Here is a 57,671-nt window from a genome sequence, read left to right as displayed (position 1 = left end):
CCCGGTGCCTCCCGGGATACAGCCGAGTTCGAGGTAGTGCTCCACGTTGGCGATGCGCGGTACCGCTCGGTAATTGAGCCGTGCAGTGAGGCCGCTGCCGTCCGCCATTTCCACCAGATGACCGAGCAGGCCAAAGCCGGTGACGTCGGTCATGGCAGCTACCGCAGATATGCGGGCGAAACGGCTGCCGGGACGGTTGAGGGTGCACATCAGGTCGCGGGCGGTACCGGTATCCTCTTCGCGCAGCTTGCCTTGTTTCTCGGCCGTAGTCAGAACGCCGATCCCCAGCGGTTTGGTGAGATACAGGCGACAGCCTGCGCTGGCTGTGTCGTTGCGTTTGAGCCAGCGCTTTTCCACGACACCGGTTACCGCAAGGCCAAAGATGGGTTCGGGTGCGTCGATGGAGTGACCGCCAGCTAGCGGAATACCCGCCGCGTCACACACCGCGCGGCCGCCGCGAATGACTTCCCGCGCTACTTCCGGCGGCAATACATTCACCGGCCACCCCAGAATGGCGATCGCCATCAGCGGATCGGCGCCCATGGCGTAGATGTCGCTGATGGCATTGGTGGCCGCGATACGGCCGAAGTCATAGGGATCGTCGACGATGGGCATGAAAAAATCGGTGGTCGATACGACGCCACGCTCATTGTCCAGCGCGTAAACCGCGGCATCGTCCCGCGAGTCGTTGCCCACCCAAAGTCTGGAATCAGACAGTTGCGAGCCGCTGCCGGCGAGGATCTGATCGAGCACTGCCGGGGAAATCTTGCAGCCGCAGCCGGCACCATGGCTGTATTGGGTCAGGCGGATCGGTAAGGTTGCTTCGGTGCTGGCGTTCATGGTCGTTTCCGGAAATAGGGCGGTGAATTCTAACAAAGTCGCGGAATGCGTTACGAGACAAGTCATAGGAACTGGCGATCACTGTGTGCCCTGGCTGTCTCAGTTGCTTCATCGCTTTCCGCTTTTTGTCAGTTTCTCCTGATCTATATGCCTGTGCCAGTGCCTTTACATTCGTTTTTCGGACGGTGTGCGATCACGGTTGGTTCAGCAGGTGGGCGCGGAGCGCACGGGGCGTGGTGCCGAACCAGTCCCTACAGGCCCGGTTTAGCGCGGATTGTTCTGAATAGCCGAGCAGTCCGGCAATCTGGCTGAGCTTAAGATTCGTTTCTGACAAATAGTCCCTGGCCAGTTTCTGTCGCTCTTCTGCGAGCAACTGTTCGAACGTGGTCTTTTCCCCGGCGAGTCTGCGCTGCAGGGTGCGTTTGTGCATCGACAGGGAGGCGGCGACGGCATCACTGTCGCACTGACCGGTGGGCAGAAGACCTCGGATCAACCGGACCACATCTTCCGTAATTGTGCTCGCGTTGGGCGTCTTCTGTGAATTCAGAAAGTGTTCCGCCAGTTGCCAGGTCTGGTGATCAACGCTGGACAGTGGAATCGAGTACACAGAGGCAGGCAGGTAAAAACCGTACCAGACCTGATGGAAGTGGACCTGGCACTGGAAGATTTCTCCGTATGTCTGCTTACCTGCCATGGGCGCGTGCATCAGGAAAACACCGAGCGGCGCGAAATCTTCACCGCACAGTAACTTCATCACCTGCATCGCATTGGCGAGGCCCAGTTCGTAGGTCTGAACACCGGTGCCTATCTCATCGTCATTGATGCTGTAATCGAATTTGATAACCCGTTGATGGGGAGCGCCTTCCAGAGTCCGGTTCAGTGCCAGCGCAGGGCAGTGCAGATGGAGATAGCGCGCGATGCTCTCGAGAGCGGTTCCTACGGTGGATGAACTGCGGGCGATCACGGAAATGGGTCCGAGGATATCCATGCCCTGGAATTCCGCCAGCTTCAGGCCGAATTCAGGGTAGCCCAGCGTCGCCGCGGTGTCCTCGAGCAGCGCGGCCATATCCCGGAAGATCAGGAATGACTCGTCATCCCGGAATTCCGCTGGTGCTATCCGGTGTCTCCTCAGCAGTGGCTGCGGGTCGCCACCGCGGATTCTCACCAGATCATCGTATCCCCACAGGTTCGTTGCGCGGATCAGCGTGCTCATGTGCCCTCTGGAGGTGGGTAATTGCGTAACGCGGGTGAGGCCATGGCACCCGTGCGCTCGAATGAGCTAAAAATTTGTCGCGGTTTGTCAAAAATATGTCGTGATTCGTCAATAATGTCAATTGGGGATGAGGAAATATCGCGCTTTCAAGGTCATCGATAGCGATAAAAAAGAGGCCAATATGTCAGCGATGCATAGTGAGATCATCATCATCGGCGCCGGGCTATCCGGCATTGGTACTGCCTGCCATATTGCGGCAGAGCACCCGGATAAAAGCATTGCCATTCTCGAACGCCGGGAAAATATGGGCGGGACCTGGGATCTGTTCCGCTACCCGGGTATTCGCTCGGACTCGGATATGGCGAGCTTCGGTTTCAACTTCAATCCCTGGTATTCCGACAAGGTGTTGGCCAAGGGCAAAGACATCCGTGAGTACGTCGCGGATACCGCGCGGCAGTTCGGCCTCTACGACAAGGTGCGCTACGGCCTGAAAATAGTCAGCGCTGACTGGTCCGACGCCGACCAGCGCTGGACCCTGAAGGCGCTACATGAGGCGTCAGCAGAAACCAGGACCTTTACCTGTGATTTCCTGGTGAACTGCGCTGGTTATTACAATTTTGACCAGGGATACCGCCCGCGTTTCGACGGTGAGGAAGCCTTCAAGGGCGACATCGTGCACCCGCAACACTGGCCGCAGGACTTCGATTACACCGGCAAGAAAGTGGTGGTTATCGGCAGCGGCGCCACCGCCATTACTGTGGTGCCGGCGATGGCGGAAAAGGCGTCGAAGGTTACCATGCTACAGCGCTCACCCAGTTACATCATGGCGGTGCCGGATACCGACAAACTGTCCATTCTGCTGAATAAATTCCTGCCCAAAAAATGGGTATTCAAATTGACGCGGTTGCGCAATGTATTGCTGCAGCGTGGACTCTATCTGGCGTGTCAGCGCTGGCCCGACGCCATGCGCAAACTGTTGTTGTCGCAGGTGCGCAAGCGGGTGGGCCCGGATTTCGACATGCGCCATTTCTCCCCGAACTACAAGCCCTGGGAGCAGCGCCTGTGTGCGGCGCCGGATGGCGATTTCTTTGATGTTCTCCGTTCGGGCAAGGCCGATATTGCCACGGACCATATCGACCACTTCACCGAAAATGGCATTGTGCTGAAATCCGGCCAACACCTGGACGCGGATGTGATTGTGACTGCGACTGGTCTGGATGTGCAGCTGATGGGTGATCTGCAGGTGAAGCTGAATGGCAACACCGTCGATCTGCCACAGAAAATGACCTACAAGGGCATTCTGATCGAGGATATCCCCAATTATCTGTGGATTTTCGGTTACACCAACGCGCCCTGGACCCTGAAAAGCGATATCGGTGGCCGCTACTTCTGCCGACTGTTGTCGCATATGAAGAAACGTGGATTCTCCGTAGCGCGTGCGGTGGACCGCGAAAACAACGGCACTGGCACCGGTATGCTGGACGCCTTCGCCCCGGGTTATATCAGCCGCGCCAGGGATCGCATGCCGCGACAGGGGCGTGGCGGTCCGTGGAAGGTGACTATGCACTACGGCCAGGACAAAAAAATGCTTACCCAGGATGCGGTGGACGATGGCGTACTGCAATTTGAATCGGCTGCAGCGGCTGTTCCGGCGCAGGAACCGGATCTCAAGGCGATTGCCTGATTCCCGCGGTCATTACTCGACGAGCTGTCGTAACGGGGATTTGTAGTAACTGGGATTTGTAGTAACTGGGAGTTGCCGTGAATAGAAAAGACAATCTCAAACCGCCGGTGCTGTTGATCCACGGTATGTGGGGCACCGCAGAAGCGATGCGCGAGGTGGGTGCGGCATTTTCGGCGGAAGGTTATGTGGTTGAGGCGCTCACGTTGCCGCATCACGCCGCCAAATGCGGATACGACACCGCCGCGAGGGCACGGCTCGCGCGCACCAGGCTGCAGGACTATGTGGACTTCATCATCGCCAGGATAAAAACACTCGACGCTGCGCCGATCCTTGTAGGGCATTCCATGGGTGCGCTGCTGGCGCAGTTGGTGGCGGCACGGGTGCCCTGTGAGAGGCTGGTACTGTTGTCCTCGGCAGCCCCTGGCGGTATCAACAGCTGGAGCTGGTCCATGATCCGCACGCTGGGGCGTAATCTGTTGCTGTTTCCCATGTGGCTACGGGTTACCGAATTGCGCGCGGACAATATCCGTTACGGGGTTGCCAACTCCCAAAGTGCTGCAACCCAGCAGCAGATTCTGGACATGTCCACCTACGAATCGGGTATGGCGACATTCCAGATTGGTGTTGGCGGCTTGTTGCCCGGCGGCTTTTCCCGGCTGGATACCCGGGCGATACAGTGCCCGATACTAATCATCGGCGGCAGTGAAGACCGTATAACGCCTCCAGGGATTCAGCGGCGTATTGCGGCCCTTTACGGCGGGCGCGCGCGCCTGGTGGAAATTCCTGGCGCCTGTCACTGGACCATCGGCGGCACACATTTTCCGGAGGTTCGTGCGGCGATATTCGGTTGGCTTGCGAGCGATTGAATGGTCTGGGTCACCGCTTGTGGCCTCAGCCCGGTGGATTGAAATTGCTGAATTGTTCCACCTGACGCTGTGCGATCATTTCTGCGGCCTTGGCCGTGTTGTAGTCCATCACCAGCTGTGGTTCATCGGTAAACACACCATCCACGCCCATCGCTGCCATCAGGCTGAGGTCGTGAGCGTTATTTACCGTGTAGACGTAACTCTTGAGACCGCGGCGGCGCCCATCAGCGACGATTTCCGGGCACACGAAGTCGAGGCTCAGGTGCAGCGAATAGGCTTCTAGCGGCTCGGCGCAGGCGGCCAGGTCCAGTGGCACACCATCGATCAGCACACCCCTGCGCACCGGGGGAATCAGCTTCAGGCATTCGTAGACCTGGCGGTGGTCGAAGGACGACAGAATGTATTGCTCGTAACAGGCGCCGCTGTCGCTGATATAGGACTCCAGCTCCCGCGCTGCCAGAGCTGCGCAATTGGGACCTTTCAGTTCGATATTGAGCTGTACATGGTTGCCCACCAGTTCCAGTACTTCCCTCAGGGTTGGCACCTGTTCGCCGCCGGGCAACAGCATCTGGCGCAGTATCGCCGGGGCCATGTCAATCAGCAGTTCCTGGCCGGCGAGCAGGCGTCCGAGACGACGGTCGTGCTTGACCAACAACTCCCCACCCACATTCCACACGTCGATCTCGATGCCATCGATATCGAATTCCAGTGCGTGGGTAATGGCCTGTAGGGTGTTTTCTGTGGCCCGTTTGGGGTAGCCGCGGTGGGCGAAACAGAAAAGGGTGTCAGTACTGTACATTTCGACGTCCACGGTTGCGGAAGCCTCCACAGGGTGTACCAGAAGTATGACGTTGAGGTGACGGTGGCGCCAAGAATTCGCCGCAAATTCTATATCGATTGAAGCGGGATTAGGGTGTTTATATAGCGCGGGGTATTGAGAGGTATCGGCCGGCGTTATTCGCCGGCCAGGGCGCGGTAGCGACCGCGATGGAATACCAGGGGTTCTCCGCCGCTGGCGGCGAATTCCAGTACTTCTGCGAGCAGGATGGTGTGGTCACCGCCTTCGATATTCTGGGTGCGGCGGCAGTGGAACAGGGCGGCACAGTCGTCCAGCTGTGGGATGCCGCCGGGTCCGCTGTGCCACTTCACCTGGCCGAACTTGTCGGCACCGCGGCCTGCAAACAGATTGGATACATGTTGCTGGTCGCCCTTGAGCACATGTACGGCAAAGCGCTCACATTCGGTGAATGCGGTGTAGCTGAGAGAGCTGCGGTCAATGCTCCAGAGAATCAGCGCCGGATCCAGGGAGACGGAATTGAAACTGTTGACGGTCATACCCACCGGCTGCCCGGCGGTATCGAGCGTGGTGATGACGGTGACGCCGGTAGCGAATTGGCCCAGGGTGTCGCGCAGTGCGCGGCTGCGCTCAGCGGGAGACTGGGTCGCGGTGTCTGAACTGGCTTCAGTGGCGGCGGTGGTGGGCTTGTGGGATACCGTCATACTTCGATCAAAATGTGTGCAAAATTTGTACTGGCGGCCATTTTACGGGAAAACCGCGGCGCCTGCCTGATTTTCTTCTTGTAGCCCGGCTATCGCGTGGATAGCCGGGCTTGATGACCGGGCCTGAGGGTCAGGTTTGGTGATTGCCAACAGCCTGGTTCAGTCCATCAGCGGCAGACATCGGCTGCTGAGGGTTTCCCGTTGGGTGATGGCGCTGCCGGTGAGAGCGAAGCCCCGCAGGTTGCCGTCGGCATCGACGAACTCCGCACTCACCCCATCGCTGTTGGCACTCACCTGCCACGCGCCTTGCTGGCCTGGCTTTGGCGGGCAGACAACGGTGGGGCGCAGGGTGGTTTTGACCGCAACCGGCAGGCAGCCGTAGCGTACCGGGGTGGGAGTACCGCTCAGTGTCTGTGCCAGGGCGCGGGCACTCTGGGTGAGAGGGGCCACATAGTAGAGGCTATGACCGTCTACTTCAGCGCAGTCGCCCAGTGCGAAGACGTTGGCATCGCTGGTCTGAAGCGTGCGATCGGTGACGATGCCACGATTGACGGTAATACCGGCGGCGGCAGCCAGTCCGGTATTTGCCGCCAGTCCCAGGGCGGCGAGGGCAATATCGGCATCGATGCTGCTGCCGTCGGCCAGCTCCGCCTGCAGACCTGTTGCGGTGCGGGTGAGACGGGATACGCCGGCACCAAAATGGAAGCGCACCCCGGCCTGTTCCAGGCGCTGTTGCAGGTCGCGCCCAGCGGCTTCCGGCAGCAGGTTTGCCAGTGGCCACGGCTGCAGGTCCACTACCTCTACCTCCAGCCCCGCCTGGATCAGGTCGTTGGCAAATTCGCAGCCGATCAAACCGGCACCGATCAGCAGTACCCGTTTACGGTTGGTCAGTGCAGTGCGGAAGCGGTGGTAGTCGCTGAGATTGTTGATCTGGAACAGGCGCGCAAGGCCATCGCCTTCGATCGGGGGAAGTGAGGCACAGCTGGCACCGGTGGCAAACACCAGGCGGCTGTAGCGCAGTTCAGCACGGATGCCGCCGCTGTCAGACACCAGGGTCAGCAGTCGCGCGTCGCGCTCCAGATTGGTTACATGGGTGTGCACCAGTATTTCCGCATTCAGCTCCCGTGCCATGTCTTCGGCGCTGGCAGTGGCCAGCTGTTGCGGTGTCTTGCCGTGGGCCAGGGAGGCGGAGAGCAGGGGTTTGGAATAGAAGGTGCCATCGTCTCCGGTGATGATGGTGATCGGCGTGCGTTGGTCGAGCTTGCGGAATTCTTTCGCCAGGTGGTAACCGGCGAGGCCACTGCCGATAATGACCAGGGGATCGGTGTCATCCAGTTGTACCGCTGCGGGCGATGGCGGGGCAACCGCTTGCGGCTGGCTCACCAGCACCATATCGAAATCTTCCTTGCCCACGCCACATTCCGGGCAGGTCCAGTCCTCCGGGATGTCTTCCCAGCGGGTACCTGGGGCAATGCCTTCTTCCGGTGCACCCTTGGCCTCGTCGTACACCCAGCCACACACCATACACTCCCAGATGCGACTGGCCGTGGGCTGAACTGGGGACTGGGTTGGCGTTTCTACTGGCGTACTGCCGCGGTGATTGCTGCTCTGGTCTGCGTGGGCGGGCGCGCCGCCGGCAATCGCGAGCATCTCGAATTCACCTTTGCTGGCGCCGCACTCCGGGCAGTTCCAGTCGTCGGGAATATCTTCCCAGCGGGTGCCGGGGGGGATACCGTCATCCGGAGAGCCTTTGGCCTCATCATACAGCCAGCCACAGATCTGGCATTCCCAAACGCGAAACTCGGACATGGTTACCCCTGGATACTACTTGGTTCTTTGTGCATTTTTGCGGTGGTGGAGTTTAGGAAAAAACGCGAGGAAAGTTAACTTTCGGCGCCACTGCCGAAAGGCAAGTGGCGCGGCCTGCTCAGTCTTTATTGCGTTGCGCGATATTGGTCAGGGCGCGGTGATAAATGTCCTGTATCCCCGCAGTATTTTCCACGGTGATCTGCAGGTCGTTGACCAGGCCGTTGGAAAGGCCGTAGACCCAACCGTGTACAGACAGGGGCTGCCCATTTTCCCAGGCGTCCCGGACCGATGCGGTCTGGCAGACGTGGACCACCTGTTCCAGTACATTGAGCTCACACAGCAAATCAACCCTTTCGTGTTCCGGGAAGAGCTCAATCAGGGTATGGTGTTTGTCGCGCACATCCTTGATGTGGCGCAACCAGCTTTCAATCAGGCCCAGGCGGGTGTCTTCCAATGCGGCTCGAACACCGCCACAGCCGTAGTGCCCCACCACCATAATATGCTTGACCTTGAGTACCTCGACGGCGTACTGCACTACTGACAGGCAGTTCAGGTCTGAATGCACAACCACATTGGCGACGTTGCGGTGGACAAACAGCTCGCCTGGCAGCAAATCGACGATCTGGTTCGCGGGTACACGGCTGTCAGCGCAACCGATCCACAGGTATTCCGGGAATTGCTGTTCAGACAGTTTGAGGAAAAAGTCGGGTTTGTCGCGCCGCGTGGCCTCGGACCACTGGCGGTTTTTTTGAATCAGGTCTTGGAGTTGTGACAAGTCAATCATTCCGTCGGTTGGCGTTGATGGGCAGAATAACGCGTTTGCCAAAGCCCGCCAACGTAAAATGCCCCGACGGATTTCGATGGTAAATTTACGCCCTGAAAACCTCCGTGACATCTGCTACGCTGCGGCGGCCTGTTTCCACTCAGACCCTGATACGTGCAAAGGATGGTCTTATGGGGCTCCGCAATTCCGTTATTCGCCGCCCACGTCGGCTCAATAAACACAATGCCACTCTGGCCCGGCGGCGCAAGAAAGTACGTTGGCTACTGGCACAGCGATCGAGAGTGCGCAGTTACCGCCGCTTCTTTCGTATTCAATGTGAGTTGGGCGACAAGGCGCGGGAAGAGCAGCGAAAGGCTGCGGGCAACCCGAAGTGAGGCCTGAAGTAAAGACGACAGTAACCGTCGATGAAAGAACTTGTTAGAGCACACATGACGAATCAAGCAAACTCTCTGGATCACCCGGATACGGCGGCCGTCGATATCCTTATTGCGGACTACCGCGACGCTCGCCACGGTGCAGACCTGCTGGCACTGATGGACGCCTACGCGCGAGATCCCTACGGCGGCGGTGAACCCCTGGCGGAGGTGTGCCATCGGGAACTACTGGAACGCCTGGCAGCGTTTCCGGGAGCTTTTTCGGTATTGGCCTACCGCGATGGGCAGGCGGTCGGGCTGACGAACTGCTTTATGGGTTTCTCCACATTTATGTGCAGACCCCTGGTGAATATCCACGATGTGGTGGTGAGCGAGGCGGCGCGGGGCGCAGGTGTGTGTACGCGGATGCTGGACAAGGTCGCCGCCGTCGCCCGCGAGCGCGACTGCTGCAAGGTCACTCTGGAAGTGCTGGAAAATAACCATCCCGCCCGAGCTGCCTACCGCAAGTGTGGTTTCAAACCCTATGCACTGGATGAGGAGTACGGCCAGGCGGAGTTCTGGCAGAGGTATCTCTGAAATTTAGAACGATACTCCGTACTTGATACGGAGTTGTCGATACGGGGGTAAGCCTTGTGAAACACAACGTGGACCCTTCCATGGCGCGGTGTAAAAACATCCTGTTTTTGACGGTCTCACAAGGCTGACCCCGGTAGATGCACCGCCGGGGATGCCTCTACGAAGTACCTTAAACTCAGCGGTTCAGCAGGCCCTTTACTGCGTGCGGTAAATCGGCGGGGAAGATCAGATTCTTGGCATTGTCGGAAGTGGACAGTTCTTCCAGCGCGTTGATATAGCGCTCGCCCAGCAGGTACATGACCGGCAGCTCTTTTTCGCCAATGGCCTGGGTTACCCGTTCGATGGCTTCACGGCTGGCGTCCGCCAGTACTACCTGGGCTTTTGCGTCCCGCTTGGAGGCTTCCAGACGGCCGTCGGCTTCGAGGATTGCCGCCTGCTTCTCCCCTTCTGCACGGGTTACCGTAGCGCGGCGCTGGCGTTCAGCGGCCGCCTGTTCTTCCATGGCTTTCTGCATGGTGGCGGACGGGTTGATGTCCTGAATTTCCACGGTTTTCAGATTAATTCCCCAGTCGGCGATATCGTCGGAAATGGCCTCTTTCAGTTTTGCCTTGATCATATCGCGGGAGGACAGTGCCGAGTCCAGTGACATTTCGCCAACGATGGAGCGCAGGGCGGTCTGCACCAGGTTTTGAATTGCGATTTCATAGTCCTCAACGCCGTACACCGCTTTTTCCGGGGAGACGATATTGATGTAGGCCACGGCGTTGGCAATGATGGTGGCATTGTCCTCGGTGATGACTTCCTGGGAAGGGATATCCAGCACGATATCCTTGGTGGTGATCTTATAGGGTACCTGGTCTACATAGGGAATGATGATATTCATGCCCGGGTTCAGTGTGCTGTGATATTTTCCAAGCCGTTGCACGATATGTTTCGAGCCCTGCGGCACAATGCGAACGCCCATGCCGATGGTAATGATCACCAGAACCACGAGCGCCAGTACTACAGATAATCCTTCCACGTAAATTCCCTCAATAAAGTGATTGGTAATATTTGATTTGTTATTGCCGCCGCACTCAGTGCGGGCTGACCACCAGCGTGTTGCCGGAAATGTTGATGACTTTCACCCGCACACCCACGGCGACTTCGCTGGTGCTCATGAACTGCCACTCATCCTCGCCGAGGATCGGTGCCGGAAAGCGCAGGCGACCGCGGGAACGGCCAATATTGGACTCGATCACCGAGCCCACCTGTCCGGTCAGGGCTTCCATCGCCATACCTGAGGTGGTGCGGTCTTTCCAGTTGGGTCGGATGTATTTCAGCCAAAGGACCACCAGTGCGACGGACAGGCCGGCCCAGAATAACAGCTGCAGGGTTATCGGCATGCCCACCGCCAGTAGCAATACCCCCATAAACAGGGCGGCCAGGCCAAACCAGAACAGAATAAAGCCGGAAACAAATATTTCCGCGGTTATCAGCAGTAGCCCCAGTACCAGCCAGTGCCAGTAAGCGATATGCGTGTTGAGCCATTCGAGCATGATGGCCTTTCTCCTTTTAGCGAATAATCCTGATTGCGAATGCTCCGGGATTATGCCCGAAAGTGGCTGCCGGCGCGCGGCGGCGTGTACCGGGCCGGCCAGCAGCGGCGTTGACGGGTAGGGCCCCCACGGTATGGGGGCAAATTACCGCGATCGAAACGGGAAATATTCAGCTGCACAAAGTTCCCGAAAACTTCATAAATTCGCAGCAAAACTGTACCCGTGTGCAATACTTTTTGCAGGCAAGAGCGCAGATACCATGCATCAATATTGTGCATTTGCACCCTCCATACCACTCGGTGCATCAAGTGATATCACGGACGAAGATCTTATGCGATTAACTGCTAACCTCGCCCAGGGGCGCTACCAATACAGTTGTGATGGCCGGATCATGCCGGTTCAGGACGACTGGCAATTGGGTCGCGACGAGCTTGGTCGGCAGCTCTTGATCAGTCGCCGGCTGGTGGGTGAGCAGGGGCACGGTATCGAAGTGCGTGCGCTGATGCTCGCCGGTCTGGTGAGTGAGTGTCGGGTGACATGGAAAGACGAGGTGGACCAGGTAAATGCCCACTATCGTCTGCGACCGCCCGCGGGTGCGCAACCGCAGATGGGCAACCCGGTTGAAGCGGAATGGACCGGTCCTAACGGTCTGCAACAAAGTACCCTGGAAGGACACAACCGCCTTTTGTTCCCGCTAATGCGTATCTTTATGGGGCCGCTGCTGTTGCGACTGTGTGATATGGAGTTTGGTTGCGAGGTGGTTGCCCCGGATATTGTTGATCCTTCCCAGCGGGGCAAGCTGCTGGCGCCCCGTGTGAGTCACCGGCGTGCGTCGATCGTGGCGAATGATGCCCATATCCAGGGAGTGCACGACCTCGGGCCCGATGTCAGTGTGTTTTCCTACCACGGGGATGAAGCAGAGCGCGATGCCCATTGCTTTGTGGACCAACGAGGGCTGTTGGTGGGTTACGATTGGCCCAGTAGCACCGGCCGCCTGTGGCAGGTACGCCTGCGCGACCTCGAGTGGTCTCCCGAGCTGGCTTCCCTCTGCTGAATCCCGCGGCAGATTGGTGGCGACAGATTGGTGTAAGTTGCGCCATTTCCCGGACCTTGCGCACGGCTCTCCTTTCCAGATTGTGTAAACTGGCGCCCTGATCCGATTCAGGAGCGCATCCTTGTCTGTATACCGTCGATGTTCACCCCCGAAGCGTCCCGCTTCCGCCCGCAGGCCAAACACCCTTGTTACCGGATGGGTGCTGGCGATAGCCTGTATTTACTCATCTGTAGTATTTCCCCAAGTCGAAGAGGAGGCGACCAAGCAGCCTGGCTTTGGTGAAATTGAGCTGTTGCAAATGGATGACAGCCTGCAAAGTGAGGAGCAGCGGCAGGAAAACTGTCTACGGGAACAATTACTCACCGCACCGTCGAATATTACCCTGGAAGAAATGCGCATCCGCTGCCATCTGGAAGTGATTCGCACCCCGCAGGAATTACAGACCAAACCGGTATTCGCGACGGTGCCGGAACCCGAGTCCCGGGCAGCGAGTGTATCTGTGGGCAGTGAACGCGTGATGGCGATCCGCGAAGCAGCCAGCAATCCCTTTACCCTGGCTTCGCACAAGACCAATTACCTGTTGCCTCTGGTATACAACCCGTCGCCCAACAAAGCCGGGCACGAAGTCGACGAAAACCAGAGTGACGAGTACAACCTGCAAAAGGCGGAGGTGCAGTTTCAGCTGTCCGTGCAGGTGCCGGTGTGGCGCGGATTTCTCGGCAAGGCTTCGTTCATGAGTTTCGCCTATACCAACCGCTCCTTCTGGCAGGCCTACAATTCCGATGAATCGGCGCCATTTCGCGAGACCAACCACGAGCCGGAGCTGATCATGACCTGGCTGAACGACTGGACCATTTTAGGGTTTCAGAATGCCGCCAACCAGCTCGCCATCAACCATCAGTCAAACGGTCGCAGCGGCGAGGATTCCCGCAGCTGGAATCGCATTTACGCCAATATGCTGTTCGTGCGTGACGACTATTATTTTGCGTTCAAACCCTGGTATCGCCTCCCGGAAGACGCCGAGGAAGACGATAACCCGGACCTCGAATACTACCTGGGCCATTTCGAACTCACCGGCGGGCTACGCCGCGGCGATCACCGCCTGTCGATGATGCTGCGTAACAATCTGCGCTCGGAAAACAAGGGCGCGGTGGAGTTGCGCTGGAGCTTTCCCATGGGCAACCGGGTGCGCGGTTATCTCAAGTATTTCAACGGTTATGGCGAGAGCCTGATCGACTACGATGAAACCGTGCAGACTCTCGGCATCGGGTTTGAACTCGCCCGCGGAGATGGCTGACCTATCAACCGTAATCAGGGAAATTTGCCAGGGATGGGATTTGACGACACCTACAAACTCAGTGCCCACGCGGTCATCACCAATGACTCGGGGGAAGTGTTGCAGCTGCGCGCCACCTATGCAGACAAGAATTGGGGGCTGCCCGGTGGCGCCCTGGATATCGGCGAAACCATCCACGAAGCACTGCTTCGGGAATGTCGGGAAGAAATGGGCCGGGACGTGGTCATCGACTATCTCAGTGGCGTCTACTATCACCGCGTCTATAACTCCCACGTTTTTATCTTTCGGGCGCATTTCAAAGGAAACGGGCAAATTCTGCTGTCGTCAGAACATTCCGATTACGCGTACTTTTCCGTCAATGACCTGACGCCCGTCCAGCGAATGCGTGTGCAGCATTGTCTGCAGTTCAACGGGGAGGTGCAGAGTGCGAAGTTCTGAACTTTCTCCGTTATTCGGGCGCTTATCGTAAATTCCTTTCTGTAAAAGTTCGTCTTGTACCTCTTTATCTATGCTCAAAGTAGGAAGAGGTGAAACGGATGTAGAACTGACAATGCCTGAACTGGGCAACCTGAGCGAATTCAGCCCACCCCTGGAATGCCGTGTGGCCCTGGTCAGCGACGATGGCGACTTCAGTGATCAATGGGTAGGGGCTCTCAACACCACCGCCGCACAGCATGAAAATCCTTACGGCATACGGTTTGAACCACTGACGGTAATAGCGTCGGAAAGGCGGCTGTGTGAAGAGGATCGCCTGCAGGCGTTGATTATTGACGGTGGTTGTAGCGCCGAAGAGCTTGTAGCGGCGGAACAGCTGGTCGACCGCATGCACGACCTGCGCGCGCAGCTGAATGTTTTTCTGGTTGCACAGGATTCGTTTCTCAATTATCGGGGGGGCGCGCCGGCCTCCCTGCGCAAGCGTTTTGACGAACTGTTTGATCGCCGCGAACGCAACTTCAACCACATGTTTCGGCTGATACAGGCGTTTATTGCCCGCCGCGCTTCCACTCCGTTTGCCGACACCCTGAAAGACTATGTTTTCAGTGCTCGCGATGCCTGGCACACCCCCGGTCATTCAGGTGGTGACAGCCTCCGCAACAGCCCCTGGGTCGGGAGCTTTTATCGTTTTATGGGGGAGCATGTATTCAACGCGGATTTGTCTGTATCGGTACAGGTACTGGACAGCCTGCTTGAGCCCCACTCGGTGATCCATGAGGCCCAGGATCTCGCCGCCCAGGCCTTTGGTGCCCAGCACACGTTTTTTCTTACTAACGGTACCTCCACCGCCAACAAGGTCGTGATCCAGCAGATTCTCGGTGGCGGTGGCAAACTTATCGTCGATCAGGCCTGCCACAAGTCGGTACACCACGCCATTCTCATGAACCGCGTAGAGCCGGTGTACCTGAAGTCCACGTTACATCCGAAGTTTGGTATCTACGGCCCTGTGCGTCGCGTGGATATCCAGCAGGCGCTGGATGAACACCCGGATGCCGGGTTACTGGTGATCACCTCCTGTACCTACGATGGCCTGCGCTACGACCTTAAGCCGATCATCGACCATGCCCACCGGCGCGGCGTAAAAGTCCTGATTGATGAGGCCTGGTACGCCCACGGCTACTTCCACACGGAATTGCGCCCCACCGCGCTGGAATGCGGCGCGGACTACGTAACCCAGAGTACTCACAAAACCCTGTCGGCGTTTTCCCAGGCCAGTATGATCCACGTTCAGGATCCGGACTTCGACGAGTTCCGCTTCCGCGAAAACCTCAATATGTTCGCTTCCACCAGCCCCCAGTACGCGATTATTGCGAGCCTGGATGTGGCGCGTAAGCAGATGGTGATGGAAGGGTTTGGCCGCCTGCGACACTGCCTGAAAATGGTGGAAATACTGCGTCGGGAAGTAGATGCCACTGGTGTGTTCCGGGCCCTGACCTGTGAAGACCTTATCCCGGCGCCGCTCGCCAATGACAATATCCGCCTCGATCCCACCAAGGTCACCATTGACGTGACGGCCAGCGGTTATTCCGGCAAGGAAATACAGGTAAAACTGTTTGATCAGTTCGGAATCCAGGTAGAGAAGAGCACCTACAACACCGTCACGGTACTGGTTACCCTTGGCAGTACTGAAAGCAAATTGCTGCGCCTGGTACATGCGATCAAACAGCTCGCACGCCAACCCCGCCAGCGCAAACATCCTTTGAGCGGCCGTCACCTGCCGGAATTTACCCGCCTTACCTGTTTGCCCGCGGATGCGTATTTTGCAGAAACGGAAGAGTTGCCGTTGATGGATAATGGCGTGGCAGCGGAAAAAAAACTGGTGGGTCGCACTTGCGCTGACGAGGTGGTGCCTTACCCCCCGGGGATTCCGGTACTGGTGCCGGGGCAGGAAATTTCCGCGCAGATCGTGCAGTTTTTGCAGCAGTTACTACAGGGGCAGCTGACCACGGAAATTCATGGGTTGATCTTCCGCGCTGATGAGCCAATGTTACGGGTCGTGTGTGAGCCTCAGAGTGATTCACTCTGCGCGCGGGAATCGAAGTGAACTACGCAGTGTAATCAGGTCTGTCTGGTTTTTGCCCGGCTTGCTGCTTGCCGCGGGCTGAATCCAAATTGTCGTTTGAACGCCGTGGCAAAGTTGGCCGCGCTGTTGTATCCCGCCATTGCGCTGGCCTCCTGCACACTGGCGCTCTGGGATTCGAGCACGTGCAGGGCTCTCAGCAGACGCTGGCGACGGGTAAATTCCATCACACTGACCCCCTCGAACTTGTGAAACAGCCGCTGCAGGGCACTGGCGCTGGTGCCTGCGGTCTGCGCGATTTGGCCGACGGTCAAAGCCTGGCATTGCTGCGCGAAGATGGCATCCCTGGCACGCTGAAAACACTGAATTTCACGGCGGGATAAATCCTCCGTTACGGGTTTGATGGAGGAGGGCATCGACTGGGTAGCTGGGGTGGTTGCGCTAGCCGCACTGAAAATGATTGCGAGAAGTTCCAGGACTCTGGCTTCCCAAAGCAGCGGGTTGGCAATGGTAGCGGGATCTTCGAGCCGGGTAATTTCCGCGGCCAAGGCTCGCTGTTTTGCTGACAGTTTTCCGTTATGTACCTTCAGAGCTCCGTCTCCCTGCTCCCGGTAGTAATTGGAATTCTGGTCGAAGCGGCTTGCCAGCCATGCGGGCGTTGCGGAAATCGACAGGTAGCGCACCTGCTGTGGAAACCGGCAAATACGCTGTAACCGCTGCTGATTCCCGGTGCTGGCGGTCAGCAATTCACTTCCCGTATCTGTTTCGCCAGAAAGTACGAAGCGGGCGTCACCGATGCGGAATTCCAGTTCTCCGCGCAGCAAGATGATGCAGGTAAACCCTGCCTCAAGTGTCGCGGACGCCGCGTAGGCGCAGTTCTGCAGGCTGTTACCACAGCGCAGCACCAGGCCGGGACTGAACTCCCGTTGCTGGTGATGTCCGTGCAGCAGCACACTTTGCGGTGTCAGCCGGGCATCCTTCAGCCGCAACTCGATCCCGGCACGACACCGAAAGTCCCGGATACTGATTGTGTGTGGCAAGGCTGCCCGCTGGTCAGTGCCGTTGCCGCTAAACGGATTGTCCGACTGTTGATTCATTGACATGGAAGGTAGCTTCTGACGCTCAAGTAGCCCTCAAGGCGTGTGTTAGCGCCGGTGTTTCTGATTCTGGTTGCTTTTCAAAGTAAACGGGTTGTTGCGCAAAGCTATTGCCGTTGTGTCCGCCCGCTTACCCCCCTAACATCTGCCGCCGATTTAAACGCTAATGAGAATCTATATCAAGAGCGTTTTTGTGTGTAGTGGGCTTTGTCTGCGATGGTCTCACCTCGACAGGGGCCAGAGAGGCTTGGGGTTGTTTGATTTGTGATCAATTTGGGGTTTTTATGACGATTCGCTCTTCCGTGTCGGTCCGCCTGGTGGCGGTATCTTCACTTCTGGCACTGGCGGTGGCGCAGGCCAACGCGCAAATACAGAAGAATAATGATGAGAATCTGGAAGAGGTAGTCGTTACCGCTACCGGCCTCTCCAGTGCATCCTCCACCGCCAAGTCTGGCATCCCCATTATCGAATCGGCGCAGACCATTTCCGTGATCAGCCGGGAAGAAATCGATCTGCGCGCGGCGTCCACCGTAGCCGATGCGCTGTCCTACACCGCTGGTGTACAACCTGAGCCCTCCGGTATCGACAGCCGTACCGACGAGATTTCCGTGCGCGGCTTCGGTGCCGGTGGTTTTTCCTCCAACAACAACTTTGTTGATGGCCTGCGTCTGCCAGCTGGCGGTCAGTGGACCCGCTTTGGTTTCGATACCTTTGGTCTGCAGCAGTTAGAAGTGCTCAAGGGGCCGTCCAGCGTACTTTACGGCCAGGCAGCCCCTGGCGGAATGGTAAACATGGTGACCAAGCGCGCAGCGGCGGAAAGTCAGCAGGAGCTCCAGGTTCAGGGGCAGGGGTATACCGATCTCGGTAACTTCGCCGGCCGTATCGCTGGTGATTTTGGTGCTGCCCTGAATGACACAGGCACCCTTCATGGCCGTATCGTTACCGTTGCTGAAGACGGCGATACCCAGGTGGACGATGTGTCCAAGAGCCGCTACTACGTTTCTCCCAGCGTGACCTGGACCCCCAGCGAAGACACCAGCTGGACCTTCCTGACCCAATACCAGCGCGACGAGGGCGGTGCCACTTTCCAGTTCCTGCCGGCCCTGGGAACACTGACTGTCTCCAACGGTAAATACATCGAGAACGATGCCAATATTGGCGAAGTCGACTGGAACACCTTCGACCGCGATCAGCTGCTGGTGGGCTCCTTCTTCGAGCACAACATCAACGACAGCCTGACCCTGCGCAACAACGCGCGTTATACCCACATTGATACCCTGTATCGGGTGACCGTGCTGTCGGGGGATACCGTCACTGACTGTGCGGCTTCCGTTTATGGCGAGCAGTGTATCGATGGCCAGACCATCGGCCGTCGCGCTGTACAGGGCGACGGTGAATCCGATGGCTATGCCATCGACACCCAGCTGGAAGGCCGTTTTGAAACCGGCAATATGAGCCACACCCTGCTGGGTGGTCTGGACTATTTCCACACGGAGTGGGAGCACTACCGCGACCTGGTGAGCCTGCCGGATGCGCCCCGTGGGCAGGTCGACCCGCTGTGGGATATCTTCAACCCGGAATACCGCGGTGCGGATGACTACGAGGAAAATCTCGGGCCGCAGATTTACGGTGCGTCCACCAGCAAACAGACCGGTCTGTATCTGCAGGATCAGATCAGTAGCGGCAATCTGCGCCTGAATATCGGTGGCCGTTACGACCGTGCGGATGATGACAGTGAAGACCTGCAGACCGGTGAGACCTTTTCCACCAACGCGGATGAGTTCACATGGCGCACCGGCGCGGTATACCTTTTCGACAATGGTGTAGCCCCTTACATCAGTTATTCGGAATCCTTCCTGCCGCAAGTTGTTGACCCTTCCCAGACCCTGGACGGTGTGTTGTTCGAGCCGACGACGGGTGCGCAGGTGGAAGCCGGTGTTCGTTACCAGAGTGGCAACAATATCTATGTGAGCTTTGGCGGCTTCGAGATTACTCAGCAGAATGTGTCTACATCTGATCCCAACGGCACCCTGTGTGGGCGTCGTGTGTGCCAGGTACAGGCGGGTGAAGCGCAGGTGCGCGGCCTTGAACTGGAAGGGCGCGCGTCTCTGGCCACGGGTACCACGTTGATCGCCTCTGCTTCCCGCCTGGACGCGGAGATCACCAAGTCCAACGATCCGATTGTCGGCAATACCATGACCCAGGTGCCGGATGTACTGGCTTCTGTGTTTGTGGATCACCGCATCGAGCAGGGCGCGCTGGCTGGCCTCGGTTTTGGCGCCGGCGTGCGTTACACCGGTGAGAGCTACGGTGATACCAATAACACCCTCAAGATCGACGATTACACGTTGTTTGATGTGCTGATGCGCTACGACCTGGGGGTGACTCGTCCGGAGTTAAACGGGATGTCGGTGTCCTTGAATGCGCGCAACCTCAACGATGAACGCTATCTGGTGACCTGCACGACGACACAGTCCTGCTTCTACGGGCAGGGTCGTGTGGTGACTGCGCGTCTGCAGTACAGCTGGTAAACAACGTTATTTCCGCGAAATACAAGGCCCGCCTGGCGGGCCTTCTCGCGTTTTATTCGAGCGATCACGGAGACACCCGGTGACTGCGTTATTTCTGATTTTCGCTGCAGTGCTGATGGCACTCGGTTCCATGCTGCTGTATCTGGCTAGTCCCAATCAGCGGCTTTTTTCCGCTGCATTGCCTTGCCGTGTTCTCGCATGGTCGGGTCTGCTGCTGTTGGTATTTGCGCTGGTGCTGCTACTGCAATACTCGGGCACCGGCAGTGCGGTATTTATTCTGATGACCGCGGTGATGTTTGTATGGACGGTGCCGCCGATGGTTATTGCTTATCTGCATCACCATAGACAGCAGAAGAAAAATGGGGAGAAAACATCGTGAGGCCACAACAACTCTCCAGCAGCAACTGGTTTGGCAAGGCCAGTGCCGGTGTGATTGCCGGCTATCTGCTGACCATCGCCATTTGCGGCATTTTTTCCCGCTTTGGTCCGCTGGAAGTCGGCTCTTTCTCTGCGCAGGCGCAGATCACCATGTGGCTGATGGCACCCGTGTGGGCATTGATTCTGAGTTTCTGTTTCCTGTTCCAGAACGGTTGGCGTGCCTGGGCCTGGCTGGGCGGGGCCAACATGGTTCTGTGGGGGATTCTGCTGATCGGCAGATTTGTGATTGGTTAAGGCGGGTAATCGGGCAAACATTATGAAAATTCGAAGCGACATCGTGCGCATGTATCGCGACATTCACAGTTGGGTGGGTATCGTCTGTGGACTTGCACTGTTTATCGCCTTTTACGCCGGTGCCATCACCATGTTCGAGGCGCCGTTAAACCGTTGGGCTTCTGAGCCCCGGGTTTTTACCACGCATACGCCGCTGGAAAATACCCCGGAGCTGGTGGAGAAGGTTCTGGCGGAATATCCGCAAGCAGCGAACCGCTATGAAATAACCCTGGACGCCGGCCTGCAAGACCGGCCGGCACGCGTGATGTGGAGCAGTGGCCGCCGCGGAGGTGGCACGACTTATTACGCGGAGCTGGCTGAAGACGGTTCACTGCAGGTACACACTGAAGGCCCATCCGCGGTGGGGCAGCTGGTGGATGATATTCACCGGCAGGTGGGAATTTTGCTGGATCACGATATCGCGATGCCCATCGTCGGGATCGTTTCCCTCCTGTACTTTATTGCGCTGGTATCCGGTGTGATTGTACTGCTGCCGACCCTGGTGAAAGATCTGTTTATTCTGCGCATCGGCAAAAACCTGAAGCGCATGTGGCTGGATTTCCACAATGCGCTCGGCCTGTTCAGTCTTCCTTTTCATATCATCATGGCGCTGACCGCGGTGGTATTTGCACTCCACGATCAGTTTTACGTGTCCCAGCGGGCGTTGCTCGAGAAAAACGGCCGGCCGGAAGTGCATGAAGAGTCTCATGAACATAGGGGCGCGCTGGCACCACAGCAGATTGTGGCGCGTCTGCAAGAACAGTCGCCGGAGTTCACACCGCTGTTTATGCAGTTCCACTATGAAGAGGACCACGGGCTGGAGCTCCTTGTCAGCGGTACCAATCCCCGTCACGGTGCTCGCGCCCCTCACTACGGGATGGTCGCGGTCGATCCCTACAGCGGTGAAAAGACCATGACGGGCTACATGCCGGGAGAGCAGGACGGCTGGTATGCGACCCTGACCAGTTTCTTCTCTCTGCACTTTGGCAACTTCGGCGGCAATCCGGTGCGCTGGGGGTATTTCCTGCTTGGGCTTGCAGGCGCTGTATTGTTCTATACCGGCAACCTGCTGTGGATCGAATCCCACCGTAAGAAGCGTCGCAAGGGTTACGAGTACCTCGAGGTCAGTCAGACGCGCGCATCCAAGGTGCTGGGTGCCCTGACCGTCGGAATTTCCCTGGGCTGTATCGCCGGAATTTCTGCCACCATCGCCGCAGCCAAGGTGTTGCCCCTGTGGACCGAAGCCGTGGCGGCCTGGCACACCGGGATTTATTACGCGGTGTTTTTCCTGGCTACCGCCTGGGCTTTCTATCGCGGTGCGGCGAGAAGTGCGGTTGATCTGTCGTATGTATCGGCGGCGGCAACCTTGCTAATTCCGCTGGTGAGTGCGTTGTCCGCGATTATTCCGGGCGTTGGCTGGAATCACGGCGGCAGTACCTACCTGATCGATGCTGTGGCGCTTGTGGGTGCCGGTACCCTGGTAGTGCTGGCGCGCAAGACCCTGGCGCGGATCCACAGTGCGCCGTATTACAGTATCTGGTATGTGGGGGCGGACCCTGTTGCGCCAGTTCAGGCGGTACCACAACCGGTGGCCGGTGACGCGACCGGCGTTTAATACACTGCTATTCCGGTTCCGGGAGGGGTGATTTACTCTGTGTAACATCCCTCCCGCCTCTCCTATTTCATTCCCTTCACGACCTGCCTCTCCTGTTCTCAGGATCATTGATGGGCGCGAGCGCAAGGCTGCTCACTTCTACCGGATCAGGGAACGACCCTAATGGCGCGCTTTGCGATGGCTTCCGTTTGCTAATCTAGTTTTAATACTTTGACGTCATTGAGGCCCAGCAACTGATGGAGCCGTTCCTGAATCGGGTTCAGGCGGGACGCCTGTTGGCGGAAGCCCTGCGCGCTTCTCTCCCGGATCTGGCGGAGCACAGCGGGGTAATCGTCCTCGCTCTACCTCGCGGCGGTGTGCCGCCCGGATTGGAAGTCGCGCGGGCTCTGACGGCGCCACTGGACGTAATGCTGGTGCGTAAACTGGGCGTCCCGGGCCAACCAGAGCTGGCCATGGGGGCGATTACCAGTGGTGCGCGAGTATTGAACGAAGATGTCATCTGGCACTGCGGTATCCGTGATGAAGACCTGGAGGCAGTAGCGAGTGTGGAGCGGACGGAGCTGGAACGCCGTGCAAGACGCTATCGCGGTGACAAGCCCTGGCCGGACTTGAAAGATCGCTGCGTGATACTGGTAGATGACGGTATTGCTACCGGCGCCACTATGGAGGCGGCAGCCCGCGCAGTACGGGAACAGCAGCCGGCTGCGCTTGTACTGGCGGTGCCCGTGGCGCCGCAGTCAACCCTGACGCGTTTTACTCCCCTGGTGGACCGAGTTGTGTGCCTGCTGACCCCGGAACCCTTCTGGTCCATTGGCGCCTGGTATCGGGATTTTTCGCAGCTGACCGACGAGCAAGTAATCGCGATGCTGCGGGAAGCGGATCACTTGTCGAGAGAAAAGGGTGAATAAGCGGGAAGCCCGGGGAGATCCTGCGGGTGTACTCTGGACAGTGAGGCCAGGCTGACGTGTCGCGCTTCGAGGCGGAAATATCTGAGTTCATCTGGAACACCAAATACCGCGTTCGGGACGACGGCAACATCGCAGAGGCCTGTGTCGAGGACAGTTGGTGGCGTCTGGCCAGAGCGCTGGCATCGGTGGAGCCCGAGAATCAGGAATACTGGGCGCAGTGTTTCTACCGCAATCTGGAAGATTTCCGCTTTCTACCCGGGGGACGCATCCTGGCTGGCGCAGGTACCGGTCATCAGGTGACGCTGTTTAACTGTTTTGTGATGGGCAGTATCGAAGACTCGCTGGAGGCGATCTTCGAGCGTTTGAAAGAGGGGGCCCTCACCATGCAGCAGGGCGGAGGTATCGGTGTCGATTTCTCCAGTCTGCGCCCGGCCGGCAGTGGTGCGCAGCACTCCGGCACCATCGCCTCCGGGCCCGTGTCGTTTATGCGGATCTGGGACGCTATGTGCGCGACCCTGTTATCCACTGGCAGCCGCCGCGGCGCCATGATGGCCACGCTGCGCTGTGATCACCCGGACATCGAGCATTTTGTGGAGGCCAAACGGGATCCCGCGGAACTGCGCCATTTCAATTTGTCGGTACTTGTCGACGACAATTTTATGCGGGCCGTGGACGCCGACGCGGACTGGCCACTGGTCTTCCCTGAGCGCCAACTTCAGGCCCGGTGCCAGAACCGGGGCAGGGGTGAACGGGTGGTGCGCCGCTGGAGCGGTGAGTCGGAACCACAGTCGTGCCGGGTACTGCGCAGGGTGCGCGCGCAGGCCCTTTGGCGAAAGATCATGCGCGCCGCCTACGATGTTGCCGAGCCCGGGGTGCTGTTCGTGGATCAGATCAACCGCCACAACAACCTCAACTATCGCGAGCAAATCAGCGCCACCAATCCCTGTGGAGAGATACCTCTGCCGCCCTACGGCGCCTGCAACCTGGGTTCGGTGAACCTGATGTGTTTTGTGCGGGAGCCATTCACTGGCCGAGCACGACTGGATCGGGAGGGCATTGCCCACTGCGCGGCCATCGGTACACGCATGCTCGACAATGTGATCGACCTTTCGCAGTACCCTCTGCCGGCGCAGGAAGTCCAGGCGAGAGGCTGTCGCCGTATCGGTATTGGCATCACCGGGTTGGCGGATGCGCTGATAGCGTTGGGCCTGCACTATGACAGCAATGCAGCGCGGGAAATTGCCGCGGAGGTGTTACAGACCCTGCGCGACAGTGCCTATCGCACGTCCATTGCGCTCGCAAAGGAGAAGGGGAGTTTTCATTTCTTCCGCCGCGATGCCTACCTGGCGAGCGCCGATATACTGGCGCTGCCGGAAAGTTTGCGTCGTGGGATCGAAGCCCTCGGTATCCGCAACAGCCATCTGGTTGCGATCGCGCCCACGGGTACCATCAGTCTGCTGGCCAACGGTGTTTCCAGCGGGATTGAGCCGGTATTCGATTTCCAGCATCGGCGTCGGGTACTGACAGCTGACGGTCGTTACCGCGAGTTTGAAATCAGTGATCCCAGCTTTCGCCTCTGGTGTGCCAGAGGTGGTAATCCAGAAGCGTTGCCGCCGCAATTCGTCTCCGCGCGCCAGCTGTCGCCGCGAGCGCACCTGCTGATGGCGGCAGCACTGCAACCCTATGTAGACAATGCGATTTCCAAGACCGTGAATATTCCTGTGGACTTTCCCTTTGAACGCTTCGAATCCCTCTATCGGCAAGCTTACAAGCTGGGCCTGAAAGGCTGTACCACCTTCCGCCCAAACCCGATTACCCAGTCGATATTGACCAGTGTCGGTGAAGCGCCGGCCAGCCACTGTTGCGATATTGAGCGCGAGGGCGAATGATTTTCCTGACTTGGGAAATGATTGCGGGAGAGATGGTTAACGCTTCTTTACCTGATTTTATGTCGTTGCGGGGAACCTGGGGCAAGTCACTGGCTCTAAACAGTCATCACATTGTGACTTCTCAGACCCCTGACATGATCCTCCGTCTCCTGCAGGATCCCTTGAGCGCCCCGTCGTTCCCCAAGCGTCGGGGCTTTTTTTTGCCTGGCGAAAAGGCTCAGGTCACCAGTGGATTGCCGCGTTCCACAATCGATTTCACATCGATACCCGCCGGTAACGTGCCGGTATTGCCGACACCGCGGGCGTCCAGGCGTGACGCGATAAATCCATCCGCGACGGCGCTGTTACCCGACTGCATCAACAGGTGGCTCTGCATGGTGAGTGCCAGTTGATCGACGATATGGCGCGCGCGGTACTCGATTTCGTCCGGTGAGGACAGCTGGTTTTTCAGATGTGCCACGGCGCGATCGTAGCGCAGGTCATTGCCCGCGCTCTGCGCCAGCTCGTCGTACCAGTTATCGAGTACTTCCGGTACTTTGCCGATGGCGCGCAGCACGTCTAATGCCTGGATATTGCCGGAGCCTTCCCAGATCGCATTGATCGGTGCGTCGCGATAGAGGCGCGCGGTGATGAAGTTTTCGATGATGCCATTGCCGCCCAGGCACTCCATCGCCTCGTAGGCGTGGTGGGGAGTGCGCTTGCAGATCCAGTATTTGCCCACTGCGGTGCCGAGACGCATCAGCAGCTTTTCTGTTTCCCGGTCGAGGTGGTCGAAAGCGCGCGCCATGCGCATGGTCATGGCCACGGAGCCCTCCACTTCCAGTTGCAGATCGGCGAGTACATTCTGCATCAGAGGCTGGTCGATCAGGGTTTTGCCGAAGGCACTGCGCTGGCTCGCGTGGTAAATGGCCTGCAGAGTTGCCTGGCGCTGGCCGCCGGTGGACCCGATCATGCAGTCGAAGCGGGTGGCGGAGACCATTTCGATGATCGCAGGTACACCGCGTCCTTCTTCGCCCACCAGCCAGCCCAGGGCTCCGCGCAATTCAATTTCCGAAGACGCGTTGGATACATTACCCGCCTTGTTTTTCAACCGCTGTACCTGGATGGGATTTTTTGTCCCGTCCGGACGCCAGCGCGGTACCAGAAAACACGACAGGCCCTCGTCCGTCTGCGCCAGCATCAGGAAGGCATCGCACATCGGGGCTGAGGTGAACCACTTGTGGCCGATGAGCGCGTAGCTGCCGTCGCCGAGTGGGGTAGCGCGGGTAGTATTGGCGCGTACATCGGATCCGCCCTGCTTTTCGGTCATTCCCATACCGATGGTAAGCGCCGCCTTTTCGGTATAAGGCCGATTGGTGGGGTCGTATCCCCGGTCGGTGACCTTGGGCAGCCATTGCTCTGCCAGTATCGGATTCAGCCTGATGGAAGGTACCGAGGCAAAGGTCATGGTAACCGGGCAACCGTGCCCGGCCTCCAGCTGACAGTGCAGATAATACTTGGCGGCGCGGGCCACGTGTGCGCCCGGACCTGGATTGGTCCAGGGACTGCTATGCAGTCCCTCGCTGAGTGCGAGCTGCATCAACTGGTGATAACTGGGGTGATAGTTCACCAGGTCAATCCGATTGCCGACGCGGTCATGGGATTCGAATTGCGGTTTGTGCTCATTGGCGAGAAAGCCTCGCTCAATCATTTCCGGACGTCCGCAGACTTCGCCGTAACGCTGCAAGTCATCTTCGGCCCAGTGTCCTCCGTTGTACATCACCGCTTCACGGAGGGCGGTGTCGCCGGCGTAGAGATTGTGGCCGGACAGCGGTTTGGGCTGATTAAACACGATATGGGTATTGGCAATATCGGAGTCGACGGGTTTGGTGTCGGCGGGGTTAGTGGCCATGATTTTTCTCTCATTTTTCTTGATCGCCCGGGGAGCGTCTGGGCGGTTCCAGGCAATATGTTAAGTCTGCCTGCGGGGAGTGACGTTAATCCTAGTGCCATTGTATTTGCGGTGACTTGTCTTTTTGTGACCCCCGTCATTACCGGGGTGCTCAATAAGCCGCCTTACCGGCAAAAAGAGTAGAGCCTCGCTGATATCTCACTTGACAGCGGTGTCATTTCTTGTGACCAGACAGTATCATTCTCATGTTGCCGGTACAGGAGGTGGCAACTGTGGACCGGAACGGAGACGAGTTGCACCGGATCATTTCATCGGGGCGTCGCTCGTAAGCGCTGGGAAGGCGTGCGGTGGGGGCGTTGAATATGAGAGACGTTCTTACTACGGGGCTCGATAAGCCACAAAGCCGGATTGATATCTTGTCGGTATAAAACGAAAAAATTCACTGGAGAGAAAAATGCGGTTTTTAAGAATATGTAGCGTACTGGGGCTGGTGACGTCCCTTGTGGCGTGCGGCGCTGGCATGGAAGAAAGTGAAACCGTGAAAGGACCTGAAAGTATTTCAGTGGCGCCGTCGATCAGTCCCGCGGAGCTTGCGGTTCTCGGGTACTACACCGGAGATGGAACAGATCTGGCCCGATACGATTTCAACAAGCTCACCCACGTTATTTACAGTTTCGTTTACCTGGACGGTAATCAACTCTCCTTTGCGAGGGATGATCGGGCGAATGGGCAAAAGGGAAAGCAGGCTTATGCCCGTCTTTTGGCGTTGAAAGAACAGTATCCGCACCTCAAAGTGTTGCTTGCGTTGGGTGGTTGGGGCGGTTGTGAAACCTGCTCTGAGGTGTTTTCCTCAAACGAAAACCGCGTGGCTTTTGCACGTTCGGTTCGACAAACCTTGAAAGAATTGGGTGGTGACGGTATTGACCTGGACTGGGAATATCCGGCGATCGAAGGGCACCCGGGGCATCCCTACAAAGTGGAAGACCGCGCTCACTTTACCGCGCTGGTGAAAACCCTGCGTGAAACACTGGGGGAGAATTACCTGTTGAGTGTGGCTGCCGGGGGATTTGACGAGTTCCTGCAAAAATCTCTCGACTGGCAAGCAATCACGCCGCTGGTGAACAATATCAATCTGATGAGCTACGACCTGGTAAATGGCTTCAGTACTGTCACTGGACACCATACCCCGATTTATTCAACCGCGTCACAGAAGCAGTCCACCGATAACGCGGTGCGTTTTTTAGTGGAGGCGGGCGTACCCGCAAAAAAAATCGTGATTGGTGCGGCGTTTTATTCCCGGGTCTGGGACAGTGTGGGTCCGGAAAATGCTGGCCGGTACCAGAGTGGTAACCATGTGCCCGGGCTCAGGTACGCGGAACTGGAGCAGGGCTACACCGCAGATCTTGGATATCAGGTTTCCTGGGATGACGAGGCGCAGGCGGCGTTCGCCTACAACGCCGAGCAGCAGCGCTATGCGACCTTTGATAATCCGCACTCGCTGACACTGAAGACCCGCTATGCGAAAGAGCACCAACTGGGCGGCATCATGTTCTGGGAGCTGCCCGGTGATACCGATGACGGTACGCTGGTGAGGGCCATATACGAGGAAAAGTCCCGTTGATAACGCGGGAGGTCAGATACTGCGTTTGCCCGACAGGTTGAGCGTCAGTTCCAGCAGGCCAGCCCATGGATCCATTTCTTTACCGCCCTTGATGGCGTTGTCCACGGCGCGGGCGCGCAGCAGAAAGTTTTCCAGCTGGCGCGGGCGCAGGCGCTGACAGGCAGACTGAATCAGTGGCTGGCGTTTCTGGATGCGCACCAGGCGGTTGATGGGCTGGCCTTCTTCCAGTTTCTGCTGGGTTTCCAGCAGGGTGCGGATTTCCCGGGCGATTGCCCAGAGCACCACCGGTGCCTCTACACCTTCGGCGCGTAGTCCCTGCAGGGTTTTAACGGCACCGGCCGCATCAGCGGCCAGCGCCTTGTCAATCAATCCGAATACATCGTAACGGGCGGAGCTGGCGACGGCGTTGTTCATGGTGTCGGCACTGATTACCGAGTCCTGTGCCAGCAGTTTCAGCTTTTCGATTTCCTGGCTGGCAGCGAGCAGGTTACCTTCGACCCGCTCGGCAAGGATCTGGATGGCTTCGGGTTCCGCGTCAAGGTTGGCAGCGCGCAGGCGTTGGTGAATCCAGCGCGGCATTTCCGAGGCATCGACCGGCCAGATTTGAATCAGTACCCCCTTGGCTTCCAGCGCTTTGATCCACTTACTGTTGAGTTGGGCGCGGTCGAGCTTTGGCAGCACCAGCAACAGCAGGGTTTCGTCGTTGGCGTTAGCGGCAAATTCCTGCAGGGCCTTGCTGCCTTTATCTCCGGGTTTACCCCCGGGCAGGCGCAATTCGATGATTTTCTTGTCCGCAAACAGCGAAAGACTGCCGGCCGCGGACAGCAGTAGCCCCCAGTCAAAATTGTGTTCGCCGTGCAGCAGATCGCGCTCATTGAATCCATGGTTGCGTGCCGCTTCACGAATGTCGTCGCAACACTCTTGTATCAGCAGGGGTTCATCTCCGGTAACCACATAGATGGGGGCGAGGCCTTGGCGGAGGTTTTGCGAGAGTTGCCGGGGGTTGATGCGAGCCATTTTCTGCCTGTTTGTGGTCAGGGGGTAGCGGGGTTATCGGTGACCGGGGTGCTGATCTCGATACGGCGCAAGCGGTCGATGATACGGCTGATGAGTTCGCGGCGCATTTCTTCCCGCTGCAGACGCTCCTCCTCTCCTTTACTGACGATTTCGCTTTCATCCCAAACCAGGGTTCGGTAGACGTCGGCTCTGGCGTTGGTCAGAAGGTCGTGGCCATTGATGTCGCGCACGCTGTATTCGGCGCTGGTGATCAGTTCGTACTCGGAAGCTTGGCCTTTGGCATCCACCGAGACGGTGCGTTTTTGTTCGGTTTCTTTATGGATGGTGAGAGTGAAGTCCGCTTGTGTGGAGTCTTCCGCCAGCGGCAGGCCGCTGGTTTGCAGCAAGCGGGTAATACTTTCCGCCAGCTGGCTACGGGGATCTTCAGTGGTGATGTAGAGCTTGCTGCCGGGGGGGAAGTTTTTCGGTGCGCCGCGCAGGTGCCAGCCGCAGGCTGAGATGATCACGGTTAACGTCAGGATCAGAGTGCGGAGCATTATTGTATTCATCTAGGTCCGTTGTGTTCTGTAGCTGGTGCGGTGGCGACAAGGTGCCGGGAGCAGGTTTTCAGGACCGCTGTGAACCCATCCATGGGCGCTGTGGCGCAAACATCCTGTTTGCGACGCTCCTGAAAACCCGCTCCCGGCACCCGGCCTTCAATTTGACCAGAAGTGCTTCGTAAGCCGGGAATGTATGGCTCCGGCTCTATCTAGTTGGCGACGATGTTGACCAGCTTACCGGGCACCACAATCACTTTGCGCACAGTCAGACCGTCAGTGAACTTCACGACGTTTTCGTCTTCCAGCGCCATTTTTTCCAGGGTCGCCTTATCGGTGTCCGCGGCCACTTCCAGTTTCGCGCGCAGTTTGCCGTTCACCTGCACCACCAGGGTGATGGTGGAGCGTACCAGGGCTTTTTCGTCTACCTGCGGCCACTGGGTGTCTACCAGCTCGCTGCTGTTGCCCAACAGTTTCCACAGTTCGTGGCAAATGTGCGGGGTGACCGGCGCCAGCAGCATCACGGCGGCCTGCAGTGCTTCGCGCTCTACCGCAAGGCCGTTGGCGGAGTCGCGTTCTGCAACTTTGCCGACTTCGTTCAGCAGTTCCATTACCGCGGCGACGGCGGTGTTGAAGGTCTGGCGGCGGCCGTAGTCGTCGCTGACTTTCTGGATGGTCTCGTGGGTCTTGCGGCGCAGTTGCTGCTGCTTGTCGCTGAGATTGTTTACATCGATCTCCGCACAGCCGTCGCCGGCTTCAATGTGGCCGTGGACGGTCTTCCACAGTTTGCGCAGGAAGCGGCTGGCGCCTTCTACACCGGAGTCGTGCCACTCGAGTGTCTGCTCGGGGGGCGCGGCGAACATGGTGAACAGACGCACGGTGTCGGCACCGTATTCCTGCACCGCGGCATGGGGGTCGATGCCGTTGTTCTTGGACTTGGACATTTTCACCACGCCGCCGGCGATGACTTCTTCACCGGTGGCTCGTTCGACGGCTTTGATTGGCTTGCCTTTGTCGTCGCGCTCGACGTCTACCGCAGTCGGGGCGATCCACACCTTGTGGCCGTCGACGTCCTTGTAGAAGGACTCCGCCAGTACCATGCCCTGACACAGCAGGCGCTTGAAGGGCTCGTCGCTCTTCACCAGACCTTCGTCGCGCATCAGCTTGTGGAAGAAGCGCGCGTATAGCAGGTGCAGGATGGCGTGTTCGATTCCGCCCACATACTGGTCCACTGGCAGCCAGTAATTGGCGCGGTCCGGGTCGAGCATGCCTTCTTCGAAGTCGGGACAGGTGTAGCGGGCGTAGTACCAGCTGGATTCCATGAAGGTGTCGAAGGTGTCGGTTTCGCGCTCGACTGCTTCGCCGTTGTATTCGTCTTTGCACCACTCCGGATCGGCCTTGATCGGGGAGGTAACGCCGTCCAGTTCCACGTCTTCCGGCAGCAGGATCGGCAGTTTTTCCGCCGGTACCGGGATTTCGCTGCCGTCGGCGAGGTTGAACATGGGGATCGGTGCGCCCCAGTAACGCTGGCGGGAAACACCCCAGTCGCGCAGGCGGTAGTTGGTGGTGACGCGACCTTTACCGGCGGCTTCCAGGCCATCGGCGATGGCATTGAAGGCGGCGTCGAAGTCGAGGCCGTCAAAACCGCCGGAATTGACCAGCACACCCTTGTCGGTGAAGGCTTCTTTGTCCAGGTCGATGGTTTCTCCACCGGCAGGTGCGATGACCTGTTTGATCGGCAGGTCGTACTTTTTGGCAAACTCCCAGTCGCGCTGGTCGTGGGCGGGAACCGCCATTACCGCGCCGCTGCCGTAATCCATCAGCACGTAGTTGGCGACCCACACCGGGACTTCTTCGCCGGTGAGCGGGTGGATGGCCTTGAGGCCGGTGTCCATGCCTTTCTTGTCCATGGTGGCCATATCGGCCTCGGACATGGATTGCTTCTTGCACTCGGCAATGAAGGTCTTCAGCTCTGGATTGGATTCGGCCAGTTCCAGAGCAATCGGGTGCTCTGCGGCGAGGGACACGTAGGTGACGCCCATCAGGGTGTCCGGACGGGTGGTGTAGACATCGAAGTGGTCGACGCCGGCAATGGTCTTCGGCAGGGCGAAGGCCAGCTCGACGCCCTTGGATTTGCCGATCCAGTTGCGCTGCATGGTGCGCACCTGCTCCGGCCAGTCTGGCAGCTGGTCCAGGTCTTTCAGCAGTTCTTCGGCGTAGTCGGTGATCTTGATAAACCACTGCGCCAGCTCGCGGCGCTCTACGGTGGTGCCGCAGCGCCAGCAGCAGCCGTCTTCCACCTGCTCGTTAGCGAGGACGGTCGCATCGTGGGGACACCAGTTCACGGCGGAGTTCTTCTTGTACACCAGGCCTTTCTTGTACAGGCGGGTGAAGAACCACTGTTCCCAGCGGTAGTAGGACGGCTGGCAGGTGGCCAGCTCGCGGGACCAGTCAAAACCGAAGCCGAGGGCTTTGAGCTGGCCTTTCATGTAGTCGATATTGGAGTAGGTCCACTTGGCCGGTGCGGTCTTGTTCTGGATTGCGGCGTTTTCCGCCGGCAGGCCGAAGGCGTCCCAGCCCATGGGATGCAGCACGTTTTTACCCTGCATGCGCTGGTAGCGGGAGATCACGTCGGTGATGGTGTAGTTGCGCACATGCCCCATATGCAGCTTGCCGCTGGGGTAGGGGAACATGGATAGGCAGTAGAACTTGTCCTTGCTGGGGTCTTCCTTTACCTCGAAGCTTTTCTGCTCGGCCCAATGGGCCTGGGCGGTGGCTTCGACTGCGGAGGGGTTGTACTGCTCTTCCATCTGTGGGGAACCTATACTCTGTGACTCGATCTGTGTAGAAATTCTGACCGCGACGAGCCCAGAGGACTCGGCCGGAAAACGGCGAATTATAGGAGGGATAGGGTGAGTAAGGAACCTAAAGCAAAGCCGAAAGCCGGCGAAGCCCATTTACTCCCGGAAGATGAGGATGTAACCGGGGAATTCCGCCGGGATCTGGAAAAGCTGGTGGAAGGCGAGTTGGCGGTGGAAAAGCTTACCGCCAGTAAGGCGGCATTTCTGCGCGCCTGGCTAAAGGATGACCTGCATCAGGCTGCGGCCTATGTGCGTGGTCTTGGGGGGGAGCTGAAGACACTGGAAGAGCGCACCGGCGATTGGCTGCTGGATGCTGCAGACCCCACCGAAACTGCCTGGCCGAGCCTGATGCGCTGTATCAAAACGGGTCAACCCTGGGCGCTTGCGGGTGAAAAGGTGGGTAAGGGCGAAGAGCTGCAGTGCCTGGGGTGTGGCTACCGTGCTCTGCCGCCAGCCGGCTCCCGGATAACCCCCTGCCACCGCTGCGGCTATGGTTGCTTCCGTCAGATTAGCGGCGGGCTGGAAGCAGAGTGAGGGGCTGGTATGGTGTTGCCGGTCGACTCCTGAGACTGTGCGTTTGAGAACAGGTTCTGTGGAGCCTTAGAAACAATAACAACGCTGTAGGCACGGATAGCGCAAGATGGAACTGCAAACCGCCCTGACAACCCTGATCATGCCCCCGTTTGCCCCGCTTGTGGGCTTATTGCTGGCCTTTTCCTTCTGGTTTTTCCCCAATTCAACGCCAGTCGCAAAATTGTCACTGCCACTGGCTATTCTCTGCTTTCTCACGTTGTGGATTTGCGCGACACCCGCGTTTTCCGGCTGGCTGGGGCAGCGACTGGTGAATCAGTTGCCGGCGGTACCGGATGCAAAACCCACCGCAGTGGTCATTCTCGGCGGTGGCCGCTATCGGGATGCGCAGACAGGTAGTGAGCGACTTTCTTCTCCTTCACTGGAGCGGGTGGCCTGGGCGGTGGCGAAGGCGCCGGGGAGTTTACCCATTCTCGTTTCCGGCGGGCGGGTGTACGCCCAGGAGAAGGCGGCAGAATCCGATCTGATGGCGGATGCACTGGAGAAACTGTTCGGGCGTACGGTGACCTGGCGCGAGAATTGCAGTCGAACCACGGCGGAGAATGCGGCCTTCTCGGCGGCACTTCTGCACGATTCCGGAGTCGAAAGCGTGCTACTGGTAACCCACTGGTGGCATATGCCCAGGGCCCAAGAGGTTTTCGCCCGTGCCGGAATACAGGTTCAGCCACTGGCTGTGGGCAGTCCGGGAGAATTGATGCCCCGAGCCCAAACGGGCCTGTTGCGCTGGTTACCGAGTGCGGGGGCATTGCTTCGCACGCAGGTGTATTGGCGGGAACTGCTGGCGGATCAGTGGTATCGCTGGCGGCCACTGCCGGTACGACGGAATTGCTGACTGGATAGCTCAGGGGATTCCGGTTCTCGGGTTGAAGCGCTCTGGACGAATAACTAGTATGGTCACCCTTGTTTTCCGTTTCTTATGAAACCTTTTGTGACCTCTTTGGGGTGATGACCTTTTCTTGGTCACGAAGTGTTCCGGGTTGTGATATGTCCCGGGTGCCGGGTTTGCTGATAATGCATTGTCGATATTGAAAGGGTGTCGGCAATTAATAATGGCAATAGGGTGCGGGAGGAGGTTGTCAATGGCAGGAAGCCTGGCGAATGGCCCGGAATGGGTGCCGGTAGTTGTTACCGGTAGTTGCGCAGCACTGACTCCGTTGGTGCGGTTCGACAGAGCAAGAAACCGCGGCCGTCGATTGTTTTTGGCGGCCAGGGCGATAGCGGCGCTGCCGGATCGCATAAAAATAACAAAATAAAAAAATAAGTGAGGTAATGTTCAGATGACGGGTATTCCAGCATCACTCTCCCCCATCCAGCTGCACAACCGGTTGAATCGGCCGGTGTGGATAGGCTTCAAACTCAGTCGTCGAGGCAAGCGCCAACTGGTGCTGTTATCGGCGGGTAATGAGAGTGGCGCTCAGTTGAGCAAAAACTTCGAAACCTTTGTCGGGCAGATTGTCCGCGAGTTCAAACTGGATCCACAGCAAACCGATTTTGTTGAGCTGCGCCAGGAACAGCGCAGCGGGGATATACAGGCCAATTGCTGGTATCGCTGGCACGCTCACTGGGTGGGATCTGCTCCCATGGAGTGCAAGGTTGACCCGGTAACCTCGGAAACGGCGCGCAGTTATCTCGATCAGGTACTGAGTCGCAGTGACGCTGCCGCTTAGATATTTCCCGGTCAATATTCCATAGCATTTTATTTCTGAGCCCGCTTGTGCGGGCTCAGCGCGTTCTGGTACCCGCGCGGGCGTGTCCACGGTGTTGTTCAGGGCCGAGTAAATCGGCGAGGGCCTTTTCCAACGTCGGGAACTGAAAAATGTAACCGCTATCCAGCGCCGTGCGGGGCTCCATCCTCTGGCTGGCCAGCAGCAATTCCTCAGCCATTTCCCCGAACATCAACTTGAGCATCCACGCCGGTGTGCGCATCAGGCAGGGGCGGTGCAGTTGTCTTGCCAGCAGGCGTGAAAAGCTGTTGTTGGTGACCGGCTCCGGAGCACAGGCGTTGAAGGGAACGCAAAGGCGCCGGTCGATCATGTGCAGCATCAGGCCGACGATATCCTCCTCGTGAATCCAGCTCATCCAGTGTTCACCGGAACTCATTGGGCCACCCAGCCCGAGGCGAAATGCCGGCAACATCTGTGGCAGGGCGCCGCCACGAGTTGAGAGAACAATGGCGGTGCGCATGGTGCCGACGCAGATACTTGCCTGCTGCAGTGGCTGTGTTACCGATTCCCAGTCGCGGCAGAGCTGAGCGGCGAAGCCGCCGCCGGGACCGTTGGATTCTTTTAACAGGTCGCCGCCGCGGTCGCCGTAATAGCCGACAGCGGAGCCGGAAAGTACATAGCCGGGTTGTTGGGGGAGGGTGAAAATCCACTGTACCAGCCGTTCGGTTGTTTCCAGTCTGGAGCGTCGGATTTCCTGCTTGCTTCTGCTGTTCCAGCGTTTGGAAATGGTTTCTCCTGCGAGATTGACGACAACGTCTACGGGGCCCTCAACCTGTTGTAGTTCATTGACGCCCCGGGCCGCTTCGCCACACCGCTCGCGCACTTTTGCGGGGTTGCGGCTGAGGACCGTGATGGTGTTGCCGCGTGCCAGCCACCTGGCACAAAAAAGACGGCCGATTAAACCCGTGCCGCCGGTGATTAAACAATGCATAAATCAGGCATCCGTGCCGCACATTGATCGTCTGTGCTGGAAATGTCGTATTGCCCGATAGCGGCTAATTTGCGCGCGACGGGGCGCGGCGCTATCGGTTGCAGGCATTGCTGCCTGCGGTAGGAAAAAGACCTGGCCGGCGGGAATCGATCGAGAAAATGGAATCGGCAACACCGCTTCCACATTGCCTCCGCCGGGCGAATATTTCTGGAGGATAGCAGCCGCAAAAACAGTTGTGGTGCAGGCCGGGGAATAAACGGCGGCGCAGGTGACAGCGACTCGCAAACCGGGGGCAATTTACGCCCCGGGACGAAGGCGATGCGGTCGCACGGTAGTGGGGTTACTTGTTTGCCGGGATTAATCCGCGACTTCCGGCGTGGGCAGGTGCTCGGTGCTGGCACTGGCGCGTCGCTGCAGCAGTACTGCAGCCAGCAACATCGCAAATGAGAATACCAGCGGTCCCCAGATCCCGGTGCGCATAAAGGGCGTGAAGCCACGTCGCGCTTCTACACGGGCTACCAGCGTCGCCTGCTCGAACTGCGGAAGCTGGTCGGTAATACTGCCGTCGGGTGCAACTACGGCGGTAATGCCGGTATTGGTTCCCCGCACCAGGTAGCGTCGGGTCTCCAGGGCTCGCATCTGCGCCATCTGCATATGTTGCAAGGGGCCAATGGATTTCCCAAACCAGGCGTCGTTACTCAGGGTGAGCAGAACATCCGCATCGCCACTGCTGCTCGCTACCAGTTGCGGGTAGACGATTTCGTAACAGATCAACGGTGCCCAGCTCAGGGTACCTGCTTGCAGCGGCTTTTGCCCTTCGGGGCCTGGGCGGATGTATGAGGTGGGCAGGTCGAAAAACTCGATGGTGCCGCGAATCCAGTCTTCCAGGGGTACATACTCGCCAAAGGGAACCAGGTGGCGCTTGTGGTAGAGCTGCTCAGTCTGGCCAAAGACGACCGCAGAGTTGTGTACCACACGGCGTTGATCCTGTTCTGTATCGTAGAGAATACCGGTAATAAGGTCGGTTTCCGCCTGTTGCGCGTTTTTCTGCAGGGCTTGCATCAGGTTCGGGGCATGGTGGTAGAACAGCGGCAACGCGGCCTCTGGCCAGATCACCACATCCACTCCCTGATGGTGCAGTTGTTCGGTGGCGCTCTGATAACGCCTCAGTGTTTCACCACGAAATTCCGGCTGCCACTTTTTTTCCTGGGGAATATTGGCCTGTACCAATCCCACGGTCTTCGTTTTTTCCGTAGCGTAAGTCCACTCCACCTGCTTTAGCAGTAGCCCGACGGGCCAGGTGAGAGCGGTAACGGATACGAGTGCCAGGGTGCGGGCGCTTTTCCAGGAGGGAAATGCGCCGCGCAGGATCAGGGCGACAACCGCTGCTGTCAGGGCCAGCAGCAGGCCGATACCGTAAACGCTAACTACCGGTGCCCAACCAGCAAGCCAGGTATGAATGTGCCCATAACCGGCAAACAGCCAGGGGAAGCCGGTAAACATCCAGGTGCGGAACCACTCGCTGACAAACCACAGTGCGGAAAACGCCAGAGCGAAAGGCACTGGTTGCGAGCGAAAATGGGCCAGCAGAGAAAACGGCAGGGCAAACACGAGTGCGAGGATGCCCACAAAAGCACCAGTGAGGACAACCCCTAGCAGAGGTGAGGAGTTTCCGAAGTCGGTGATGGAGACATAAACCCAGGAGCCGCCTGTGGCAAACAGGCCGATGCCGTAACACAGCGCCAGCCAGTAAGTACGCTTGCCCGTGAGGGGTAGGCTATCGCGGCCGGGGGCCAGCAGCCAGGCAAACAGCACCAGAGAAAGCAGACTGCACCACCAGTAGTTGAATGGTGCAAAGGAGAGTGTCAACAGGCCGCCCGCAATGAGGGCGGCCACGGGAGGCAGATTTCTGTGCATCAGCCGTCTTCTTCAGCGGGCTTGTCGAGGCGACTCACGCGCAATAGGTGAATCTGTCGGTTGTCGGCGTAGAGGACGCGGAATTTGAAATCACCGAGTCGAGTCATTTCATCGCGCCCGGGCAGATGGCCGAACGATTGCATGATGAGGCCGCCGATGGTGTCGAATTCCTCGTCGCTGAACTCGCAGTCAAAGTACTCGTTGAAGTCCTCGATGGGGGTGAGTGCCTTGACCACGTAATCGTTGTCGCTCACCTTGCGGATAAAGCTGTCTTCTTCATCCTCATCAGTCTCGTCTTCGATATCACCGACAATTTCTTCGAGAATGTCTTCAATGGTGACTACGCCGGAGACACCACCATACTCGTCAATAACGACAGCCATGTGATAGCGGTTCTCGCGGAATTCCCGCAACAGGATATTCAGGCGTTTGCTTTCGGGGATGATATTCGCCGGGCGGATAATGTCTTCCAGGTGGAATTCTTCCACGCCTTTCAGCACTAGCGGCAGCAGGTCTTTGGCGAGCAGAATACCGCGCATATCATCGATGCTTTCGCCCACTACCGGGAAGCGCGAGTGACCGGACTCGATGACTTTGGGCAGGAACTCTTTTGGCTGGTCGTTAATGCTGACCACCACCATTTGCGAGCGCGGGATCATGATTTCCCGCACCTGCTGGTTCGATACATCCAGCGCGCCCTCGATGATCGACAGGGCTTCGGCGTCTACGACTTTGTTTTCCGCCGCATCCTTGATGATGTCCAGCAGTTCATCGCGGGATTTGGGTTCGTGTGAAAAGGCACCCAGTATTTTCTCCAACCAGTTTTTCTCCCCCGATCGGGGGCGGTTGGAAGAGGAGCTACTTGGGGGTTCATCGGTGGTCATGGAAGTGGCCATACTCCGCGTTACTCGTCGGTTCCGTCTGAAAGTGTTGTGTTCCGCACCTTTTGTGCGGACTCGTTATCGGGCGTTTCAACTGGGCTGGTTTCAACTTGGGTATAGGGATCACTGAATCCCAGCTGCGCCATTATGCGGGTTTCGAGATTTTCCATGAGCTCGGCCTCATCGTCCTCGATATGGTCGTAACCCAAGAGATGTAGTGTGCCATGGACGACCATGTGCGCCCAGTGTGCAGAAAGGGCTTTGTGCTGCTGTTCCGCCTCAATAGCCACTACCGGGGCGCAGATCACCAGATCACCGAGCAGGGGTAGCCCCAGTTCCGGGGGTATATCCGCGGGGAAGGAAAGCACATTGGTGGGCTTGTCTTTGCCGCGATACTGCAGGTTGAGTGCCTGGCTTTCATCTTCGTCGACAATGCGCAGGGAGATCTCCGCTTCATGGCGATGATCGCCGACGGCGGCGGTGGCCCAGCGTGTGAAATCATCGTCGCAGGGCAGGTCCGATAGGCTGGAAGCCCGCTGAACGTCCACAACGACATCCGCGGGCGTAAGCGACATGGGGTCGGCTTGGCTGGTGTTCATACTGTGAGCGGCCATCAGGCCGCATCTTCTCCGGCGGCCCGCAGTGCTGCTGCCGCTTTGCGCGCAGCGCGTTCGGCTTCTTTCTCTGCTTCCACCGCGTCTTCATGGATACCGTAGGCTTCCACGATGCGCTGGACCAGCGGGTGGCGCACCACGTCTTTGGCGCCAAAGTGGGTAAAGCTGATGCCGTTGACCTTCTCCAGCACCTCAACGGCGTGGCGCAGACCGGAGGCCTGGCCGCGGGGCAGGTCGATTTGACTGGGGTCGCCGGTGATGACTGCAGTGGAGCCGAAACCGATGCGGGTCAGGAACATCTTCATTTGCTCGCGGGTGGTGTTCTGGCTCTCATCGAGAATCACGAAGGCGTTATTCAGGGTGCGACCGCGCATATAGGCCAGCGGGGCAACTTCGATCACGTTGCGTTCGATGAGTTTGCCCACGGTTTCAAACCCGAGCATTTCATATAAGGCATCGTAAAGGGGGCGCAGGTAAGGGTCGACTTTCTGGCTGAGATCACCGGGCAGGAAGCCCAGTTTTTCGCCGGCCTCTACCGCCGGGCGCACCAGCAGGATGCGCTCCACGGAATCTTTCAGCAGAGCTTCCACGGCACAGGCAACGGCCAGATAGGTTTTGCCGGTACCGGCGGGGCCGATGCCGAAGTTGATATCGTTAGACTGCACGGCGCGCACGTATTTGCGCTGGTTGATGCCGCGGGGGCGTACGGAACACTTTTTGGTGCGGATCAGGACCACTTGGTCCTCAGCTGCACCGCCGCTCTCGCTACCGCTTGCCAGCTCATCGACACCGGACTGCTGCAGGGCGAGGTGAATCTCGTCCGGGGTCAGGTTGCCCGAGGCTCCAGTCTCTTTATACAGGTTGCTCAGAATCTCGCCGGCAACGCGGGCGGACTTGGCATCGCCGTAAAAGGCAAACTGATTGCCGCGATTGCGGATTTCGATATCCAATCGCTGTTCAATCTGGCGCAGGTGTTGGTCGAATTGGCCACAGAGGTTGGCCAGGCGGCGGGCGTCGTTGGGCTCAAGAGTAATGCTGTGAGCGAGGGCTTGTGTTTCCAAATTGGTTTCCGTGCACCTTTTGTCCGGGGGTTCAGTCTGTAGGTTATACCCATTTCCCTTGTATGGGAAAGACTGGATTGTGACGAATCGGTTCTAACTGGCGATAGGCCTTATAACAAGGGGGTATGACAGTTTGCGGTCACTGACTTGTCAGCCGGGCTTTCTGTCTCCTGCAGCGCGCTGGGCACGTCGCAGCGCTTCTTTGCCCCAACCTACAGATGCCCTCACTCCGTACCGTAGGCCGTAGATTGGGCAAAGCGCAGCGTGCCCAACAGGTGACTGCCAGCAACAATGCCCCGTAGGAGCTTGCCTGCAGGCGAAAATCAGCTCAGCGGCCCACATCCAGCTCAGAGGCCACCAAAGTCCCCCGGAGGGAGTTAGGAAGCGCTTCCTCAATCAACACATCCGCAAACTTGCCGATCAATTCCATCTGGTCGCAGCGGAAGTTCACCACCCGGTTGTTCTCGGTGCGGCCCTGCAATTGCCCCGGGTCTTTTTTGGATACACCGCTGACCAGTACCCGCTCCACATTGCCGACCATGCGGCGAGCGATCTCTGCGGCCTGCTGGTTGATACGGTGCTGCAGCAACTGCAGGCGCTGCTTCTTGAGTTCTTCCGGCGTGTCATCGGGAAGGTCTGCAGCGGGTGTGCCCGGCCGCGGGGAATAGATAAAGCTAAAGGAGATGTCAAAGCCCACATCCTGAATCAGTTTCATGGTGGCTTCGAAGTCGCGTTCGGTTTCGCCAGGGAAGCCCACAATGAAGTCTGAAGACAGGCAGATATCCGGGCGGATTGTCTTAAGTCGGCGGATCTTGGACTTGTACTCCAGTGCGGTATGGCCGCGCTTCATCGCCATCAGAATACGGTCGGAACCGCTCTGTACCGGCAGGTGCAGGTGGTTGACCAGCTCTGGAACCTCGGCGTACACATCGATCAGTGCATCGGAAAATTCTACCGGGTGGGAGGTGGTGTAGCGGATACGGTCGATACCGTCGATGGCGGCCACATAGGTGATCAGCTCGGCGAAATCCGCCACCTGGCCGTCTTCGCCTTCCGCGCGATAGGCGTTTACGTTCTGACCCAGCAGGTTCACTTCCCGCACGCCCTGGCCCGCCAGGTGCGCCACCTCTTCCAGCACATCCGCCACCGGGCGGCTGACTTCCTCTCCGCGGGTATAAGGCACCACACAGAAGGTGCAGTACTTGGAGCAGCCTTCCATGATGGAGACGAACGCGCTGACGCCGTCGGCTTCCGGCTGCGGCAGGCGGTCGAATTTTTCGATCTCCGGGAAGGATACGTCCACCACGATGGCGCCACTTTGCTGCTTCCTGGTCTCCATCATCTCCGGCAGACGGTGCAGGGTCTGGGGGCCGAATACCAGGTCGACATAGGGTGCGCGCTTGGCAATGGCTTCACCCTCCTGGCTGGCGACACAACCGCCGACACCGATCACCAGTTCAGGATTTTTTTCCTTCAGGTGCTTCCAACGGCCCAGTTGGTGGAATAATTTTTCCTGTGCTTTCTCCCGGATAGAACAGGTGTTCACCAGCAGGACATCGGCTTCTTCCGGATCGTCCGTAGGCACCATCTGGTGGGATTCGCCCAGCAGGTCCCGCATACGCGCAGAATCGTATTCATTCATCTGGCAACCGTGGGTCTTGATAAAGAGCTTTTTCACCGGTTTTTCGGACAATTCGGAGGACATAGTGCGCCTGGTTAAAAAGTGGTCAATCTAAAGGGTGGGGCATTATACCGGCCCGTCTTTGGGCTGCATAGACGGCGGCTGGATGTAGTGATAATCTTCCGCGCTTTTCGCGGGCCTCCTCGCCCCAAACCGGCCCTGAGACTACTATTGAGCGGGGCTTCCTGTCAGAGATATTCATGGCCAACCCAATCTACAAAGTTATTTTCCACAACCAGAACCAGGTGTTCGAGCTCTACGCCCGGGCCATCTATCAAAGCGAGATGTATGGCTTTATCGAGGTGGAAGAGTTTGTGTTCGGCGAAAAGTCGCAGCTGGTTGTGGATCCCAGTGAGGAAAAACTGAAGTCCGAGTTCGCTTCGGTGAAGCGTTCCTATATCCCCATGCACAGTATTGTGCGGATTGACGAAGTCGAAAAAGAGGGTGTCGGCAAGGTACACGAGGTAAAGGGGGACAAAATCGCCCACTTCCCGTTCCCGACTCCCATGCGTCATCCGAACGACAGCGAGTAATCCGCTGGCGTGAATACAAGAGTTTAAACACAATTCAAAGCGGGCCCGAGAGGCCCGTTTTTTTGCCTGTGTGCCGGGTGGTCGGTATTCGAATCCGGCGGTATCTCGCGCTACCGTTGAACGACACGACTGAAAACCCATTTATTGGCGTCGCAATTTGCAATTGGCAACCTTTTGTCGCATTGGCGCCATTGCGCTTCTTTGGCGGACTATTCTGAAAAAAAGGGAATGCGCATGCCGCAGTACCCCGAAACCTAAAATGTAGTGGAAGTTTTTAGGTGTAGTCATGACGTCAATACCTGCCACCAAAGCCGCCATCTCAGCCCTCAAGATCGAACAGCGCGTCGAGCGCGATGTGAAAGCGGGCATCCCCGAGGTCGATCGCCGCAACCATACGGAAAGCGAAGAAAGTCTACGCTCATACGTCGTGCGCGAAATCATCGGTCGGGTTCATGAAAATCGTCAGGCAGAGCTGGATGCAGAACTGGAAAGCCGCAATGAGGCGGATATTCGCCAGCTGTTTCAGGAGCTGAAAAATACGGACTCCCTGGTTGAGAAAAAAGTCAGCAGCCGCATGGCCAGCCTGGTGAGTGGTCTGAAGCGCAGTGCCCAGGAGTTTTCCGCGCTACGCATGGATCTGGAAATTTTCCGACACCGCAACGGAATAACCCGTGAAGCCCTGTATCGCGAATCGAAAATCCTCCACTATTCGGTGATCTTTTTTATCGTCATTATGGAGACACTGCTCAACGCCTTTTTTCTGTCCAAAGGTAGTGAGCTGGGTCTGGTTGGGGGATTTTTTCAGGCGTTTATCCTGGCACTGGTGAACCTGGGGCTTGCCGCATTTATGGCCTTTTCCCTGCGCAATGTTTTTCATCAGAACTACGCGAGGAAAGCGGTGGCCGGAATGCTTTTTCTCTGTGTTCTGGTTGCGGCGGCCACGTTCGTATTGGGCGTGGGGCACTATAGAGAGGCGCTTGAGCATGACCCGTTCACCGCATCGCAGCTGGCGATTAGCAGTTTGCTGACTGAGCCACTGGCGATCAGGGATTTTAATTCCTGGATAATGGTGGTCGTCAGTGCCATTGCCCTGATACTGCTCGCGGCGAAGTTCTTCGTGGTGGATGACCGCTACCCCGGGTACACAAGTATCACCCGGCGGGTGAAGGGTATGCAGAGAGCCTGGAGCAGGGCCTATGAAAATGCGGTGGATGGTATCAATGACGTGGCCGATGACCTGCAGGATGAGCTGGCAGACACGGAAAAAAATATCCGGGCCCAATTTATTCAGTTCAAGGCTAGCGTCGAGCGCAGCGAAGAAATCCATCGTCACTATCAGGAAGATATCGTCAAGGCGCAGGGACTGCTGGATGAGCTGATTCGCTACTACCAGTCCTATTCCACGCGCATGATGAACCGGCGCGCGGCCTACTTTGGTGAGCTGTTGCGCTTCGAGCTGGACAAACTGCCGTGTCTGAATACTACCGGACTCGAACAGCACAAACGAGACCTGGCCGCATTCGAAGTGTTGATTGACGAGCTTGACCGGGTTTACGACGAGGCGATCGCCACCGTGAACACACGCTGTGATATCGCCCAGTCTTCACTTGCCGGGCTGGTAGACCGGCTCGAGCTTGACCACGGTCTGCGGAGGGCGTAATGGCGAGATCCCGAAAAATCCGCCGGAGCAGCCGGAGCCGGTTTAGCATTGAGGACAGAAAGGGTCTTGCCCTGTTCGGCACCGGGCTCGCGATCCTGCTGGCGCTCGGCCTGTTTGCCTGGCATACCGTCCGCGCTCCCGAGCGGGATTACGATCGGGTTACGCTGTGCAACCCGAATCTGCCACGCTTCGCCCATCACCTTGTGGTGATCGACGCGTCGGACAGCTTCTCCGCCCATCAGGCCCACTTCCTCAAAACCCACCTGTCGAGCCTGCTGGAATCCGCCGCGGTTAATGACCGTTTTTCAATCTTTGTATTGGATGATCACTACAATGGTCTGTCGGAACCGGTGATCGACCTGTGTAAACCTCCGTCACAGTCGGATGTAAGTTCCCTGACCGCAAATCGGCAGTTTGTGCAAGCGCTATACCGCCAGCGCTTCGAGGAGCCTCTTGATATTGCCATTGCCAAAGCCGTATCGGGAGGCGAGCAACCGGTCTCCCCCATTTTTGAGGCGCTGTCCGACGTGGCCGCGCTGAATCATATCGATCCCGCCGCAGAAAATATTCACCTCACTATTGTCAGTGACATGATTCAGAATTCTAGCTCCGGTTCGGTTTTTAAGCGAGGCTCTACCGCCATCGACCAACTGCCAATGATTGACTTAAGTCGAGCAACGACAAAAGTACTCTGGTTGAAGCGAAAGAAGTATAGTCAGTACCAGACGACGAAATTAGAATCTAGCTGGGAAGACTATCTGAATTCTATTTCCAGATCTGCTGAAATAGTAAAAGTTAGAGATTGACAGGAAGAATGCAAAAGGCATCTCAACTGAAATTGCCTTAGGAGGTGTTCTTCAATTAGTACCTAATCGGGACGGTTGGTACAAAACAGGAGTGTGAGTTTTTCTATATCTCTTATATGAATTCAGATGTTTCCGCCTGATTGGTTGAATCTGCCATTTATATTTTTATGGTAAGTGTTTTCATTTTTCTTCTCCGGGTGATCAGTAAAATGCTAATTCACTATAAGTAAATGATGCTCTCTTGTAAGGTGTTCTTTATGTGTATTTTGTTCAGAATAATTGTCAGGGTGAGCTTAGTTCCCGAATTACTGACTTGAATTTCTAGTTTTCAATCGTACGCGATTTTCCCTGTATTATTGCAATTTTTGAGGTGTGCAACTGCTGGCACATAAAAGTCTGCAGCCTTAAGATATAAAATATTAGGGGATTCTTGCTCCGCCAGTCCCGGACGCTAGCATGTCGTAACTGCACGCTCAGTCCTCGCCAGATTCTGCTTATACTCAGACTGTCTTTAAAGTAAGGACCACCACTAAGTAGTAGCTTCACTCAACTTCCAGAAGCGTAGTTACCGGTAAAAAATATTGAGAATGCGGCAAAATTGTGCAGCATATGCACTCCAGAGCAAATTCCGAATGCTGCTTTTAATGAGCGTCGGAGCCACGCCAGATACACTGTCGAAAAAATAATAAAGGAAATGGTTGACGCAAAAATATGCAAGCCTACATAGAACGCGCCATCGGCGACGAGCCCGTGCATAATTCCAAAAGGAATGGCGACTGCAGCTATAAGTATTATATCGCGTTCAGTCCAAATGCGGGCAAAGGCCACGAGAAAGCCAATAAAAAGGGTTTCTATAGCTGGTGCTAATACACAGACTGCGAAGAAATTTATAACTAGGCCGGATTCTTCACGTGGTTGACCTGGCAGTGATTCCGGATTAGTTAGCATTGTGCCAACAAGTTGGTAGCTAAGTGCCGCCGCGGTGGTAAGAGAAAATGAAAGTACTGTTGCCACAGCTACGTAGCGTGCGGGTGAAATCTCCTTGCGGCGCCAAAGAATATCACCTATAAGGTATAGGGCGAGCTTAGTCTTGGCGTGAACCGAGAGGTATTCGGTAGGGAAACTCATATGTGTATTGATATCCCGAGTAAATTTAGAGATGACGCCGACGAATTATATTTATGAGGTTGGATTTCATGATCTTCTGATAAGGAATTTAAAGCGATTTCTAATTCCAAGAAGAAAAGAGGTTAGACTGCTTGATCCACTTATATTTGAACCAAGGCTTATGCCCATAGATTCCCCGGTATAAAAGATGTAGGTCTTGATGCTGGTATTGGATAGAAGAAATCCATCATAATCACTTATCTTAGATTTTTGTTTTATTTTTAGAATTTTGGGTATGCTACGTCTATTGTAAAAAAGACAGTGGCTACCGTAGAAGTAAGGGTAGCTGGATCCTTTGGCATTGAAGATTCCAGGTTCCAGGAAGTGTTCTCGTTTTGGACCCAAGCCAGAGGGATCAAAAATTAATACATCAAAATCCCGTTTGAAATTTATTATCATGTCGATAGATTTTCTGAAAAAATCTTTTCTAAACATAAAGTCATCTTCTAATACAACCGTTAGGCCGTCATCTGCTCTGGTGTTTTCTATCGCCCGAGTATGTGCTAGCCAGCATCCTATTACGCCATTTTGGCGCTGAACGTTTTCTCTTTGTAAGTAGTCCTCTAAATCAACGGTGTCGTGTACTATATGGTCGCCATACTCTTGATCATACTCTACGCCGTTAATCCTTTGTAATGTATATCCTGAACCGAAAAAGTTTAAGTTCATTAATATTCTTTTCCCAGTGTCTTTTCTTAAATTAATATAATTTATTGTTTTTATGTGCATTATTTTTATTTGTTTTACTTGGTGAATATTTCTCTTCTCTACTTTCAGTTGATTTCTATAGTTTCGAAATGTAGTGATAAGACTTTTCTATTGCTGTGCTTCTTTTTAAATCTCTAGAGTATTTTTCTGTTGTAGATTTTAACGACTTGCAGGTAATAATCTTATTTAATAATTTTGCAACATATTTCCCTTGGTAATACTCTTTCGATACAGATAAACCTAAACCCAACCGTACAACCCTGTAGGCATTATCCGGCTGGTCGTACATTAATGGTCGAATCAACTGTGGGATCTCCGCTTTGATAGCCTGAGAGAGGGTTCCCACACCGCCATGGTGAACAATTGCCCTGCATTTTGGGAGAATCGTTTCAAAATCTACGTAATCCACGTGCATGACATTGTATGTTGTCTTGCGCCACTTTAATGAATCGCCACCACCTACGAGCAGGCATGGTAGTGACAATGAGGAGCAGGCTTTTATAGATTCCTGAAAATATGCATCGTTATTGAATACTCCTGTACCGCTTGTGAAAAGCACCGGCTTTCCATACCTTTCGATAAATTTACTGACGGCCTCAGTCTCAGTTTTTCTTTCGTCGTCACTCAGCGGAAAACCAACTAACTTGAAGGTTTTTGGCCAGTCCACTGGGGGCATGCCGAACCACCGCGGGAAAAAACCGAGATGTAAATCCTCCTCGGTGTAATTATGTCGGACGAATTTCGTAATGGAAGAGAGGCCAATTTTCTTTCGTATTTGATTTAATCTGAAAATGTAACCATGGCTAATCAGGTGGCCGTCGATTTTTTGCATTAGGTGGTTGTACAGGCTGCGCTTGGCAAATTCAGGTGTCCATCGACAGAGGGAGCTTTCAAAGAGAGCGGGGCGATGGATTTTACTCGGTATCAGACTGGGTGAAAGGGTTATCAGTACATAAGGTATCGAAAAGTGTTTCGCCGCGGCTCTAGCGCCGTTAAGTATAGATAGGCCGACCACCAGCAAATTTGGATTTTTTGCATGTCTTTTTCGAATAAACTCGAAGGAGGGCACAAATGTGGGGCCGTAGTACCGATCAAAAGCGATTTCAGCGGGGTCGCTGCGTATATCCCAAGCGCGCTCATCGTTATACAGGCTAAGATATTCGTCTTCTGTGCCGATCGAATGAAACAAGATTCCATTACGTTCTATAACGAATTTGAACCGGTCGTTGGAGAGAAATGTTAGATTGTGTCCCCGTTCGACGAGAAGTTTAGCCAGCCCGATCAGTGGATGAATGTCACCTGCGGTGCCAAGTGCACATATTATGATTTCGCGTTTTTTAGTCGACACTTTAGTTCTCGTACAAAATTTATTCTACCAACAGGTGGCTACGCAAGAATTTTCAGGTCCCGATAGGTTTCGATCATGTCACGATGAACAAAAAAGCCGTTAAGATTGGTTCCCAATCCTTCGTGAAATACTAGCTTACTATCGCGCCGTTCTGCATATCGATAGCCGATGTTCTCCATTAATTAAGACACGCCGAAATACCTATTGCCGCCTTCAAGCATAATCAGCGGGGTATATTTTCTAAGCGTTTTTATTCCGCCCTTTAATACTTCTAGCTCCATACCTTCAACATCAATCTTAATAGCTGCTATATCATTCCATACAAAGCGGCAAATATTGTTGTCAACCAAGTTGTCCATTGTGTCAATTTTGACTTTCAGGGTTGTTAGTTGAACATATACTTCTCTTAGATTGGGTATATGTTGATGAATATGAGCTTCAATATTTTTTGCAAATACATTCAGGTTAGGCATGGCTAATCCTGTGGCCAATCCAAACGCAGGTACTTGATTGATGACCGGAACCACGAGATTGATAATTCCTACTTTATCGCTTAGTCCAATCATATGGTAATCATAGAAACCAAGATGCAGTTCAAATATCCTTTGTAAACAGCTTTCGTAGTAGTGGACCGGCTCGCATGAAACGATCTTGCATTCAGCCCCAGATGATCTCATTGATCTCACGGAGTATCCCCAGTTTGCTCCGATATCCAGTATCAGGCTGCGACTTTCCTTGAACGCGCCAAAAATAATAAAATCGCCATCGTGTATTTCGGGAGTATGGAGTGCTGATTCGATATGATTCTTGTTGACATCTATAGGAAACGGTTCTCTTTTACTAGCAACAATCGGCGGTCGCCTGATGTTTTTTTTATAGTAGCCTGAAAGTACTGTGGAAATTGAATCTCTCAGACCCGGATCATCCCTTTTCTTGAGGAAAGGTAGACGTGGATAGCCAAACAATCGATAAGATATACAGCGCAGTGTATTTTCCAGCTGAAGCATGATCACTCCTTCGCGGCATCGAGATCGGAAATATATGTTTCGATGTCATTCGATGCAGTCTGCATCTGATTTTTCATTTTAATATTGATTATATCTACAAAGTCGTTTTCGTAATCTTTAACTGCATGGAAAGTTAACGCATTAATTTTTCCATTTCTTTCCATTTTTTTGCGAAATCTCGGGTTTTTTATTAAGTAAAAAATTTTATCTATGTATTCTTGATCATCGCTAGCAACATACAAACTCTTTCCGTCCATGAGAGTTTTTTCATATCCCCGATGAGCGAGCTTTGATATAACCATTGTTGTTGAATGTAGTAGAGACTCGATTATTTTAATGTGGGTGCCACTGCCGGTGAAAATTGGTGATATGGAAATGTGTGCATCTGAATAAACTTCATCAATATTTTCAACAAATCCACACAATTTTACGCACTCTAGTTGCCCCCATTTTTTTCGATATCTGGCTGGGAGTCCCCCGCCAACTATTTTCAGGGTGGTTCTTGGGTATTTGGCGGTTATGGATGGCCAAATATTGCAGATGAAGTGGTCAAGCCCCTCAAAATTTGGCCCATAGCTAAGAGTGCCGACAAACACAACTACGAATTCATCTACGCTATGGTTTACCGTCTTGGGTGGAGGGCTGGATGGCTGTATTTTGTTTGGCAAGATAACAAAGTTACTTTTCCACGGTATGGCATGGCTTTTTTTTGAAAAAGTAACAACGGGTACTCTGCTTATGTCTGTTAGATATCTTTTTTTGTAGAATATATTTTTTATTTTTTGGAGGGTGCTCGAAAAATATCTTTTATTAATGGAAAGTCTATTTTGTTTCTGAATTTCAAGTTCTAACGGGCAGTCGTCACAATCTAGTATGATGTTTTCTGCTCCTATCAAGCCGAACCAGAATGCACTCCAGTAATATCTAACTACGATATAGTCATATTGATTTCTTTCAAGAAACCTTAGAAATTTCTCATTCGGATTTTTCCTTTTTGCGAACCAGGGTACGACCCAGGGAATTCGGACATTTCCCTGATACCTGTGCTCCTTCTTGAATTGTGCAACATCGCGATGGCGAAGGCCTGTCCCGTTGCAGCAGAGGATATCAACCGTAGAAAGTTGTCGCAGGTTTTCATAGATCTGGTAGCTTCGAATCGATCCACCTGAGCCGCTGTTCAAGGGAAGGTGCGGTGTCAAGAAAAGAATCTTCATGGATCCTCCTTGTATTGCGGCTTGCTGTAAATCTCAAGTGCTACTTCGCTGAAATTGCATTCAAAATCCTCTCGTGTATAAAGAGAACGGCGACTAGCTGGATCGTAGATATGAAAAATATCCTCATTGATTTCCGTCAGTACGACGAACTGATGCATATTCCAATGCAGAATACAGGGACGTTTTAATTTATCTATTTCTTGAGCTGGACATGACAGTGGCCGGCTCTGTATTCCGTGTACGAGAAGTAGGTCCATAAGCCCTCTCAGGGTAATTCCTTCGGAGAACTGAGGGTATAGTTTTCGGAATTTTTTTATATTGTATTTTACATTGTGATAACTAAGTAAGCTTGCAACGCAAAGAAGGCCATTTTCTCCTGGGTTTTTCTGGCCTATCCAGCGCACTTTTTTTCTATAGCGGTTTTATTTGCTTTTAATCCGAACATCGAAAGTAGCATATGGATTCTCGAGTGTTAGCATGATTGCATTTGTTAATTTTGGCTTGGCCATATAAAAATTTATAATTTCGAAGCTTAGTTAAGATGAGGATTTCTTTAATTTTTTCGCTATGTACGAGAAATGGCCAATAGAAAAATAATGTTTAGGTGGTGCGGTTGATCTGACAGTTTTCCATTACCGATGGCATGGTGGCTGTGCGATTAATATAGGCACATAAATAAATCCTTTAGTTGTATCAGGTTTCAGAATTTTTACCGAAATCCTAGATTTAACGTCTGAAATGTGTCCCTCTGCTATGCAATGGATTTCCGCTAAAACGCTCTCGGCAGGAGATTCTAGACGCTTGATTGAAACTTGAAATTAACGATTTTGAACATTGGTCCGCCCATAATTTATCCAGCGATTATGTTAGTTAAGATTACCTATAGTAGGAACCTATAACTGTATTGAGGGAATACGTTTGAGACTGCAAATTTCGAGCCTTTTTCAAAGAGTCGACATTTATATGAAACTATAGAGGCCGGTGCCTTTAACGGTTTTAATTTTTCGAAGATATAATCACTTGTTGATGGTTCGGGTAGAGGGGAGAAGAAATCTCCCCCCTCCTCAATAAAAAGCACTAGTCTCTAGACGTTTTTTGTTGGCACTTACCAGCCTGAACCGTAATGGGTCCTAAGCCCGTAGGAGCCGTAGGTCCCGTAGAATCCGTTGTGGTAACCGCTCTGAGTCTGTTGTCCTATCTGATTTACTCCCTGTTTCGCTCCTTCAACAGCGATCGCACCCCAAATGGCTTTAGCTGTTTCTTTGGCGACAACCCATGCATTCCCTCCTGATACACTAGATAATTCATGTTCCTGCAATTCTCTAATTTTCGATTTCATAACTTTTTCCTACTTGGTTCTCGATTAAGAAATAGGCTGATTCGTAAAGTCGGCCAAATTTATCCGCTTCCCTGCAGATTTGGCCGTCTCTGGCCTATGCGCAACGATTACCCGGGTAATGGCAAGCCGATTGATATGGTCGTTAACCAAAGACTCATTCGCCATGTCCAGGTGACTGGTTGCTTCGTCCATGAACAGGATGCGTGGCGCACGATAGAGGGCGCGCGCCAGCACGATTCTTTGCTTCTGGCCTCCACTGAGGCTGGTGCCCATGTCGCCTACTAGGGTGTTGTATTGCATGGGCATTTGCATGATTTCTTTGTGAATGCAGGCCATCTGTGTGCACGTAGTTATACGCTGCAAGTCGATCTCTGGCTCGAAACAGGCGATGTTATCGGCAATAGTGCCGGTCAGCAGTTGGTCGTCCTGCATTACACCTGCGATCTGGTTGCGGTAATGCGGTAGGTGTTTCAGCGGCTGGCCATCGACTAGGATTTCGCCTTCGCTGGGTTCCAGCAGGCCCATCATGCATTTGAGCAGAGTTGTTTTACCGCAGCCACTGGCGCCGACGATGGCAGCAGTTTCGCCGGGTTCGATTGTGAAGTTGAGATTTCGGAAGGTGGGGACTTCGGCTTCACCATAGTGGAAACTGAGGTCGCGGACTTCGATTCTGCCCCTGACGGATTTCGGGGTCGGGCCCCAACTGGCGGGATAGTTACTTGCGTGGTCGGTTTCCTCTGTGGGTGTAAAGACGATATCTGAGAGCCTGTCTAGGTGGAGGCCGAGCATCTTTAGTTCGATCCACTTATTGATCAGGGCGTCCATGGATTCTACGAAGCGAGTTTTGTAGCTTATAAAGGCGTAGAACATGCCTACAGTGAGGGCACTGTCTATCACCGCCGCAGCGGCGAAGTAGATAACCAGCAAGTTCTCAACACCGAACAGAAGCTGGTTGATGACACTGTAGCCAATATTCCATCGCGAGATGCGAATGCCTTTATTGATGGTGTCGGCTAGGCGGTTGTGCCACTGACCTTGACGGTCGTTTTCGCGCTGAAAAAGTTTGACTGTCTGTATGGCGCGTACGGATTCCATAAAGTGGGAGTCGTGCTTTGCCTGGGCCACTATCTGCTCCTCTATGAGCATACGCAAGGGGCGGTACAGGGCCATGCGAAGAGCTGCGTATAGGGCTACTACCGCCAGTACGATCAGAGCAAGCTTTACATCGTAGAAGAACATAGCAGCTAGGGTGATCAAGGCCATGATGCCGTCCACTACCGCCGCCACTAGGCCGGTGGTAAGCAGTTCTCGCACGGATTGAAGGGAACCGAAGCGAGATATTAGGTCGCCCATGTGGCGGGTTGAGAAGTAGCTAATGGGCAGGCGGATCAGGTGGCGGAAGAGGTTGGCGGCCATCTGCATGTTGAGACGGCTGGCGATATGTAGGATGACTAATTCACGGAGAGAATTTGTGCAGGTCTGGATTATAAGTAGCAGCCCGAAGCCAAGTGTCAGGACAAGCAGTAAGTTTTTATCGCTACGCAGGATGACGTCGTCAACTACTGTTTGCATATAGAAAGGGGCGACGACGGCAAACAACTGAAGGAGAAGTGACAGTAGCAATATTTGTATCAGATTGTATCTGAGGCCTGTGATGTGGGACCAGAAGTGACTGAGAGTGAGACGCTTGCGTTGCTCTCCCGTCTGGAATTTATCTGTGGGAGTGAGTTCTAGGGCCACCCCGGTAAAATGGTGGTCAAATTCTTTATAGGTGAGTTGCCGCTCGCCTACCGCAGGATCGTGGATAACGACATATTTTCGCTGTACTTTCTTCAGCAGCACAAAGTGGTTCATATCCCAATGTAAAATACAGGGGGTTTGTAATCTTCCGAGATTTTCCGGTTCCAAGCGCAAGGCACGGGCTGCAAAATTCAGGCGCCCAGCCATATCTATCAACTTCTTGAGGTTGGTGCCGTGATTTGAAATGGTGAAGCGTCTTCGTAGGCACGCCAAGTCGGTATGGTAGCCGTAGTACCCGGCGACCATGGCCAGGCACACCAGGCCGCACTCCGCTGCCTCGGTCTGTAGTACGACCGGTAGACGGCGACCGCCGCCGAAATTAAGTAACTGTTCCGGGCGAGTACATTGATGTCCGGTGGCTTGCTCTACTGCTGTGGGCATTACAGGCGTCCCTTCAGGCTGTAGATGGGATCAAGTAGCCACATAAGTAAGCTTCGCTCAGAAAGTTCAATATCGGCGGAGAGGGTCATGCCAGGTTTTAGCGAAAATTCTTGTCCATATGCCTTTATACTAGGTCGTGCTAATACGGCGGATACACGGTAAACAGGCTCACCTACCGCTATAGGGGCATCACGTAGTTCATCGGGCAGCAGAGCAGAATCGGATATTGAGGTGATTGCCCCCTGATACAAGCCAAATTTTTGGTAGGGGAAGGCGTCGTAACGGATTTTCAGAGCTTGTTCGGGGGCTAGAAAACCTGCTGCACGCACGGGTACCAATAATCTTGCGATCCAATCTCCGCTTTCGGGCACCACTGAAAGTAGTGGTATATCGATTTGTACCTGCTGCCCCTCTCGGGTCTGCAGATTGTGTACCGTCCCAGCCTTTGAGGCCTTGAGTATATATGCGCGTTGCCCGTGCAATTGGGCGATTTTTTGTGCGAGATCGGAAAGGCGTGCGCGCAATTGGTCGGTTTCGTTGGCGTACACCTCAGGCAGCGAAGCCAGCTCGTTCTCCAATTGCTGAATTTGGTTGCGAATTTTTACCTTATTGCGAGCCAAGCTTTGGCTTTCTGTACTGAGCTCCAGCTCTTGGATGACAACTCGTTCCAGCTCAACCGTAGAAATATGTCCTCGTTTTCTAAGTTGATTGTAGCGTTCCGCCTGATCTCTTATTAATCCATGATGCCGGGCTTGTGTGGAAATCTGTTTATCCAGTAATGCCAACTCTTCCTTGCTAGCGGAAATACGCTGTTTTAAATCTCGTTGGCGTTGCTGATTAATTTTTTCGCTGCGTTCGATCTGTTCGCTAAGTAAGCTATTTTGATTTTCGTACTCCGCCTGTAAAACGGCCTCCAAGTGCTTACCATCCGCGAGAATGTGGTCTCGATTCAGGATGATCAGCGGCTGATTTTTTACGACTTTTTCGCCTTCACTAACCAATACTTGCTCAATGATACCTGTGCCTTCGGCGTATACCCGAACCACACCGGAAGTGGGTTCAATCCAGCCAGTTACGGTTTCTTTGCGCGCGTATTGACAGGTTGAAAGCCAAACAATAGTGGCGGTAACCCAAAGAATAATGCCACCAAGGATAATTATATGTGAGAGTTGTGGTGATAGCAGAACGTCACCGTGTAGGCGATCTTCTTGCCATTCCATGGCACTTTTTCGAAATAACCCTTTCATTTCGCTGGTTATTTTCCCTATTAATTTTTTGGTATCTCTATCAGGCAATTAGAGAAGTTTTGATTTATTAATTTTCCGTTTCATATTTTTGTAACACTACCACCCGTCATATAAATATGTAATGCACATACAGGTAGATTGACGCGAATTTTTCTGAATTATTGATTTTTTTTAAAAATTTGTACGGTTGTACTTAGTTGGGCGATATCTGCGTATGTGATAATTTAAGACTGGTTCGTCTTTTTTGTTGCCTTTTTAATGTGAAACGTAAGTTTCAAATAAGTGACGCAGTATTGTAAAAAAAATCGAGCAAAGTTCTTCAAACTACTGATAGGGCTTGCCAATGAGTAATCGATATCGCGCACTGTGGATTTCCGATGTTCACCTGGGCAGCAGAGACAGCGAGCCGCAGCGGCTGGCAGATTTTCTGGCTCAGAACACAGCCGATACCGTGTATCTGGTCGGTGATATTTTTGATATGAAAGCGCTGTCCCAGGGCAAGGGCAGTTGGTGCGAAGCCTCTTCTGTTCTGCTCGGGATGCTCTCTGAACTCAGCAGCTGTACCCGTGACGTGATCTATGTGCCGGGCAATCACGATGCGCCCATGCGCAGTTGGGCCGGTAAACGCCTCGGCAATATTCGCGTCGAACGCGAGTGCACACATACCACCGCTGATGGCAAACGCTTCTGGGTTACCCATGGCGACCAGTTCGAGCACCATATCGAGATCAACCCTGTTAGTTATCACATTGGCGATAACGTTTATTACCTGATGCTGAGACTGAACCGCTGGATAAATTTTTGGCGCAGCCGTTTTGACTTGCCCTGGTGGTCCCTGGCCAACCACGTCAAAAATCGCGTGAACGCAGCGCGCAAGATGATGAACCGGTTTGAGGAAGTCGCTATTCGCGAAACCGGTCGCCGTGGCTTTGACGGTGTCATCTGCGGCCATATCCACCGCGCTGGTATTCGCCACAGCGCCGCTCAGGAATCCGCCGTGACCTACGCCAACTGCGGCGACTGGGTGGATTCGATGACCGCAGTAGTGGAAGAAAGAAGCGGAGCCCTGGATATCCTGCATTGGCACCGCACGCCCAAAATTGCGCGCATCATGACGGAGGCCGTTGCCGCATGATTCAGCTGGATAACCTGTTACAGAAAAATCCGTGGTACAGCGCCGCACCGCAGAGTCCCGCCCGGCGGCTGGTCTCTGCGACGGTTAAAAAAATCTGCTGTGAGCAGCAGATTCAGCAATTCGGTCGCGACTTCCCTCATCTTGGCGGTCTGGATTTTATCCGCCAGGTATTTCGGTCGTTTGACTTTCACTATGACGTGAACCTGGCGGAGTTGGAGCGTATCCCCACCAGTGGCCCGTTAGTGATCGTGTCCAATCATCCCCTCGGCAGTCTCGATGGGCTGGCACTGATCGACCTGGTGGCGCGAGTGCGCAAGGACGTCAAGGCCGTGGCCAGTCAGCTTTTGTGGAATATCGAGCCCCTGCGCAGTTACCTGTTGCCGGTAGACAATTTCAACGGCCGCACCCGCAAGGGGGATGTGGAGGGCATCTATGCCCACCTGCGCAGTGGTGGTGCGATCATCGTGTTTCCCGCCGGTGAGGTATCCCGGCTGACACCGCAAGGGGTTCGCGACGGTCGCTGGAACCCGGGGTTTATCCGTTTCGCCGACAAGACCGGCGCTCCCATACTGCCAATGCAGGTGCGGGGCAGAAACTCACTGTGGTGGTACGGTCTGTCCATGGTCAACAAACCGCTGTCGACGTTGTGGCTGATCCGCGAGATGTTCAAGCAGGTGCGCCGCGGTATCGATATCCGTATCGGTATGCCGGTAGCGCCGGAGCTGTATCGCAGCTGGCCCATGGCGCCGCGCGCACAGGCAAAACTGTGGAAGAAGCAGATCTATCAGCTGCATAAAAATTCGCAGAGCCTGGCGCCGGAACCGGTCGCTGCTGCAGAATCTCCCGCAGATATAGCTGCGGTTCTTGAATGCTGCGAAACCCTTGTTGCTCAAGGTGAATTTGAAGTGAAGCTCTATCGCCAGCGGTCGGATTGCCCGGTAATGCGCGAACTGTCCCGCCTGCGGGAAATTGCCTTTCGCGCGGTGGGTGAGGGCACGGGTAACAGTCGCGACTGGGACGCCTTTGATGCCTATTACGACCACCTGCTGCTGTGGGACAAAGAGCGTCAACAAATGGCGGGTGCATACCGACTGGTGAACACCGACGGCCTGAGCGCGGACAAAATTTACAGCACTACTCTGTTCAACTATTCCGGCTCACCGGAGCAGTGCATGCCTCGCTCCGCGGAGCTGGGGCGC

The 57,671-nt window shown here is 55.3% G+C and carries 51 protein-coding genes (2 of these 51 only partly in view); 23 read left to right on the top strand and 28 right to left on the bottom strand.

The annotated features are described in order from the left end of the window. Nucleotides 1-840, bottom strand: the 5' portion of a protein-coding gene (gene selD / locus PVT68_RS04700) for a selenide, water dikinase SelD (RefSeq protein ID WP_280321476.1). The gene continues 225 nt to the left of window position 1, outside the view; 840 of the gene's 1,065 nt are visible here — the first part of the coding sequence; the start codon lies at nucleotides 838-840; the stop codon falls past the left edge of the window. Nucleotides 841-1,033: 193 nt separating this feature from the next. Continuing rightward, nucleotides 1,034-2,053, bottom strand: coding sequence for an AraC family transcriptional regulator (locus PVT68_RS04695; protein WP_280321475.1), 1,020 nt, complete (start codon nucleotides 2,051-2,053; stop codon nucleotides 1,034-1,036). Nucleotides 2,054-2,234: 181 nt separating this feature from the next. Between PVT68_RS04695 and PVT68_RS04690 the strand changes: the two genes are divergently transcribed. Together PVT68_RS04690 and PVT68_RS04685 are read left to right on the top strand one after the other, a co-directional pair. Then, on the top strand, nucleotides 2,235-3,737 hold the full coding sequence (locus PVT68_RS04690) for a flavin-containing monooxygenase (protein ID WP_280321474.1): 1,503 nt from the start codon (nucleotides 2,235-2,237) through the stop codon (nucleotides 3,735-3,737). Nucleotides 3,738-3,814: 77 nt separating this feature from the next. Beyond that, the gene (locus tag PVT68_RS04685; RefSeq protein WP_280321473.1) at nucleotides 3,815-4,603 is read left to right on the top strand and encodes an alpha/beta hydrolase; all 789 of its coding nucleotides are present in this window, start codon (nucleotides 3,815-3,817) and stop codon (nucleotides 4,601-4,603) included. A gap of 25 nt (nucleotides 4,604-4,628) precedes the next feature. Here PVT68_RS04685 and PVT68_RS04680 read toward each other — a convergent pair whose 3' ends face one another. The 4 genes from PVT68_RS04680 to can all read right to left on the bottom strand — a co-directional run bounded on the left by PVT68_RS04680 (nucleotide 4,629) and on the right by can (nucleotide 8,687). Further along, a complete protein-coding gene (locus PVT68_RS04680; RefSeq protein WP_280321472.1) occupies nucleotides 4,629-5,402 on the bottom strand; it encodes a glycerophosphodiester phosphodiesterase in 774 nt (257 codons plus the stop codon). Nucleotides 5,403-5,557: 155 nt separating this feature from the next. After that, a complete protein-coding gene (locus PVT68_RS04675; protein WP_280321471.1) occupies nucleotides 5,558-6,103 on the bottom strand; it encodes a flavin reductase family protein in 546 nt (181 codons plus the stop codon). A 159-nt stretch (nucleotides 6,104-6,262) separates the two neighbouring features. Then, nucleotides 6,263-7,912, bottom strand: a complete 1,650-nt coding sequence (locus PVT68_RS04670; RefSeq protein WP_280321470.1) for an FAD-dependent oxidoreductase — start codon at nucleotides 7,910-7,912, stop codon at nucleotides 6,263-6,265. Between the two features lie 118 nt (nucleotides 7,913-8,030). Continuing rightward, a complete protein-coding gene (gene can, locus PVT68_RS04665) occupies nucleotides 8,031-8,687 on the bottom strand; it encodes a carbonate dehydratase (protein WP_280321468.1) in 657 nt (218 codons plus the stop codon). 179 nt (nucleotides 8,688-8,866) lie between these two features. Between can and PVT68_RS04660 the strand changes: the two genes are divergently transcribed. Both PVT68_RS04660 and PVT68_RS04655 read left to right on the top strand, forming a co-directional pair. Beyond that, nucleotides 8,867-9,070 (top strand): hypothetical protein, encoded by a 204-nt coding sequence (locus PVT68_RS04660; RefSeq protein WP_280321467.1) that lies wholly within the window; start codon nucleotides 8,867-8,869, stop codon nucleotides 9,068-9,070. A 54-nt stretch (nucleotides 9,071-9,124) separates the two neighbouring features. Continuing rightward, entirely contained in the window at nucleotides 9,125-9,646 is a 522-nt protein-coding gene (locus tag PVT68_RS04655) for a GNAT family N-acetyltransferase (RefSeq protein WP_280321466.1), read from the top strand. A 175-nt stretch (nucleotides 9,647-9,821) separates the two neighbouring features. Here PVT68_RS04655 and PVT68_RS04650 read toward each other — a convergent pair whose 3' ends face one another. Then, nucleotides 9,822-10,667, bottom strand: coding sequence for an SPFH domain-containing protein (locus PVT68_RS04650; protein WP_280321465.1), 846 nt, complete (start codon nucleotides 10,665-10,667; stop codon nucleotides 9,822-9,824). Nucleotides 10,668-10,722: 55 nt separating this feature from the next. Then, on the bottom strand, nucleotides 10,723-11,184 hold the full coding sequence (locus PVT68_RS04645; RefSeq protein WP_280321463.1) for an NfeD family protein: 462 nt from the start codon (nucleotides 11,182-11,184) through the stop codon (nucleotides 10,723-10,725). 331 nt (nucleotides 11,185-11,515) lie between these two features. Between PVT68_RS04645 and PVT68_RS04640 the strand changes: the two genes are divergently transcribed. The 4 genes from PVT68_RS04640 (at nucleotide 11,516) to PVT68_RS04625 (ending at nucleotide 16,074) form a co-directional block, all read left to right on the top strand. Continuing rightward, entirely contained in the window at nucleotides 11,516-12,238 is a 723-nt protein-coding gene (locus PVT68_RS04640; RefSeq protein WP_280321461.1) for a hypothetical protein, read from the top strand. 121 nt (nucleotides 12,239-12,359) lie between these two features. Further along, nucleotides 12,360-13,535 carry a phospholipase A gene (locus PVT68_RS04635; protein ID WP_280321460.1) on the top strand — a complete coding sequence of 392 codons (1,176 nt, stop codon included), beginning with the start codon at nucleotides 12,360-12,362 and terminating at the stop codon, nucleotides 13,533-13,535. A gap of 33 nt (nucleotides 13,536-13,568) precedes the next feature. Beyond that, entirely contained in the window at nucleotides 13,569-13,973 is a 405-nt protein-coding gene (locus PVT68_RS04630; RefSeq protein WP_280321459.1) for an NUDIX hydrolase, read from the top strand. Nucleotides 13,974-14,085: 112 nt separating this feature from the next. Then, a complete protein-coding gene (locus PVT68_RS04625; RefSeq protein WP_280321457.1) occupies nucleotides 14,086-16,074 on the top strand; it encodes an aminotransferase class I/II-fold pyridoxal phosphate-dependent enzyme in 1,989 nt (662 codons plus the stop codon). 14 nt (nucleotides 16,075-16,088) lie between these two features. Here the strand turns inward: PVT68_RS04625 and PVT68_RS04620 are convergent, their stop codons facing one another. Beyond that, nucleotides 16,089-17,153 carry a helix-turn-helix transcriptional regulator gene (locus PVT68_RS04620; RefSeq protein ID WP_280321456.1) on the bottom strand — a complete coding sequence of 355 codons (1,065 nt, stop codon included), beginning with the start codon at nucleotides 17,151-17,153 and terminating at the stop codon, nucleotides 16,089-16,091. Between the two features lie 278 nt (nucleotides 17,154-17,431). On the opposite strand from PVT68_RS04620, the gene PVT68_RS04615 reads away from it, so the two are divergent. From PVT68_RS04615 to PVT68_RS04590, 6 genes are all read left to right on the top strand, one after another. After that, nucleotides 17,432-19,678 (top strand): TonB-dependent siderophore receptor, encoded by a 2,247-nt coding sequence (locus tag PVT68_RS04615; protein WP_280321455.1) that lies wholly within the window; start codon nucleotides 17,432-17,434, stop codon nucleotides 19,676-19,678. 79 nt (nucleotides 19,679-19,757) lie between these two features. After that, complete coding sequence (locus tag PVT68_RS04610) at nucleotides 19,758-20,057, top strand: hypothetical protein (protein WP_280321454.1); 300 nt, start codon at nucleotides 19,758-19,760, stop codon at nucleotides 20,055-20,057. Then, nucleotides 20,054-20,350: a hypothetical protein gene (locus PVT68_RS04605; protein WP_280321453.1), complete on the top strand. Its 297-nt coding sequence runs from the start codon at nucleotides 20,054-20,056 to the stop codon at nucleotides 20,348-20,350. Before PVT68_RS04610 ends, PVT68_RS04605 begins: the two co-directional genes overlap by 4 nt. Nucleotides 20,351-20,372: 22 nt before the next feature. Next, nucleotides 20,373-22,004, top strand: coding sequence for a PepSY-associated TM helix domain-containing protein (locus PVT68_RS04600; protein WP_280321452.1), 1,632 nt, complete (start codon nucleotides 20,373-20,375; stop codon nucleotides 22,002-22,004). A 236-nt stretch (nucleotides 22,005-22,240) separates the two neighbouring features. Next, nucleotides 22,241-22,912: a phosphoribosyltransferase gene (locus tag PVT68_RS04595; RefSeq protein WP_280321451.1), complete on the top strand. Its 672-nt coding sequence runs from the start codon at nucleotides 22,241-22,243 to the stop codon at nucleotides 22,910-22,912. A gap of 56 nt (nucleotides 22,913-22,968) precedes the next feature. Beyond that, on the top strand, nucleotides 22,969-24,801 hold the full coding sequence (locus tag PVT68_RS04590; protein ID WP_280321450.1) for an adenosylcobalamin-dependent ribonucleoside-diphosphate reductase: 1,833 nt from the start codon (nucleotides 22,969-22,971) through the stop codon (nucleotides 24,799-24,801). A gap of 217 nt (nucleotides 24,802-25,018) precedes the next feature. Here PVT68_RS04590 and PVT68_RS04585 read toward each other — a convergent pair whose 3' ends face one another. After that, on the bottom strand, nucleotides 25,019-26,692 hold the full coding sequence (locus PVT68_RS04585) for an isovaleryl-CoA dehydrogenase (protein ID WP_280321449.1): 1,674 nt from the start codon (nucleotides 26,690-26,692) through the stop codon (nucleotides 25,019-25,021). 454 nt (nucleotides 26,693-27,146) lie between these two features. On the opposite strand from PVT68_RS04585, the gene PVT68_RS04580 reads away from it, so the two are divergent. Further along, a complete protein-coding gene (locus tag PVT68_RS04580) occupies nucleotides 27,147-28,313 on the top strand; it encodes a glycoside hydrolase family 18 protein (protein WP_280321448.1) in 1,167 nt (388 codons plus the stop codon). A 12-nt stretch (nucleotides 28,314-28,325) separates the two neighbouring features. On the opposite strand, the gene holA is transcribed toward PVT68_RS04580, so the two are convergent. The 3 genes from holA to leuS all read right to left on the bottom strand — a co-directional run bounded on the left by holA (nucleotide 28,326) and on the right by leuS (nucleotide 32,676). Beyond that, nucleotides 28,326-29,330: a DNA polymerase III subunit delta gene (holA, locus tag PVT68_RS04575; RefSeq protein ID WP_280321447.1), complete on the bottom strand. Its 1,005-nt coding sequence runs from the start codon at nucleotides 29,328-29,330 to the stop codon at nucleotides 28,326-28,328. A gap of 17 nt (nucleotides 29,331-29,347) precedes the next feature. Continuing rightward, complete coding sequence (locus PVT68_RS04570; protein WP_280321446.1) at nucleotides 29,348-29,866, bottom strand: LPS-assembly lipoprotein LptE; 519 nt, start codon at nucleotides 29,864-29,866, stop codon at nucleotides 29,348-29,350. Between the two features lie 212 nt (nucleotides 29,867-30,078). Continuing rightward, a complete protein-coding gene (leuS, locus tag PVT68_RS04565) occupies nucleotides 30,079-32,676 on the bottom strand; it encodes a leucine--tRNA ligase (protein WP_280321445.1) in 2,598 nt (865 codons plus the stop codon). Nucleotides 32,677-32,778: 102 nt separating this feature from the next. On the opposite strand from leuS, the gene PVT68_RS04560 reads away from it, so the two are divergent. From PVT68_RS04560 to PVT68_RS04550, 3 genes are all read left to right on the top strand, one after another. After that, nucleotides 32,779-33,261 carry a zinc ribbon-containing protein gene (locus PVT68_RS04560; protein ID WP_280321444.1) on the top strand — a complete coding sequence of 161 codons (483 nt, stop codon included), beginning with the start codon at nucleotides 32,779-32,781 and terminating at the stop codon, nucleotides 33,259-33,261. Nucleotides 33,262-33,367: 106 nt separating this feature from the next. Further along, nucleotides 33,368-34,150 carry a YdcF family protein gene (locus PVT68_RS04555; protein ID WP_280321443.1) on the top strand — a complete coding sequence of 261 codons (783 nt, stop codon included), beginning with the start codon at nucleotides 33,368-33,370 and terminating at the stop codon, nucleotides 34,148-34,150. A 445-nt stretch (nucleotides 34,151-34,595) separates the two neighbouring features. After that, entirely contained in the window at nucleotides 34,596-34,985 is a 390-nt protein-coding gene (locus tag PVT68_RS04550; RefSeq protein WP_280321442.1) for a hypothetical protein, read from the top strand. Nucleotides 34,986-35,040: 55 nt separating this feature from the next. On the opposite strand, the gene PVT68_RS04545 is transcribed toward PVT68_RS04550, so the two are convergent. The 6 genes from PVT68_RS04545 to miaB all read right to left on the bottom strand — a co-directional run bounded on the left by PVT68_RS04545 (nucleotide 35,041) and on the right by miaB (nucleotide 42,151). After that, nucleotides 35,041-35,973: a TIGR01777 family oxidoreductase gene (locus PVT68_RS04545; protein WP_280321441.1), complete on the bottom strand. Its 933-nt coding sequence runs from the start codon at nucleotides 35,971-35,973 to the stop codon at nucleotides 35,041-35,043. Between the two features lie 357 nt (nucleotides 35,974-36,330). Then, the gene (gene lnt, locus PVT68_RS04540) at nucleotides 36,331-37,890 is read right to left on the bottom strand and encodes an apolipoprotein N-acyltransferase (protein ID WP_280321440.1); all 1,560 of its coding nucleotides are present in this window, start codon (nucleotides 37,888-37,890) and stop codon (nucleotides 36,331-36,333) included. After that, nucleotides 37,890-38,786, bottom strand: a complete 897-nt coding sequence (locus PVT68_RS04535; RefSeq protein WP_280321439.1) for an HlyC/CorC family transporter — start codon at nucleotides 38,784-38,786, stop codon at nucleotides 37,890-37,892. Before PVT68_RS04535 ends, lnt begins: the two co-directional genes overlap by 1 nt. Nucleotides 38,787-38,794: 8 nt before the next feature. Beyond that, nucleotides 38,795-39,385: an rRNA maturation RNase YbeY gene (gene ybeY, locus PVT68_RS04530; protein WP_407666124.1), complete on the bottom strand. Its 591-nt coding sequence runs from the start codon at nucleotides 39,383-39,385 to the stop codon at nucleotides 38,795-38,797. After that, nucleotides 39,385-40,446: a PhoH family protein gene (locus PVT68_RS04525; protein ID WP_280321437.1), complete on the bottom strand. Its 1,062-nt coding sequence runs from the start codon at nucleotides 40,444-40,446 to the stop codon at nucleotides 39,385-39,387. Before PVT68_RS04525 ends, ybeY begins: the two co-directional genes overlap by 1 nt. Before the next feature lie 328 nt (nucleotides 40,447-40,774). Then, nucleotides 40,775-42,151, bottom strand: coding sequence for a tRNA (N6-isopentenyl adenosine(37)-C2)-methylthiotransferase MiaB (miaB, locus tag PVT68_RS04520; RefSeq protein WP_280321435.1), 1,377 nt, complete (start codon nucleotides 42,149-42,151; stop codon nucleotides 40,775-40,777). A gap of 176 nt (nucleotides 42,152-42,327) precedes the next feature. Between miaB and PVT68_RS04515 the strand changes: the two genes are divergently transcribed. The 3 genes from PVT68_RS04515 to PVT68_RS04505 all read left to right on the top strand — a co-directional run bounded on the left by PVT68_RS04515 (nucleotide 42,328) and on the right by PVT68_RS04505 (nucleotide 45,126). Beyond that, nucleotides 42,328-42,660 (top strand): DUF1820 family protein, encoded by a 333-nt coding sequence (locus tag PVT68_RS04515; RefSeq protein ID WP_280321434.1) that lies wholly within the window; start codon nucleotides 42,328-42,330, stop codon nucleotides 42,658-42,660. A gap of 286 nt (nucleotides 42,661-42,946) precedes the next feature. Continuing rightward, a complete protein-coding gene (locus PVT68_RS04510) occupies nucleotides 42,947-44,320 on the top strand; it encodes a hypothetical protein (protein WP_280321433.1) in 1,374 nt (457 codons plus the stop codon). Further along, nucleotides 44,320-45,126, top strand: coding sequence for a hypothetical protein (locus PVT68_RS04505; protein ID WP_280321432.1), 807 nt, complete (start codon nucleotides 44,320-44,322; stop codon nucleotides 45,124-45,126). The genes PVT68_RS04510 and PVT68_RS04505 overlap by 1 nt, the downstream gene beginning before the upstream one ends. 546 nt (nucleotides 45,127-45,672) lie before the next feature. Here the strand turns inward: PVT68_RS04505 and PVT68_RS04500 are convergent. The 9 genes from PVT68_RS04500 to PVT68_RS04465 form a co-directional block, all read right to left on the bottom strand. Beyond that, the gene (locus PVT68_RS04500) at nucleotides 45,673-46,254 is read right to left on the bottom strand and encodes a hypothetical protein (RefSeq protein WP_280321431.1); all 582 of its coding nucleotides are present in this window, start codon (nucleotides 46,252-46,254) and stop codon (nucleotides 45,673-45,675) included. Nucleotides 46,255-46,320: 66 nt separating this feature from the next. Further along, entirely contained in the window at nucleotides 46,321-46,962 is a 642-nt protein-coding gene (locus PVT68_RS04495) for a hypothetical protein (protein WP_280321430.1), read from the bottom strand. A gap of 115 nt (nucleotides 46,963-47,077) precedes the next feature. Next, a complete protein-coding gene (locus tag PVT68_RS04490) occupies nucleotides 47,078-48,349 on the bottom strand; it encodes a glycosyltransferase (protein ID WP_280321429.1) in 1,272 nt (423 codons plus the stop codon). A gap of 182 nt (nucleotides 48,350-48,531) precedes the next feature. Then, nucleotides 48,532-49,356 carry an FkbM family methyltransferase gene (locus PVT68_RS04485; RefSeq protein ID WP_280321428.1) on the bottom strand — a complete coding sequence of 275 codons (825 nt, stop codon included), beginning with the start codon at nucleotides 49,354-49,356 and terminating at the stop codon, nucleotides 48,532-48,534. Nucleotides 49,357-49,358: 2 nt separating this feature from the next. Then, on the bottom strand, nucleotides 49,359-50,570 hold the full coding sequence (locus tag PVT68_RS04480) for a glycosyltransferase family 4 protein (RefSeq protein ID WP_280321427.1): 1,212 nt from the start codon (nucleotides 50,568-50,570) through the stop codon (nucleotides 49,359-49,361). After that, a complete protein-coding gene (locus PVT68_RS18395) occupies nucleotides 50,567-50,974 on the bottom strand; it encodes a cysteine peptidase family C39 domain-containing protein (RefSeq protein WP_407666123.1) in 408 nt (135 codons plus the stop codon). Before PVT68_RS18395 ends, PVT68_RS04480 begins: the two co-directional genes overlap by 4 nt. Nucleotides 50,975-51,675: 701 nt before the next feature. Then, on the bottom strand, nucleotides 51,676-51,909 hold the full coding sequence (locus tag PVT68_RS04475) for a hypothetical protein (RefSeq protein ID WP_280321426.1): 234 nt from the start codon (nucleotides 51,907-51,909) through the stop codon (nucleotides 51,676-51,678). Between the two features lie 24 nt (nucleotides 51,910-51,933). After that, a complete protein-coding gene (locus PVT68_RS04470; protein ID WP_280321424.1) occupies nucleotides 51,934-54,090 on the bottom strand; it encodes a peptidase domain-containing ABC transporter in 2,157 nt (718 codons plus the stop codon). After that, nucleotides 54,090-55,310: an HlyD family secretion protein gene (locus PVT68_RS04465; RefSeq protein WP_280321423.1), complete on the bottom strand. Its 1,221-nt coding sequence runs from the start codon at nucleotides 55,308-55,310 to the stop codon at nucleotides 54,090-54,092. Before PVT68_RS04465 ends, PVT68_RS04470 begins: the two co-directional genes overlap by 1 nt. Nucleotides 55,311-55,680: 370 nt before the next feature. On the opposite strand from PVT68_RS04465, the gene PVT68_RS04460 reads away from it, so the two are divergent. Continuing rightward, on the top strand, nucleotides 55,681-56,472 hold the full coding sequence (locus PVT68_RS04460; RefSeq protein WP_280321422.1) for a UDP-2,3-diacylglucosamine diphosphatase: 792 nt from the start codon (nucleotides 55,681-55,683) through the stop codon (nucleotides 56,470-56,472). Further along, nucleotides 56,469-57,671 carry the 5' portion of a lysophospholipid acyltransferase family protein gene (locus tag PVT68_RS04455; protein ID WP_280321421.1) on the top strand. Its footprint extends 474 nt past the window's final position, so only the first 1,203 of its 1,677 coding nucleotides appear in the window; it begins with the start codon at nucleotides 56,469-56,471; its stop codon lies beyond the right edge, outside the window. Before PVT68_RS04460 ends, PVT68_RS04455 begins: the two co-directional genes overlap by 4 nt.

It is taken from the genome of Microbulbifer bruguierae (assembly GCF_029869925.1).
In the GTDB taxonomy this organism is placed as follows: Bacteria; Pseudomonadota; Gammaproteobacteria; order Pseudomonadales; family Cellvibrionaceae; genus Microbulbifer; species Microbulbifer bruguierae.
The sequence above is the reverse complement of the archived record's forward strand: the minus strand, read 5'-3'. Positions and strand labels throughout refer to the sequence as shown.

Bases quoted from the DNA above. Each gene is read 5' to 3' on its own strand.
- PVT68_RS04695 (WP_280321475.1), bottom strand. From the start codon at position 2,053: ATGAGCACGCTGATCCGCGCAACGAACCTGTGGGGATACGATGATCTG.
- PVT68_RS04690 (WP_280321474.1), top strand. From the start codon at position 2,235: ATGTCAGCGATGCATAGTGAGATCATCATCATCGGCGCCGGGCTATCC.
- PVT68_RS04680 (WP_280321472.1), bottom strand. From the start codon at position 5,402: ATGTACAGTACTGACACCCTTTTCTGTTTCGCCCACCGCGGCTACCCC.
- PVT68_RS04675 (WP_280321471.1), bottom strand. From the start codon at position 6,103: ATGACGGTATCCCACAAGCCCACCACCGCCGCCACTGAAGCCAGTTCA.
- PVT68_RS04670 (WP_280321470.1), bottom strand. From the start codon at position 7,912: ATGTCCGAGTTTCGCGTTTGGGAATGCCAGATCTGTGGCTGGCTGTAT.
- PVT68_RS04660 (WP_280321467.1), top strand. From the start codon at position 8,867: ATGGGGCTCCGCAATTCCGTTATTCGCCGCCCACGTCGGCTCAATAAA.
- PVT68_RS04655 (WP_280321466.1), top strand. From the start codon at position 9,125: ATGACGAATCAAGCAAACTCTCTGGATCACCCGGATACGGCGGCCGTC.
- PVT68_RS04645 (WP_280321463.1), bottom strand. From the start codon at position 11,184: ATGCTCGAATGGCTCAACACGCATATCGCTTACTGGCACTGGCTGGTA.
- PVT68_RS04640 (WP_280321461.1), top strand. From the start codon at position 11,516: ATGCGATTAACTGCTAACCTCGCCCAGGGGCGCTACCAATACAGTTGT.
- PVT68_RS04630 (WP_280321459.1), top strand. From the start codon at position 13,569: ATGGGATTTGACGACACCTACAAACTCAGTGCCCACGCGGTCATCACC.
- PVT68_RS04625 (WP_280321457.1), top strand. From the start codon at position 14,086: ATGCCTGAACTGGGCAACCTGAGCGAATTCAGCCCACCCCTGGAATGC.
- PVT68_RS04620 (WP_280321456.1), bottom strand. From the start codon at position 17,153: ATGTCAATGAATCAACAGTCGGACAATCCGTTTAGCGGCAACGGCACT.
- PVT68_RS04615 (WP_280321455.1), top strand. From the start codon at position 17,432: ATGACGATTCGCTCTTCCGTGTCGGTCCGCCTGGTGGCGGTATCTTCA.
- PVT68_RS04600 (WP_280321452.1), top strand. From the start codon at position 20,373: ATGAAAATTCGAAGCGACATCGTGCGCATGTATCGCGACATTCACAGT.
- PVT68_RS04595 (WP_280321451.1), top strand. From the start codon at position 22,241: ATGGAGCCGTTCCTGAATCGGGTTCAGGCGGGACGCCTGTTGGCGGAA.
- PVT68_RS04585 (WP_280321449.1), bottom strand. From the start codon at position 26,692: ATGGCCACTAACCCCGCCGACACCAAACCCGTCGACTCCGATATTGCC.
- PVT68_RS04580 (WP_280321448.1), top strand. From the start codon at position 27,147: ATGCGGTTTTTAAGAATATGTAGCGTACTGGGGCTGGTGACGTCCCTT.
- holA (WP_280321447.1), bottom strand. From the start codon at position 29,330: ATGGCTCGCATCAACCCCCGGCAACTCTCGCAAAACCTCCGCCAAGGC.
- PVT68_RS04570 (WP_280321446.1), bottom strand. From the start codon at position 29,866: ATGCTCCGCACTCTGATCCTGACGTTAACCGTGATCATCTCAGCCTGC.
- leuS (WP_280321445.1), bottom strand. From the start codon at position 32,676: ATGGAAGAGCAGTACAACCCCTCCGCAGTCGAAGCCACCGCCCAGGCC.
- PVT68_RS04555 (WP_280321443.1), top strand. From the start codon at position 33,368: ATGGAACTGCAAACCGCCCTGACAACCCTGATCATGCCCCCGTTTGCC.
- PVT68_RS04550 (WP_280321442.1), top strand. From the start codon at position 34,596: ATGACGGGTATTCCAGCATCACTCTCCCCCATCCAGCTGCACAACCGG.
- PVT68_RS04545 (WP_280321441.1), bottom strand. From the start codon at position 35,973: ATGCATTGTTTAATCACCGGCGGCACGGGTTTAATCGGCCGTCTTTTT.
- lnt (WP_280321440.1), bottom strand. From the start codon at position 37,890: ATGCACAGAAATCTGCCTCCCGTGGCCGCCCTCATTGCGGGCGGCCTG.
- PVT68_RS04535 (WP_280321439.1), bottom strand. From the start codon at position 38,786: ATGGCCACTTCCATGACCACCGATGAACCCCCAAGTAGCTCCTCTTCC.
- ybeY (WP_407666124.1), bottom strand. From the start codon at position 39,385: ATGGCCGCTCACAGTATGAACACCAGCCAAGCCGACCCCATGTCGCTT.
- miaB (WP_280321435.1), bottom strand. From the start codon at position 42,151: ATGTCCTCCGAATTGTCCGAAAAACCGGTGAAAAAGCTCTTTATCAAG.
- PVT68_RS04515 (WP_280321434.1), top strand. From the start codon at position 42,328: ATGGCCAACCCAATCTACAAAGTTATTTTCCACAACCAGAACCAGGTG.
- PVT68_RS04510 (WP_280321433.1), top strand. From the start codon at position 42,947: ATGACGTCAATACCTGCCACCAAAGCCGCCATCTCAGCCCTCAAGATC.
- PVT68_RS04505 (WP_280321432.1), top strand. From the start codon at position 44,320: ATGGCGAGATCCCGAAAAATCCGCCGGAGCAGCCGGAGCCGGTTTAGC.
- PVT68_RS04500 (WP_280321431.1), bottom strand. From the start codon at position 46,254: ATGAGTTTCCCTACCGAATACCTCTCGGTTCACGCCAAGACTAAGCTC.
- PVT68_RS04495 (WP_280321430.1), bottom strand. From the start codon at position 46,962: ATGAACTTAAACTTTTTCGGTTCAGGATATACATTACAAAGGATTAAC.
- PVT68_RS04485 (WP_280321428.1), bottom strand. From the start codon at position 49,356: ATGCTTCAGCTGGAAAATACACTGCGCTGTATATCTTATCGATTGTTT.
- PVT68_RS04480 (WP_280321427.1), bottom strand. From the start codon at position 50,570: ATGAAGATTCTTTTCTTGACACCGCACCTTCCCTTGAACAGCGGCTCA.
- PVT68_RS04475 (WP_280321426.1), bottom strand. From the start codon at position 51,909: ATGAAATCGAAAATTAGAGAATTGCAGGAACATGAATTATCTAGTGTA.
- PVT68_RS04470 (WP_280321424.1), bottom strand. From the start codon at position 54,090: ATGCCCACAGCAGTAGAGCAAGCCACCGGACATCAATGTACTCGCCCG.
- PVT68_RS04465 (WP_280321423.1), bottom strand. From the start codon at position 55,310: ATGGAATGGCAAGAAGATCGCCTACACGGTGACGTTCTGCTATCACCA.
- PVT68_RS04460 (WP_280321422.1), top strand. From the start codon at position 55,681: ATGAGTAATCGATATCGCGCACTGTGGATTTCCGATGTTCACCTGGGC.